Annotated in this window: 36 protein-coding genes, 2 tRNA genes and 2 pseudogenes (2 of these 40 cut by a window edge); 13 read left to right on the plus strand and 27 right to left on the minus strand. The window is 39.5% G+C overall.

Annotation, left to right across the window (positions count from 1 at the left end; translation table 11 throughout):
• The 11 genes and pseudogenes from ACKPCE_RS03085 to ACKPCE_RS03135 form a co-directional block, all read right to left on the minus strand.
• Window positions 1-308, minus strand: the start of a protein-coding gene (locus tag ACKPCE_RS03085) for a hypothetical protein (protein ID WP_319504157.1). 1801 nt of this gene lie to the left of the window's left edge; the window shows 308 of its 2109 coding nt (coding positions 1-308); the start codon lies at window positions 306-308; its stop codon lies off the left edge, out of view.
• A gap of 16 nt (window positions 309-324) precedes the next feature.
• Entirely contained in the window at window positions 325-3159 is a 2835-nt protein-coding gene (locus ACKPCE_RS03090) for a glycoside hydrolase family 2 TIM barrel-domain containing protein (RefSeq protein ID WP_319504158.1), read from the minus strand.
• Window positions 3160-3279: 120 nt separating this feature from the next.
• Window positions 3280-4188 carry an AraC family transcriptional regulator gene (locus ACKPCE_RS03095; protein WP_024995342.1) on the minus strand — a complete coding sequence of 303 codons (909 nt, stop codon included), beginning with the start codon at window positions 4186-4188 and terminating at the stop codon, window positions 3280-3282.
• A gap of 187 nt (window positions 4189-4375) precedes the next feature.
• A complete protein-coding gene (locus tag ACKPCE_RS03100; RefSeq protein ID WP_407655023.1) occupies window positions 4376-5683 on the minus strand; it encodes a glycoside hydrolase family 88/105 protein in 1308 nt (435 codons plus the stop codon).
• A 98-nt stretch (window positions 5684-5781) separates the two neighbouring features.
• Window positions 5782-6591, minus strand: a complete 810-nt coding sequence (gene rhaD / locus ACKPCE_RS03105; RefSeq protein WP_277638671.1) for a rhamnulose-1-phosphate aldolase — start codon at window positions 6589-6591, stop codon at window positions 5782-5784.
• 17 nt (window positions 6592-6608) lie between these two features.
• A complete protein-coding gene (rhaT, locus tag ACKPCE_RS03110; RefSeq protein ID WP_319504160.1) occupies window positions 6609-7640 on the minus strand; it encodes an L-rhamnose/proton symporter RhaT in 1032 nt (343 codons plus the stop codon).
• Between the two features lie 34 nt (window positions 7641-7674).
• Entirely contained in the window at window positions 7675-8928 is a 1254-nt protein-coding gene (locus tag ACKPCE_RS03115; RefSeq protein WP_319504161.1) for an L-rhamnose isomerase, read from the minus strand.
• 27 nt (window positions 8929-8955) lie between these two features.
• A complete protein-coding gene (gene rhaB, locus ACKPCE_RS03120; protein ID WP_319504162.1) occupies window positions 8956-10422 on the minus strand; it encodes a rhamnulokinase in 1467 nt (488 codons plus the stop codon).
• 249 nt (window positions 10423-10671) lie between these two features.
• Window positions 10672-12162, minus strand: a complete 1491-nt coding sequence (locus tag ACKPCE_RS03125) for a glycoside hydrolase family 28 protein (RefSeq protein WP_407655024.1) — start codon at window positions 12160-12162, stop codon at window positions 10672-10674.
• Window positions 12163-12236: 74 nt separating this feature from the next.
• Entirely contained in the window at window positions 12237-14987 is a 2751-nt protein-coding gene (locus tag ACKPCE_RS03130; RefSeq protein WP_319504164.1) for an alpha-L-rhamnosidase, read from the minus strand.
• Window positions 14988-15015: 28 nt separating this feature from the next.
• A pseudogene (locus ACKPCE_RS03135) lies at window positions 15016-16116 on the minus strand (glycoside hydrolase family 88/105 protein); the annotation flags it as partial.
• Window positions 16117-16484: 368 nt separating this feature from the next.
• On the opposite strand from ACKPCE_RS03135, the gene ACKPCE_RS03140 reads away from it, so the two are divergent.
• The 9 genes from ACKPCE_RS03140 (at window position 16485) to ACKPCE_RS03180 (ending at window position 24672) form a co-directional block, all read left to right on the plus strand.
• Window positions 16485-16964 carry an arginine repressor gene (locus ACKPCE_RS03140; protein ID WP_319504165.1) on the plus strand — a complete coding sequence of 160 codons (480 nt, stop codon included), beginning with the start codon at window positions 16485-16487 and terminating at the stop codon, window positions 16962-16964.
• A 75-nt stretch (window positions 16965-17039) separates the two neighbouring features.
• Entirely contained in the window at window positions 17040-17618 is a 579-nt protein-coding gene (locus ACKPCE_RS03145) for a GNAT family N-acetyltransferase (RefSeq protein WP_319504166.1), read from the plus strand.
• 39 nt (window positions 17619-17657) lie between these two features.
• On the plus strand, window positions 17658-18857 hold the full coding sequence (locus ACKPCE_RS03150; protein ID WP_319504167.1) for an argininosuccinate synthase: 1200 nt from the start codon (window positions 17658-17660) through the stop codon (window positions 18855-18857).
• Between the two features lie 27 nt (window positions 18858-18884).
• Complete coding sequence (gene argC / locus ACKPCE_RS03155; protein ID WP_319504168.1) at window positions 18885-19853, plus strand: N-acetyl-gamma-glutamyl-phosphate reductase; 969 nt, start codon at window positions 18885-18887, stop codon at window positions 19851-19853.
• An 87-nt stretch (window positions 19854-19940) separates the two neighbouring features.
• Window positions 19941-21065, plus strand: coding sequence for an aspartate aminotransferase family protein (locus ACKPCE_RS03160; protein WP_319504169.1), 1125 nt, complete (start codon window positions 19941-19943; stop codon window positions 21063-21065).
• A gap of 168 nt (window positions 21066-21233) precedes the next feature.
• Window positions 21234-22010, plus strand: a complete 777-nt coding sequence (proC, locus tag ACKPCE_RS03165) for a pyrroline-5-carboxylate reductase (RefSeq protein WP_319504170.1) — start codon at window positions 21234-21236, stop codon at window positions 22008-22010.
• A gap of 12 nt (window positions 22011-22022) precedes the next feature.
• A complete protein-coding gene (locus tag ACKPCE_RS03170) occupies window positions 22023-22577 on the plus strand; it encodes a helix-turn-helix domain-containing protein (RefSeq protein ID WP_024995353.1) in 555 nt (184 codons plus the stop codon).
• A 32-nt stretch (window positions 22578-22609) separates the two neighbouring features.
• Entirely contained in the window at window positions 22610-24265 is a 1656-nt protein-coding gene (locus tag ACKPCE_RS03175; protein WP_319504171.1) for an AMP-binding protein, read from the plus strand.
• A gap of 206 nt (window positions 24266-24471) precedes the next feature.
• The gene (locus ACKPCE_RS03180; protein WP_024995355.1) at window positions 24472-24672 is read left to right on the plus strand and encodes a DUF2007-related protein; all 201 of its coding nucleotides are present in this window, start codon (window positions 24472-24474) and stop codon (window positions 24670-24672) included.
• 82 nt (window positions 24673-24754) lie between these two features.
• On the opposite strand, the gene ACKPCE_RS03185 is transcribed toward ACKPCE_RS03180, so the two are convergent.
• From ACKPCE_RS03185 to ACKPCE_RS03195, 3 genes are all read right to left on the minus strand, one after another.
• Window positions 24755-26362 carry a beta-N-acetylhexosaminidase gene (locus ACKPCE_RS03185; RefSeq protein ID WP_319504172.1) on the minus strand — a complete coding sequence of 536 codons (1608 nt, stop codon included), beginning with the start codon at window positions 26360-26362 and terminating at the stop codon, window positions 24755-24757.
• Between the two features lie 168 nt (window positions 26363-26530).
• Entirely contained in the window at window positions 26531-28885 is a 2355-nt protein-coding gene (locus ACKPCE_RS03190) for a PAS domain S-box protein (RefSeq protein ID WP_319504173.1), read from the minus strand.
• A 176-nt stretch (window positions 28886-29061) separates the two neighbouring features.
• Window positions 29062-29134 (minus strand) — tRNA-Pro (locus ACKPCE_RS03195).
• Between the two features lie 130 nt (window positions 29135-29264).
• Here ACKPCE_RS03195 and ACKPCE_RS03200 point away from each other — a divergent pair.
• Window positions 29265-29337: transfer RNA gene (locus ACKPCE_RS03200), tRNA-Phe, on the plus strand.
• 531 nt (window positions 29338-29868) lie between these two features.
• Here the strand turns inward: ACKPCE_RS03200 and ACKPCE_RS03205 are convergent.
• The 8 genes and pseudogenes from ACKPCE_RS03205 to ACKPCE_RS03240 all read right to left on the minus strand — a co-directional run bounded on the left by ACKPCE_RS03205 (window position 29869) and on the right by ACKPCE_RS03240 (window position 47288).
• Complete coding sequence (locus ACKPCE_RS03205; protein WP_319504174.1) at window positions 29869-31899, minus strand: hypothetical protein; 2031 nt, start codon at window positions 31897-31899, stop codon at window positions 29869-29871.
• A gap of 24 nt (window positions 31900-31923) precedes the next feature.
• Window positions 31924-32919, minus strand: coding sequence for a family 43 glycosylhydrolase (locus ACKPCE_RS03210; RefSeq protein ID WP_319504175.1), 996 nt, complete (start codon window positions 32917-32919; stop codon window positions 31924-31926).
• On the minus strand, window positions 32916-33884 hold the full coding sequence (locus ACKPCE_RS03215; protein WP_319504176.1) for a glycoside hydrolase family 43 protein: 969 nt from the start codon (window positions 33882-33884) through the stop codon (window positions 32916-32918). The genes ACKPCE_RS03210 and ACKPCE_RS03215 overlap by 4 nt, the downstream gene beginning before the upstream one ends.
• Before the next feature lie 5 nt (window positions 33885-33889).
• Window positions 33890-36520 (minus strand): family 43 glycosylhydrolase, encoded by a 2631-nt coding sequence (locus ACKPCE_RS03220; RefSeq protein ID WP_319504177.1) that lies wholly within the window; start codon window positions 36518-36520, stop codon window positions 33890-33892.
• 77 nt (window positions 36521-36597) lie between these two features.
• The gene (locus ACKPCE_RS03225; protein ID WP_319504178.1) at window positions 36598-38172 is read right to left on the minus strand and encodes a RagB/SusD family nutrient uptake outer membrane protein; all 1575 of its coding nucleotides are present in this window, start codon (window positions 38170-38172) and stop codon (window positions 36598-36600) included.
• A gap of 22 nt (window positions 38173-38194) precedes the next feature.
• Window positions 38195-41194, minus strand: coding sequence for a SusC/RagA family TonB-linked outer membrane protein (locus ACKPCE_RS03230; RefSeq protein WP_319504179.1), 3000 nt, complete (start codon window positions 41192-41194; stop codon window positions 38195-38197).
• Window positions 41195-41499: 305 nt separating this feature from the next.
• Window positions 41500-45453 (minus strand): hybrid sensor histidine kinase/response regulator transcription factor, encoded by a 3954-nt coding sequence (locus ACKPCE_RS03235; RefSeq protein WP_319504180.1) that lies wholly within the window; start codon window positions 45451-45453, stop codon window positions 41500-41502.
• An 18-nt stretch (window positions 45454-45471) separates the two neighbouring features.
• Window positions 45472-47288 (minus strand): annotated as a pseudogene (locus ACKPCE_RS03240) (glycoside hydrolase family 2 protein).
• Window positions 47289-47458: 170 nt separating this feature from the next.
• Here ACKPCE_RS03240 and ACKPCE_RS03245 point away from each other — a divergent pair.
• Window positions 47459-48334 carry a helix-turn-helix domain-containing protein gene (locus tag ACKPCE_RS03245; RefSeq protein WP_319504181.1) on the plus strand — a complete coding sequence of 292 codons (876 nt, stop codon included), beginning with the start codon at window positions 47459-47461 and terminating at the stop codon, window positions 48332-48334.
• Between the two features lie 84 nt (window positions 48335-48418).
• Entirely contained in the window at window positions 48419-48868 is a 450-nt protein-coding gene (locus tag ACKPCE_RS03250) for a YybH family protein (RefSeq protein ID WP_319504182.1), read from the plus strand.
• A 7-nt stretch (window positions 48869-48875) separates the two neighbouring features.
• On the opposite strand, the gene ACKPCE_RS03255 is transcribed toward ACKPCE_RS03250, so the two are convergent.
• From ACKPCE_RS03255 to prfB, 5 genes are all read right to left on the minus strand, one after another.
• A complete protein-coding gene (locus ACKPCE_RS03255; RefSeq protein WP_319504183.1) occupies window positions 48876-51350 on the minus strand; it encodes a TonB-dependent receptor in 2475 nt (824 codons plus the stop codon).
• Between the two features lie 121 nt (window positions 51351-51471).
• Window positions 51472-52773: an MgtC/SapB family protein gene (locus ACKPCE_RS03260; protein ID WP_308764602.1), complete on the minus strand. Its 1302-nt coding sequence runs from the start codon at window positions 52771-52773 to the stop codon at window positions 51472-51474.
• A gap of 66 nt (window positions 52774-52839) precedes the next feature.
• On the minus strand, window positions 52840-53307 hold the full coding sequence (locus tag ACKPCE_RS03265; RefSeq protein ID WP_024995366.1) for a CYTH domain-containing protein: 468 nt from the start codon (window positions 53305-53307) through the stop codon (window positions 52840-52842).
• 28 nt (window positions 53308-53335) lie between these two features.
• Window positions 53336-54646: an OprO/OprP family phosphate-selective porin gene (locus ACKPCE_RS03270; RefSeq protein WP_319504184.1), complete on the minus strand. Its 1311-nt coding sequence runs from the start codon at window positions 54644-54646 to the stop codon at window positions 53336-53338.
• Between the two features lie 355 nt (window positions 54647-55001).
• Window positions 55002-56124, minus strand: a protein-coding gene (gene prfB, locus ACKPCE_RS03275) for a peptide chain release factor 2 (protein WP_319504185.1) whose coding sequence is annotated in 2 segments (ribosomal slippage) — window positions 55002-56060 and window positions 56062-56124 — 1122 coding nt in all. Because the reading frame shifts where the segments join, the coding sequence is not laid out codon by codon here.
• A gap of 121 nt (window positions 56125-56245) precedes the next feature.
• On the opposite strand from prfB, the gene ACKPCE_RS03280 reads away from it, so the two are divergent.
• Window positions 56246-57671, plus strand: the beginning of a protein-coding gene (locus ACKPCE_RS03280; RefSeq protein ID WP_319504186.1) for a M16 family metallopeptidase. Its footprint extends 1496 nt past the window's final position; 1426 of the gene's 2922 nt are visible here — the first part of the coding sequence; its start codon is at window positions 56246-56248; the stop codon falls past the right edge of the window.

Below are 57671 nucleotides of genomic sequence, written 5' to 3' on the forward strand. Positions count from 1 at the left end.
AAATCATAATTCTTAAGAGTTTCTTCGTGACGATATCCTTCAGGGTTGGCGAATGCATGCCATCCCCACTGACTTTGAGTTCCAAGGGGCACGCCATTGGAATACATGGCCGGAAAAGTTTGTAACCCAGTTGCATCAACTGTATAGGCAAACTCTCCGTTACCAACAGAAAGTGAAGCCAAAGAATCAAAGGTACTAACCTGAGGATTATTCCTTGTAACAAGGGCCTCTCTGTCAATAGGAGATTGCTTGCCCGCACCACATGCTCCGAGGATCAGAGCAGCCAATGAATAAAATAGTTTTTTCATGGTATTATCATTCGAATTATTTATTTCTAAAATCAAAGTATAAGTTCAAACGTATGCCTTCGTCTCCTTTCTTAATACGGATATTCCCGGGCTGGCTCTGAGGACCATGCTGAGAAACCGGCTTAAAGGAACGTATGGCAGGAATATCAAACAAAAAAGAAATATCGCCGGCTGGGAAGTCGGGCATGGTATTCACACCATCTTGTCTTCCTTTAGGTTCTTCAGGAGTAAAAAGGCGGAGGAAAACTCCATCGCTAGCCGAATAAACAGTAAAAGGAGTTTCTTTATTCTCTATAGTCGCCCAATATAAATTAGCATGATAGCCTTTAAACTCGGGATAGACGAGATTTTCAAAGGATTCACCGGTAATTGTATTGTTGTAATCCTTATGCCATATTCCATAATTCGTTCCCGGAACACGATTCTTCCAAACTCTATAAGGGCCTCGGCCAAACCAACGCATGCCCGTACATTCGTCTTCCGGATATGAGAAGGTCAATCCCAAATTATAGACTTGCTCATCCATAAACGCATCATCGAAACCACCTCCCCCAGAGGCACGATTAAGCAGTACCGCATTCATATTAAGGAGGCCGTCGGCCGACATACGCCACACGATGGAGTCAACACCGCCTACATAATTGACGCAAAACACCGCATCGGTACCATCCATCCTGCAAGTTGAACGTACTGGTTTCATTTTCATTCCAACAGCAACCGGTCCTTCTTTGAAAGGGACTTGTTTATTTAAAGAGTTCAACACGCTGATAATCTTCCCATCTTGCTTTGTAAATGTAACAGTTACATGCTTAGCAGACAAAGTGACCGTGGAGTCTGATTCAGTGAAAAGAGCCGTTTCATCAGAAGAAATAAGGGTACGCTGCTTCTGAAAATAATCAGCCGCATAATGTATGGGCCACGTCCAGTTACAAATGCTTTTGCCTGTAGCATCAAATGCCTCTAGTTGAAGAACATCTCCTTCGAAGAAATTTTCGGGAACTTGCATCACAGCACGTCCGGTCTCACCCGGATGAAGCGAAGGTAATACAACCTCTCCAGATGCAAGCAAAGATTGTTGCCACCCTTTTAAAGGAGACGGAGCCGCATATATTTGATACTTCATAGTACACTGACTTAAGTTCGTAAACAAATAGTTGTTGCTCAACATGAATTCACCTTTGAATGAAGATGTTATGTATTGTTTCTTGATTTGGATAGGCGACCATACCTCGCGTACGGTATAATAGCTTCCTTCTTTCTCACGATAGGGTCCCAGAATTCCATCTGGTGCATTAAAAGTTTCAGAGTCAAGTATTCCCCCTTTATCAGCACGCTTCACTGCATTATCGCAAAAATCCCACATGAAACCGCCTGCAAACAATGGATGACGAGTATAGTTGTCCCAAAAATCTTGCAAACCGGCTCCGTGTCCCTGATCATATTGACCATGCATAAATTCGGTTGGCATAAATACATTATACCCGTTAGTAAAACGAGCTACACCTGTTAAATAGGCCGGATAGTGGTGCGTATCAAGTTGGTTGAAATCAGCCCAAGGGTGTATGACGTGTCTTTTTTGTATATCATAATCAGCAAAATGTTGATCTAGAGCATTGTTCCAACCTCCCTCGTTACCATTACTCCATAAAACAATGGAAGGATGATTTACGTCACGAAGCAACATCTCACGCTGCAATTTAAGTCCGGTAGAAGTATCATAGGAATTCTGCCAACCAGCCAGTTCGTCGATGACAAACAATCCTAACGAATCGCACATCTCTAAAAAATGAGTATCGGGAGGATAATGAAAACGAACCGCATTCATATTCATTTCTTTTATAAGAAGTGCATCCTGCAAACTTATTTCCCTGTTTGTAGTCCTTCCGCCATCGGGATGAAAAGAATGTCGGTTAATACCTTTCATGATCACTTTCGTGCCATTCACATAAAGACCGTCTTTAGGTTTGAACTCTACCGTTCTGAAACCAATGCGTTCCTGATAAGTATGTATCATTTCGCCTTTTTCATTAAGTAAGCTCAGTGTCATCAGATAAAGATTAGGAGTCTCCGGAGTCCATGTTTTAACCCCCTTCCAATTCACCGATATTCGCTGCACAGAAACAGTGTCTTGCAGAGATATGGATTGTGGAACAAAGGTACCTCTGTCAGTCCCTACAGGAGAAATTGAAGCGACGAGATGGCATCCTTTCTTCAAGTTATTAAATTGTATTTTGGCTGAAAGTATTCCCTGCGAAGAAGCATCAACAGCAACGTGCTGAATGTGTGAGGTTGGTTTTGCTTCGAGCCACACCGGACGATAAATACCTCCGAAAGTCCACCAGTCAGCCATTCGCTCTGCAGCATTGACGCTTTTATTTAGAGAGTGCTTGCGAACAAAAACCTCCAATTGATTTTTTGCACCGTATTTTATTTTATCTGTTATATCGTATGAGAAACGGTAAAACCCTCCTTGATGCGTATCTCCGGCAGACATTCCATTGATCTTCACATCTGTGTCGGTCATCACTCCATCAAAATAAATGCGGATAATTTTGCCCTTCCATGCTGCAGGAACCTTAAAAGAATAACGATATAAACCTGTTTCCATACTTGGCACAGCACCTTTTGTCTTGTACCATCTACCATAAGTATATTCACCAAACCCTTGAAGTTCCCATTGAGAAGGGACCTCAATCTTACTCCATTTACCGCTTTTGTGCCCGTTAGAGCAGAAAAAATTCCACGTAATTGTATTACCTAGACCTTTACCTGATAAATAGAGTGTCTCTGTCTTTTGAGCGTATACACAGAGTGAAAAGAAAAGAAGAAAGCATGCGCTTACAAATTTCATGATATTAGCATTATAGTTTCAAAGTTCATAAAGCGTAAAGATCATGAATATAAAAGAGAAATAAGGTAATTAAAATGTCATAATCATTAGTAATAATGACGTTTTAAGAAGATTTCCGGTTTATTCTTCACCACCTCTTGCATACGTACGGTATTCTAGAGGAGTAAAACCGGTACGTTTCTTGAAAAGAGAGAAGAAATGTTCTGTCGATTTATAATCAAGCATGAAAGAAATCTCTTTCACTGATTGAGATGTACCGGCAAGTAACTGCTTGGCCTTTCGAAGTTTCAATTCCTGAAAATATTTGGCCGGAGCGTAGCCTGTATAGTCTTTAAAAACTTTCCGAAACCATGAATAGCTTATATTAAGTCGCATAGCCAGTTCCTCAGGATCAATGTTTTTAAAAACGTTTTCGTTCATTATAATTTTAGCCTGCTCTATTTTCTGATCAACATCTCCCATCTCAAATATCTTATTTTTGGAGATAGAAAGAATTAAACCAATCATGTGAAGTACAATTCCCGAAAGATACTGCTGTGCCGAGATCTTATCAGATTCTGCAATTTCTATTGCTCGGGTAAATAGAGAAACTAATTCTTCATTAAGACCGACCTCCAAGACTTGATTTTCACGGGTAATGAATGAGTTTTTAATTATGTTATCAATGATTGTTCCTTCGAAACCGATATAATATTCATTCCAACCTGTCTGTTGAAGAGGATGATAGGTATGCCACTGATCCGGGAACAGAATCATCAGCCTTCCCTTACAGACTTGCCGCTCGGGAGTGGAGTCAGAAGCAAATAATCCGCGCCCTTTGGTTATATAAACAATTTGATATTCAGGCAAGATACGGCCTTTCGATGCATTAAAAAAATATCCGGAGGGGTGATCCTTGAGGGGATAAGGAGAGTTGGGTTGTATTGCTTGATAGCCGACCGTGTTTACCCAAAGACCAAACTGGTGATCTTTGTCATTTACAATAAGGTACTTGAATTCTACTCCTAAATCATTAAAACTCTTAGTCATATCCGAAAAGTCACATTGGTCTAAGGAGCAAAAATAAACATTAAATCCTATAAACTAGTATATTACAATAAAAAAACATCTTCTTTTAAATCGATAAAAAGCAAGAGTATGGTAGAGACACGAGAAAACACTTCATATATAACCTTGCAAATACAAAGTATTTTCTCGCATCGCTATGAAAATAACATTATTTTTTCATAACAATTTTATCATATTGCTCTTCGGCTTTGATTTCACTGTATTTAGGCGCATCAATCATTTCAACAAGAGCACGTAATACCGGTCCCTCTCCCATTGGATCATTTTCTTGCACCGGACGATTATAATAATATGCTAATGAAGGCATGATACCCGTACCAACACATATGCCTTTTACATCACCCTGATTAGAGATAAGACGCATCATTCCTTTAAGGCCTTGTTCTGCAACATAAATAAAGTCAGGATGTAACCAACCTTCTTTAACCCCCTTGGCTATTCCAAAAACAAACATGGCAGTGCCGGTTATCTCTTCATAAGAATCTTCTTTATCCAATAATTGATGCCACAAACCATTTTTCCCTTGATACCGAGCTACACCACTTGCCTGTTGACGAAAGTTCCGAAGCAACTCTTCGCGTAGAGGATGCTCTTTGGGTAACACAGCCAACAAATCCGCTTGCGCCATAAAAACCCAACCATTTGCTCTGCTCCAATGAGCAACTCCATGTTCCTTATTGTCTGTATGATAACAATGATAATAAATGCTTTTCTCCGGACACCACAGATAACGAGTATAATTAAGAACTTGATTGGCAGCATCGTCATAATATTTATTGTCACCGGTCAATTTGCCCATTCTAGAAAGAAAAGAGATCGCCATGAAGGCATCATCTGCCCATATAGTATTCTCGTGAGGCCAAATGCGAGCGATTGTACCATCTACCAAACGCGGTTCAGCGTAATTCAAATGGCTGGCTGTTTCATTTATATAGTTCAAGAATGATTTATGAGGGTATTTCAACTGTAATTCAATCAAACTAGCTCCCATCGGACCATTATCATCTAGACGTTTAGCACGAAAAATCATGTGCCAACTTAATTTGCGTATGGCTTCCCATCCTCCATCTTTAAATGCCTGATCATATTGCTTACGGAAGAATTCAAGATTTCCTTCATTAAAAACAAAATCCATGTTTTTAAGTACATACTTTTCATACTTAAGGTCGCCCAGTTTATTCCCTAATTCCATCAGAGCCATGTTAGTCACCCCATTTGTATAATGCCACTGTGTGTATTTTGACACCATTTTCACATCTTGATTAACGGGAATACCCTTCACCGAATTGTATTCTTCACCTGTTTTGACGTTTTTAAAGTTATAAGTAGTAGCATTTAAGATACGATCGGCTATCTTCATGGCCACTTCTTTTGGAGACATATTAGTCTGGGCACTAAGAGACAGGTGTAAAAGAGAAAATATGCTAAGGAACAAGCATTTATTGACTTTCATAATTATCAGATTTTTAAACTTAACAATGTAGATTCGTAGAAATAATAAGTGTGCCATATGTACAGCACACTTATTATTAAATAGTATAAGAAAAGAGATTCTTATTTGGGCAAATTAAAGGCTACTTTAAGCTCTTCCATTAAAGCTTCAGACATTCCATCGGGTTCAAAACCCATAGATTTTGCAGTCAGGTAGATTTGAGCGGATTTTGAAAGCGTATCAATCATGTCAAAAGCCTCCATGACATTTTCACCAACAGCGCAAACACCATGTTTCTCCCACATAACAACGTCATACTCTGCCAATTCCTTAACTGTAGCTTCTGCTAATTCAACTGAACTTGGCAGAGCGTAGGGAATGATACCTAAACCTCGGGGGCAGAAAGCTCTTGTTTCAGGAATCATACTCCAAAGAAGTTTTGTCAATACATCTTTCTTGAGGAAGGCCGGATTGTGAGTCATTGCAACTAAATCAATCGGGTGAGTATGAACAGCCGCTTTATAAGTAGAACCACTTCCAATAAGATAATTATGCATAGACAAATGAGATGCCAACTCTGAAGTCGGTTTCACCGGATTGTCTGCTATGATTACATAACTTGCACAGTCATCATTAATACGTATAACAGAACCGTTTTCCATTGGCCATCTGGCCAAGTCACGCATTCTTTTATTAGTGCCTTTGCAAAAGAAATAGCAGCCTTTCAGATGAGGCAAAGTAGTTCCTATTGGCATATTGTCGCTAATAGGTTCCATTCCTTTAATTTCATCATCTACAAATTCTGTAACATTGATGGTGATATTTCCACCATTACGTTCAGCCCATCCTTTTTGCCACAAATATCCGCCAACTTCGGCTACATTAGCAACCTGTCTTGCCAGTTCAGGACGATTATCTAAAATTGATTTCATAATAAATCTATATTTTTTTAAGCTTGCGCCATTGCCACAACAATAATAGAAGAGACTAAAACAACCAAACCGGAAAGTAAGATCATAATCGTTAATTTATTAGCTCCCTTCCATTCTTTTAATATCATACCCCATACGTTGCTAAATGTAACATTGAGAGACATCAAAATACTCCATGAAAAAGCGAGTAAAACCGGACTTTCTTCAAGAAAGCTTTTGCCCATTTCCAATCCAAAAAACTGAGAATACCAAAGACCACCCGCCAAAGCACAGAACAATACATTATTAATCCATGTTGAACGACTCACACTAAAGTATTCTTTACCTGTTTTATTCTTAATGTTCTGTTGCAAACAATATGCTGCGTTGGTCATAAAACCACCAAACGTGACTAGAAAAATAACAGGCAAACCTGCATATAGTCCTTCTACTCCTGCAGATATGGCAGCTTCTTTAATAGGGGTTCCAGCTTCAAGTCCTAAAGCGAAACATGCACTCATTACGCCTGCAAGAAGCGCCACAAGCAAGCCTTTAGTTAAAGCAAAATCTTTAACAGCAGCTTTTCTTTCCTCTTCAGTCATGTTCTTTGAACGCAGACTTCCTGCATAACCTATGATTGCTATACCGGCCAAGGTAATACAGACACCAATTAATAGCATCAATCCTTCACCTTGGAACAGATCTTTTCCAGAAAATATGGCAGGAAATAAGGTACCGAACCCGGCACAAGTGCCCAATGCAATACTTTGTCCCAATGCCACACCTAAATAACGCATACTAAGTCCAAAAGTCAATCCTCCGACTCCCCATAGTACACCATAAATAATAGATGGCAAGGCTCCACCTGAAGCCCACAATTGAAACAAATCACTTCCGGCGGGAACTCCTAATAGTGCTCCTAAGAAAGGAAAAACTAACCAAGCGAATACTCCTTGTACTAGCCAAAAGTTTTCCCAACTCCATTGTTTTACTTTATTAATAGGAACATAAGAGCTGCTTTGCCCAAAACTGCCTATAGCAATAATAAAAAGTCCGATAAGTGTGTTCATGATATGTATTGTTGTTTAAATAACGCTCGTCAATTTATCTTTTTGAAGTAACTTCTTGTTCGTATTTCTGTATTTCAGAAATAAATGTTTCCCCAACCGGAACATTATTTTTCAAACAGAACATATCCCAAACAGCATTCCAAGGTAAAGTCTTTGATTCCTCAAGAAGTGCCAGACGCTCAAACAACTGATCGTTTGCTTCATATTCACGCAATTTAGCAATCGGTTCAAGTAGTCCCTGCAAGAAACATTTTTGCGTAGCACGACTACCAACTACGTATGCACCAATACGGTTGATACTAGCGTCAAAGTAGTCAAGTCCGATGTGTACTTTATCTAAAGCATCACAACGTACAATTTCTTTTGCCAAGTCCAATGTATCATCGTTCATGATTGTTACGTGGTCACTATCCCAACGAATTGGACGACTCACATGCAACATGATTTCAGGAGTGAAAAGCAGCAGCGAAGAAATTTTATCCGCAATGCTTTCTGTCAGATGGAAATGGCCTGTATCAAGCGTTACCATCTTGTTATTCTTTGAACCATAACCTAAATAGAAATCATATGAGCCAACAGTGTAGCTTTCTGCTCCGATACCAAATAATTTGGCTTCGATACAGTCTTTCATATTATCATATTTAGTCGCAAAAATTTCATCTAACGATTGTTTTAGAAGTTCGCGATAACGTAAACGATTTACGGTTTGATCCTTGCTTCCGTCATGAATCCAAAGATTCATAATACAAGGATCTCCCTGAAACTGCCCCATCGATTCTGCTATAGCACGACTACGTTTTGTATGCTCAATCCAGAAATTGCGTATGTCATTATCAGGATTGCCTAAGGTAAGACTTCCACTTTTGGGGTGAGAAAAAGAAGTAGAGTTAAAATCAAGTTTCATTCCATTCTCCTTAGCCCACTCCATCCAACTTTGGAAATGCTTCGGTTCAATTTCATCGCGATCAACAAACTTTCCGCCAAAATCGCCATATGTTGCATGCAAATTCAAACGGTGAGTTCCAGGAATATAGCTTGCAGCCTTCAATATGTCTTGACGTAACTCCTCTATATTCCTTGCTTTACCCGGATGATTACCTGTAGCTTGGATTCCGCCAGACAACTGTCCATCAGGGTTTTCAAAACCTGTAACATCATCAGCTTGCCAGCAATGAAGTGACAACGAAATCTTTTGTAATTTCTCAATAGCCTCATTGGCATCTACACCTACAGCAGCATAGCGTTCAAGAGCTATATCATAGGCTTTCTTTACTAATTCTTCTTTCATAACACAAATTCTTTTTATGTAAATAAACTATTTTTTTAGATCAATAATCTGTAAAAACCTCTTATATGCGCAATTCCATTCTCCTGTATCCTGAGGGTCAAATGTAGTCAAAGGAATAGATGAATTTATTAATTTTCTCATTTCATCCATGCCGGATGACTTTTCGGCTGCCATTGCCTGAACCATTATATTCCCGATTGCCGTAGCCTCTGAAGGGCCTGCGACAACTGTAATACCCGTGGAATTTGCTGTAAATTGATTCAATAAGTCATTACGACTTCCACCACCAATCACGTGAAGAACTTCTATCGGACGAGGAGAAAGAGCTATCAGGGAGTCGAGAACATGTCGATAGCGCAATGCAAGACTTTCAAAAATACAGCGTACAATACGCGCACGAGTATCTGGAATTGGCTGATTGGTTAAAGTACAATACTCACAGATTGCATTTTCCATGTTTGAAGGATTACTAAACAGTGCATCATCTGGATTAATAATGCTCCGGAAAGCCTCCGATTTCTGTGCTTCAGAAATTAATTCCGGGTAAGATATTTCCTCCCACTCGCTTCTGCAGCGTTCAAGCAGCCACATACCACAAATGTTTTTAAGCAAACGAACAGTACCGTCAACACCACCTTCATTTGTGAAGTTAAATGCTTCAGCTTGCGCGTTAATAACAGGCTTATCTGTTTCAATTCCCATAAGTGACCAAGTGCCACTGCTTAAATAAGCAAAATTATTAGTCAATGCCGGGACTGCAGCCACAGCAGAACCTGTATCATGGCCAGCCACAGCTACCACAGGAATAGCGCCGAGACCAGTTAACTTCTGTACTTCAGCAGTTAAGGTTCCAATCAATTCTCCAGGGTATACGAAACGGCCGAAATTATCTTCTGTCAAGCCCAAAGAAGATAGCAATTCTGGCTCTAACTTACGAGTGTGAGCATTCACCAACTGAGCTGTAGATGCGATGGTATACTCAGTTACCATTTTACCGGACAACATATACGATAAAGCATCGGGGATAAACAAGATTTTATCTGCAGACTCCAACGAGCTATCATTATTCCGGCGTAGAGTATCTAGTTGAAATAACGAATTAAAGTTCATCACTTGAATGCCCGTAAGTTCATACACCCTAGCCCTTGAAATCCTATTAAAATAGGCTTCAGGAGCACCGATAGTATGGGGGTCACGGTATGCATAAGGCTGACGAAGTATATGACCATCTTTACCAATACAAACAAAATCGACCCCCCAAGTATCAATACCGATTGAAGTGATTTCTATTTGCTTTTGAGCAGCGATTTTCAGTCCTTCAATGATGTGCTGATACAAAGCATTTATATCCCAATAAACATGACCACCAACTTCAATCAAATGATTTGGGAAACGATTAACCTCTTCCAATTCGAACCCTTTATCTGTAAAAGCTCCCAATATGGTGCGTCCACTCGTAGCTCCAAGGTCAACTGCAAAAAAACACTGTTTCATAATACGTGTTGTGATGAATTATTGTTAGAATAAGAAAATTACTCTGAATACTAGTCGTTTAACATAGCATATTACAAAACTAACAAGAATATAAATAATCGTTTATGTGTATTTTGATGGAAAAGATAGCATATTTGGCAATAACTTATTGTCCATATCAAATAAATAAAGTGTGTACAAAGAATATATATTCTGTACACACTTTATTTATTAGCAAAAACTGGTAAACTTCTAAATTTCAATAATATCTTAGTGAATTTTATCGCAGAAACGACTTATTATTTTCTGACCCTTTTTATTATGTATATTAACATTCTTGAGTGTTATATTTTTGCTGTAAACAAATTCGGCTCCGTAAGTTGATGTAATATCAATATTCTGTAGTGTGATGCCATCTATAGGCATCTCAGGAATACCATTAAAGAATAATGCTCTACGCGCGCCTGAACACACCAAGTTATCAATATAAATATTCTTAAATACGGGGGTTGTTTCATCAATAGACATAGGTGTAACCTCATCGGGTTGCTTTATTCCACTTTCAAGTAGTTCCACTGCTGAGAGACCGCCATAATATAAATTAAATGTAACCGGTTCGGTAGCAATATCCATCATCGAAACATTTTTAACCCATATATTTTCTACAACTCCCCCACGACCTCGTTTACTTTTAAACCGCAGGCCCACATCTGTGCCAAGAAACTGACAATTAGCAACTGATATATTGCGAACTCCTCCACTCATTTCACTTCCTACAACAAAGCCTCCATGCCCTTTAAAAACAGTACAACCATCAACAATAACATTTTCTGTGGGACACCCACGCTTACGTCCATCTTCATCTTTCCCACTTTTAATACAAATACCATCATCACCCACATCGAAAGTCGAATTTACAATGAGTACATTCTTACACGATTCCAAATCTAAACCGTCTCCATTTTGTGCATAACTAGGGTTACGGACTTGTATATCATCAATTATTATATTCTCGCACATCAATGGATGTAGATTCCAAGCTGGAGAATTTTGAAATATCACTCCCTCAAGCAAGACATTTTTGCAATCAATAAGGCTTAACATCACAGGGCGTAAGAAATGGCGTATACTCTGCCATTCCTCTTCTGTCTTCAAATTACGCGGAACATTCATATCACTAATGCTATCACCTTTCAAAGACTCAGGATGTGGAAACCAATAAGTAGGACGTTTAAAAACACCGCCTCTAGATATTGTCTCTTTCCAAATACTTTCATTTACTTTTTCGCGTTTCAACGGACGCCAAAAATGACCATTTCCGTCAATTGCTCCCTGACCGGTAATTGCTACGTTAATTAAAGCCCTACCCGATATAGGTGATTGGCAACGCCGAGTATCCAAACCTTCAAAAGAAGTTTCAACCAATGGGTATAAATCGACATCTGGTGAGAACAGAATTACTGCTCCCTTCTCCAGATGCAGGTTAATATTGCTTTTAAGAATGATGGGACCCGTAAACCAAACTCCAGCAGGGACAATCAATTTACCACCCCCTTTATCAACCAAAGCATCAATAGCCTGGGCAAATGACTCGGTACAGAGATGTTCTCCATTTCCAATAGCTCCATAGTCTTTCAAGTTAACCTCATTAGCAGCAAAAACAGGCTCCTTCACACGAGGCATATCAAAAGGTGAATTTTTATATAGATATTCGTACTTATACGGTTCCGAATGCTGACAAGAAACCAATCCTATCAACATACCACATAACACGAGACTAGTATTCAGTAATTTCATAAGTTATTATTTGAGAATTATATGTTCATATGGGATAATCAATGCGTTATTGGTTCCATAGGAATAAGTCTTACTGGAGTCAGAAGACCACTTGGTACGGATTCCCAGTTTGCATATCCAGTTTTATTATAGTTCCGATCCACCATATTGATTTCTTTAAAGACACGCCACTCCTTACCTCTCCTGTCCAGATCGGCAATTCTATTGGCTGAAAGATTAGTGACTTCAATCTCAATTGTATTGATACCCAATTTCAAATATTTGCCTATCATACAACGAAATGGAACAGCCCATAATGTCGCAACGGATTTGTTATTAATAATAACCTTTGCACTTTCTCTGACATCACCCAAGTCAAGTATCCATTCAGGCGCTGAAAGGGGATTGATTTCAAAAGTTGTTTTATAAACACCTGTTCCCATCGTGTTTTTCACCTCCGGCAAATTATAATTAGTCCACGTTCCTACTTGTACCTGTTTCAATGTTCCATGTACCTCCGGCAGCGATATGGAAAAGCAAAAGTCAAATTTATTTATTTCAATTAAAATTTCCTCGCGAGACGTCTTCAAATAATCCCATGCTTTAACATCGACATCATATGCTGAAAATGTTTTTAGAATAATTGAAGATCCTGAAGACAGTTGCATATAAACTTCTGTCTGTCCGTTTACATTTCGCAAAGCAGCCTTACCTTGTTCACCAGTCATTGGGTCAAAGAAGAGCGCCGATTTAGCTTTCACTCCCAATGGAATCCATCCCTCCGTATCATCGCTTTTCAAAGCCGATATAAAATAATGATAACCATCTTCATTACAACGCCTGATACAACTTAGTCCCCAATCCCTCTTCATTATTTCAGGCCGTACACCTGTCTGTCTCAAAGTCTCGGCATAATCATGACCAAACAAAATACGCTCTTTATTTTGCGACTTGAGTTTTTCTAAACATTGATTAAAATTTTCCCTACGCAAGTCTAAGGCATTATAACCAGGAACATCCTCAGGAAAACGGTCTAGAAAAACAAGGGTCGCTCCTTCACTGGCCAATTTCACTAACTTAGCAAGCACATCATCTGGCATCAATTTCACACCGGGAATAATTAAAGCTTTGAAAGAAATTCCACCACTCGTAACGATCTTACCGTCTACACATTGCGCATTACGTATAAAATTATCAGAAATATAATCCACATCATATCCTGCATTATATATCCGGTGCACTGCTTCAATAAAACTAGGGGCTCTCTGAGACATTTTATGAATGTCGAACATTAATAATCGGCCGTCTTGTTCTTGCCACATATCATATATGGGAAGATATAACAAAAAGTCATTATCCGGTGCACCCATCTGCAGAAAACTTTGGCAACGAGATATATAGTCAAAAAAGGAAGGTGCATCTTTCCAAATACTATTAGTAGGACTCATGTCTATAGACGCATAAAACTTCCAACCAGGCCACTCAGCCTCTTTGGGTGAATAAGTACAACCGTGAAAATAAGCATGATTTACTCCCGACACAAACATTAAATCGATATCAGGTTTACACTGCGACAATGAAGTGCGAAAATGTTCGGTAAGCCAGGTAAAGGTTTCAGACGAGATATAGGGTTTCCCCGCAATATGCGCAGCAGACGAAGCATATTTAAGCATTGATAGATCTGAATCATTAGAGCGAGTAAGCGAATCTTTTCTCAAGCCTTTAATATTAAAATCTGATATACCAAAACCTTCACATTCAGGAACATCAACAGTTGCATACAAATCAATTAAGTTACCTGGCGAACCATGTGCTTGGTTACGAGTCTTAGCACCATGACTATGAGCCCATTCCGTCCACTGTTTTGTAAAATTCGCCTGCAACAGTTCAGCCATCGTTTCTCTATAATCAGAAATAATACGAGCAGTATTATCAGAACGTACTTCCGACAGAAATTCGGGCAAATGTTCTTCTAATTTATATCCTCTTCTTAATGCAAATTCTTCAAAGAAGCGGGGTGTCCAATCAGCCTTATAGACTTCATAAGAATCATTAAAAAAATTATGAGGGTAAGAGACTTTACTATTCGAGAAAGCTTTATCAAAACGAGCCAGATAGTTTTCTACTGATTTTTCAGAAAAGTGGTCCATCACATATCCTTCTCCACCTGGAGCTGCTCTTTTTACCTTTTGAAGTGTTTTGCCGGTAAAAGCTGCAATAAGCCGCCAGTTTCCCTTGGAAGCCTTCCAATTCAGCATCCCTTTGTTATCCACCTTTAATGTTAAATCCAAACAAATCCCTTTATCAGAAAAACCCATCAGACGACTTAAAACAGCATGTGCTTTTTGAGTCTTATCTTCCGGCTCTACTTTCACCCTTAAACGCTCACCACCCTTTAGCTTATATTCGCTAATAAGCAAGCAAGATGCAGCATCTTCAAGACTAACCTCAGGGCTACCAAAAGGCCAACCGGTACCCGTATTCATATCAATTTGCATTCCGTTCCTATGCGCTTCGCTCTGGGTATGGCGCAACATCTCCATCCATTGTGGTGAGAGAAACGGAATCTCATTGGCATCATTTCCTTGAACTCCATATATAGGAGTTATTTCCAAAGTACCCATACCAGCTTCTGCATAACTCTTAATATTACGAGTTAAATTCTCTTTATCTACCGCACTACCCATCCACCACCAGCGAGTTGCAGGTTTAGCTTCCACATTTATATTCGGCCAGCTTGTCACTTGGGCATAAGAACGCACACATGATATTACAAAAGCTATTACTAAAAGCCACTTATTATGATTCATAGGTTATCAAATTGTGTTTTTCATTTCATTATTTTGCTAATTCAAGACACCCCATAATAAAAGGTCCTGTTGCTTTAGCATCGTTATCTCTCATTTTCTCACCTATATAATATTCAAAACTCCCGTCGCGGTAGGGATTACCACCTAATCCTCCAACTTGACAACAACGAGTCAAGGTCAATGTGCCATCAGCATTCTCAACTAACAGCTTTTCTTTAAGTCCTTTGAAAGCATTTTCCGCATAAACTTTATACTTTTTATCAATATAACCTTTGTTCACCGCTTTGGCATAAGCATACATAAACTGTGTAGTGACTGATGCCTCTGGGAAATTACCTTCACGCGTTGGCTGATCAAGAACTTGATACCACAAACCATCTTTATCCTGATATTTAGGTAATACTTCTGCTAAGTTTTGAATCCAAACAATCATGTCAGCTCTTCCCTGATGGCTCTGAGGTATATAATCGAGTGCATCAACCAATGCCATAAACCACCAACCGATACTTCTTCCCCAGAAGTTAGGAGAATGTCCTGTTTTAAGATCGGCCCAACGCTGACTTTTACTCTCATCCCATGCATGGTGATACAAACCTGTTTTGCTATCATAAGTATGTTTATAACATAAAGTAAACTGCTTTACTGCTTCATCAATCCACTCGGGTTTATTGAACTCTGCACCATATTGAGCCAAAAAGGGAGAAGCCATATACAAACCGTCTAACCATATTTGATGCTGATAAATCAGTTTATGCCAATATGCACCTTCAAGGGTACGTGGGTGATTTTTCATTTGTTTGACAAGTAGATCCATCGCTAATTTATACTTTTCTTTATGGGTCTCACGATACAAATCAAACAAGACTTTACCTGAATTAACATAATCGATATTATACGTTTCAACACGATATAAATGGATATCACCTTTATCATCTATCAACGAATCTGCCCACTTCTCAACATAATCAAAATATCGTTTATTTCCGGTAGATTTCCACATTTGCAACATTGCACAACAACCTACTCCTTGAGCATAACCAAAAAACGGAGCTTTCCCATGATCCAACTGCCATGCTTCGGGAAAGCGCTGCATTTCAGAATCAGCAAACCACTGAGCATACCTTTCGGGTACAGATGTTTTTTTCTTTTTGTCACTCGAAGATAAAGCGCTTTCTTTTCGAATATCTCGTTGTACCATATCATAAGGGTTCACCTTAGCATGAACAGATACTAATGTAACAAATAAAAAGACGAAGAGGATTTCAATAAGTTTTCTCATTATGAATGTGCTTTTATGGTTTAAAAAATAAAGAATGATTCATTTTACAAAAATAACAATAAAACTTTTTATTCGAGGTTGATTTTTTGACTGTTATCTTATAGTTTTTGTCGTTTTATTCTTGTTTTAGCATAAATGAATAAAAAAATGACGTATTTATGCATCTTATCACCAAAATAATGCATACTTTTGCAAAGTCTCTAGAATAATTATACAAGATGAAGAAGAAAGCAAGCAGATTAGATGCCATTAAGATGATTATTTCCAGCAAAGAAATAGGTTCACAAGATGAACTCTTGCAGGAACTTAACAGCGAAGGTTTTGAATTAACTCAAGCCACACTCTCCCGTGACCTGAAACAACTTAAGGTAGCCAAGGCAGCGAGCATGAATGGAAAGTATGTCTATGTTTTACCCAATGACATCATGTACAAACGCCAAACTGACCAGAAGGCTTCCGAAATGCTATCTAATAATGGTTTCGTTTCACTACAGTTTTCGGTTAATATAGCAGTTATCAAAACACGCCCAGGATATGCCAGCAGTATTGCATATGACATAGACAACCGTGAAGGTATTGATATATTAGGTACCATTGCCGGAGACGATACAATTATGCTGGTTCTTCGCGAAGGAGCTGTTCATAATGATGTGCGTAAGTTTTTATCATCAATTATTCCGATACAAAAGAAAGAGTAAACAAAGAGCTTAGCAACCTAAACTCAAAAAATAGAATCAGAATTTAATTTTAAAGCTTAAAGCTTATTTCAGGAAATGGACAATCAAATTGAAGTCATGGTAGCCGACGCATCCCATGAGGTTTACGTTGACACTATATTAGAAACAATTACGACCGCCGCAAAAGTAAGAGGCACGGGAATTGCAAAGCGTTCGCATGAATATGTAGCGCAAAAGATGCGTGAGGGAAAAGCGATCATTGCCCTTTGCGGTAATGAATTTGCAGGTTTTTGCTATATTGAGTCATGGGGAAACAAACAATATGTAGCTAATTCAGGGCTTATTGTTGTTGAAAAATTCCGTGGTCAAGGGCTAGCTAAGCGAATAAAAAAAGCAGCATTTCAGCTTTCACGCCTCCGATGGCCTAATGCCAAGCTATTTGGGTTAACTAGTGGAGGAGCTGTTATGAAGATCAACACCGAACTAGGTTATGTACCGGTCCCTTTCTCTGAGCTAACAACCGATGATGCTTTTTGGAAAGGTTGTGAAGGATGCTGTAATCATGACATATTAGAACGTACAGGTAGAAAATACTGTATCTGCACTGCTATGCTTTACGATCCTACAAAACACCAAAAGGACGGAGAACAAAATGATGTTGAAGACATCAAATAAACGAATTCAAAAAAGGTCATCTACCAAAATAAAATAATTATGAAAAAGAAAGTTGTTTTAGCATTCAGCGGTGGTTTGGACACCTCGTTTTGTGCTATGTATTTATCAAAGGAAAAGGGGTACGAAATATACACTGCTATTGCAAATACCGGTGGATTCAGTGAAGAAGATCTAAAAACGATTGAAGATAAAGCATACAAACTAGGAGCGGTTAAGCATGCGACATTAGATGTTACTCAAGATTATTATAATAAGAGTATCAAATATATGATATTTGGAAATGTATTGCGAAACGGAACCTATCCGATTTCAGTCAGTTCTGAACGCATTTTCCAAGCAATTGCTATAGCTAATTATGCACGTGAGATAGGAGCTGATGCCATCGCTCATGGAAGTACCGGCGCAGGGAACGACCAAATTCGTTTTGACCTTACATTTGATGTGCTTGCACCGGGAATTGAGATTATTACCCCTACACGTGACATGGTACTGACTCGTGAATACGAAATAAACTATCTTCGTGAACACGGATTTGTTGCCGATTTTGTAAAAATGGAATACTCCATCAATAAAGGTCTATGGGGAACAAGCATCGGAGGAAAAGAGACATTGCAAAGCGATCAAACTCTTCCCGAATCAGCATACCCAAGCCAAGTAAGTAATACAGACAATCAGACACTCAAACTCGAGTTTAAAGGAGGAGAGCTTCATGCTGTTAATGGAGAAGTATTTTCAGACAAGGTAAAATCTATTAACAAAGTAGAAGAAATTGGAAGCAAGTACGGCATAGGACGAGACATGCACATCGGAGATACAATCATTGGTATCAAAGGTCGAGTAGGATTTGAAGCTGCTGCTCCTATGCTAATTATCAATGCACACAAAATGCTTGAAAAACATACCCTAAGTAAATGGCAGCAATATTGGAAAGATCAGGTTGGCACATGGTATGGCATGTTTCTACACGAAGCTCAATACCTTGAGCCTGTTATGCGCGATATTGAAGCAATGCTTGAGAGTTCACAACGTAATGTTAACGGAACAGTAAGTATTATACTTCGTCCTTATAGCTACACTCTTGTTGGAGTAGAATCAACTTATGATCTTGTTAAAACGGACTTCGGCGAATATGGTGAAGTACAAAAAGGATGGACAGCAGAGGATGCTAAAGGTTTTACCAAAATACTTTCAACTCCATTACGCGTATATTATGCCAACCAAAAAAAGAACGGCAAATAAATTAAATAATATTCAACACAATTAAGTATGATTAGAGCAGGAATTATAGGTGGGGCAGGTTATACCGCAGGTGAGCTTATTCGTCTACTAGTCAACCATCCTGAAGCAGAAATTGTATTTGTCAATAGCAGCAGTAACGCAGGGAATAGAATAACCGATGTACATGGAGGTTTGTATGGTGAATGCGATTTGGCCTTCACAGATGAATTACCATTGGACAAAATCGATGTATTATTCTTCTGTACTGCCCACGGAGATACACGGAAGTTTATGGAAAGCCACAACATTCCCGAAAGTCTGAAGATCATTGACCTATCAATGGACTATCGCATAGCAAGCAGTGAGCACAACTTTCTTTATGGACTTCCTGAGCTTAACCGCCGGGCTATCTGCAAAGCCAGCCGGGTGGCTAATCCCGGTTGTTTTGCTACATGCATTGAGTTAGGATTGCTTCCGTTAGCCAAACATCTAATGCTTAACTCAGACATCAGCGTAAATGCTATTACGGGTAGCACAGGTGCTGGTGTAAAGCCAAGTTCAACCAGTCATTTTAGCTGGCGCAACAATAACATGAGTATATATAAGGCATTTGATCATCAGCATATTCCTGAGATTAAGCAATCATTAACACAATTACAAAACAGTTTCAATGCTGAAATTGACTTTATCCCATATCGTGGAGATTTTCCTCGAGGAATCTTTGCGACATTGGTAGTAAAAACCAAAGTCGATCTCCATGAAATTACCCGTATTTACGAAGAATATTACGAAAGAGATTCATTTGTACACATTGTCGACAAAAACATTGATCTTAAACAAGTTGTAAACACCAACAAATGTCTTATTCACCTAGAGAAACATGGTGATAAATTACTCATAATCTCCTGCATCGACAACTTGCTAAAGGGAGCATCGGGACAAGCCGTTCACAATATGAACCTCATGTTTAATCTTGAAGAGACAGTTGGTCTTCGACTGAAGCCAGCTGCTTTTTAAGAATTATATTAATATTAAAACAAATAGTTATTAATCACCTGCCTCCTGTTTCCAGAATATCAGGCAGGTGCAAAGGAGGATTTTATCATGAAATTATTCGATGTTTATCCGCTATTTAACATCAACATTGTAAAAGGAGAAGGTTGCTACGTATGGGATGAAACCGGTACTAAATACCTCGATCTCTATGGCGGACATGCAGTTATATCCATCGGACATAGTCATCCCCATTATGTGGATATGATAACAAAGCAAGTCGCCCAGTTGGGATTCTATTCAAACTCTGTGATTAACAAATTACAGCAAGAAGTTGCAACTCGGCTAGGAGTTCTGTCCGGTTACGACGATTATTCACTTTTTTTGATCAACACAGGTGCAGAAGCAAATGAAAATGCCTTAAAATTGGCATCTTTTTATAACGGAAGAACACGAATCATTTCTTTTTCCAAATCTTTCCACGGACGCACCTCTTTGGCTGTTGAGGCTACAGATAATCCTAAAATTATCGCTCCAATCAACAATAATGCTCATACCACCTACTTGCCGCTTAACGACATAGAGGTAGTCAAAGCAGAACTGTCTATGAATGATGTATGCGCTGTCATTATAGAAGGTATACAGGGAGTAGGAGGTATTAAATTACCCGACGATGATTTTTTAAAAGAACTTCGTGAAGCATGTACTGCCACAAATACCGTATTAATTCTTGATGAAATACAAAGCGGCTACGGACGAAGTGGCAAGTTTTTTGCACATCAATATGCCGGAATCAAGCCCGACATAATCACTGTTGCTAAAGGAATTGGCAACGGATTTCCAATTGCTGGAGTACTTATATCGCCTATATTTAAACCGGTTTACGGCATGTTGGGAACAACATTTGGAGGTAACCATTTAGCTTGTGCAGCTGCTTTAGCGGTAATAGATGTCATTGAAAAAGATCATTTAACAGAAAACGCAGCACAAGTGGGGCAATACCTGCTACAACAACTTAAAACCTTCCCACAAATCAAAGACGTGAGAGGTCGTGGGTTAATGATAGGATTAGAGTTTGAGGAACCGGTAAAAGAAATCCGCAACAAACTTCTTTATGAAGAGAAAGTCTTTACGGGAGTGAGTGGAACCAATGTCATTCGCTTGTTGCCACCGCTTTGCTTGAGTATAGAACAGGCAGATGAATTCTTACAACGATTCAAAAAAGTTTTAGGCTGAGAAACTGAATTTTTTTGCTGCAAAGTTATCATTTGCACATAAATCTTGTAACTTTGCCGCTATTGCAGTAATAAATGACAGATGTGTCAATGGTCATCATCTTGCTATTGCAGCATGGCTATTGGCACATTCTTCATAAAGAACATGTTGGAACTAAAATTTAAATACATGAAAGTAGCAATTATCGGCGCAGGAAATATGGGTGGTGCCATAGCTAGAGGAATGGCGCAAGGCAGCCTTATTCGGCCCGTAGATATCACCGTTTCAAATCCATCGGAAGGCAAACTATGCGCTATCCAGGAATTCAATCCACAAATTAAAACCACCTGCAATAATCAGGAGGCAATCAATGAAGCCGATCTTATAATTCTAGCAGTCAAGCCATGGTTCATAAAAGAAGTCATTGAAGGACTAACTCTACAAACCGAAAAACAGATTATCGCTTCCGTTGCAGCAGGAATACCTTTCGCTGAATACGAGCAATGGATCGGAGAAAAGGCTACAATCTTCCGTATCATACCGAACACGGCAATATCACAGATGCAAAGTATGACCCTATTGGCTTCACACAACGCAAGCAAAGAACAAGAAGCACTACTTGCCAACATCTTCAATGAAATGGGAGTAGCCATGCTTATTGATGAAAAACAAATGGGCGCAGCCACGGCTCTAACATCTTGCGGCATTGCTTATGTATTAAAATATATACAGGCAGCGATGCAAGCCGGAGTAGAAATGGGTATTTATCCGAAAGACGCCGCTCGCATGGTAGCCCAATCTGTAAAAGGAGCGGCAGAACTGATTCTTACCAATGAAAGCCATCCGTCAGTTGAGATAGATAAAGTTACCACACCAGGCGGACTCACTATAAAGGGAATTAACGAGCTTGAGCATGGAGGATTCACATCGGCCATTATCAATGCAATGAAAGCTAGTTTAAAATAAAACAATCAAACCATGGATGAACAAATTAAACAGATAGCGGAACGTCTTCGCGGGTTGCGAGATGTGCTGGAGCTAAGTGTAGACACTCTCGTAGAAGAATGCGAATTAACTAAAGAAGAATACCTTCATGCAGAAAGCGGACAATATGATATATCGGTAAGTATGCTCCAAAAAATAGCCCGCCGATATAATATTGCTCTTGAGGCACTCATGTTTGGTGAGGAACCCAAAATGAGCACCTATTTTATTACCAGAAGTGGCAAAGGAACATCTATTGAACGCCGTAAGGCATACAAATACCAATCTCTTGCTGCAGGATTTATGAATCGCCATGCCGATCCGTTTATCGTCACCGTAGAACCTAAAAATGATGACGAACCGATGCAACAGAACAGCCATAACGGACAAGAATTTAATCTTGTACTTAAAGGTAGTATGCTTTTTTGTATAGGAGGAAAAGAGCTTATCCTAAATGAAGGTGACAGCATCTATTTTGACTCAAAGATACCTCACGGAATGAAAGCCCTCAATCAACAAACCGTAAAATTCTTGGCAGTTATCATGTAAATAACTTCCGATAATCCAAACAATCAATCATTATGATAGAAAAGTTCTTATCAAAAACCTCCTTTACTTCACAGGAAGACTTTATTGAGAATCTTAAAATCAACGTGCCTGACTCTTTCAACTTCGGTTACGATGTAGTGGATGCATGGGCTGCCGAACAGCCTGAAAAACCCGCATTGATGTGGACCAATGATAAGGGTGAACACCGCCAATTCACATTCGGCGAAATGAAGCATTATACAGACCAAACTGCATCATATTTTCAAAGCTTAGGCATTGGACACGGGGATATGGTTATGTTGATTCTGAAAAGACGCTATGAGTTTTGGTTTAGCATAGTAGCACTGCATAAACTTGGCGCTGTGGTAATTCCGGCAACTCATCTGCTCACTAAAAAGGATATTGCGTATCGTTGCAACGCAGCAAGTATCAAGATGATTGTTGCAGCAGGTGAAGAAAGCGTTACCAAACACATTGTCGATGCCATGCCTGACTCACCAACCGTTCAAAAGTTGGTTAGTGTAGGTCCCGAAATACCAGAAGGTTTTCTTGATTTTCATGAAGGAATTGAAAAAGCTACTCCTTTCACCCGCCCTAAAGAAGCAAATAAGAATGATGACATTTCTTTAATGTACTTCACTTCAGGAACAACCGGACAGCCCAAAATGGTAGCACACGACTTCACTTATCCATTGGGACATATTGTTACGGCAAGTTTTTGGCACAATCTCAACGAACAAAGCTTACACCTAACGATAGCCGATACAGGATGGGGAAAAGCCGTTTGGGGGAAACTCTACGGACAATGGATAGCAGGAGCCAATGTATTCGTTTACGATCATGAGAAATTCACACCAGCGGAAATACTCAAAAAGATACACGATTACCACATCACATCACTCTGTGCACCTCCCACCATTTTTCGTTTTCTCATTCGCGAGGATCTTACTAAATATGATCTGTCGTCGCTCAAATATTGCACCATTGCCGGTGAAGCACTAAACCCTGCCGTATACGAAACGTTTAAGAAGCTAACAGGAATTAAGCTGATGGAAGGTTTCGGACAAACAGAAACCACACTCACCATTGGAACATTCCCTTGGATGGAGCCAAAACCCGGAAGTATGGGAGTACCAAATCCTCAGTACGAAATGGATTTGATTGATGCAGAAGGCCGTTCAGTAGAAGCCGGTGAACAAGGAGAGATTGTAATCCGCACCGATAAAGGAAAGCCTTTGGGATTATTTAAAGAGTATTACCGCGATGCAAAACGTACACAAGAAGCTTGGCATGATCATATCTATTATACGGGAGACGTGGCATGGAAAGACGAAGACGGTTATTATTGGTTTGTAGGCCGTGCCGATGATGTTATTAAGAGTTCAGGATACCGAATTGGTCCTTTTGAAGTAGAAAGCGCTTTAATGACACATCCAGCAGTAGTTGAATGTGCTATTACCGGTGTACCTGATGACATCCGCGGACAAGTAGTAAAAGCGACTATTGTTTTGGCGCATGATTATAAGCATCTTGCCGGAGAAGATTTAATTAAGGAATTGCAAGATCACGTAAAAAAAGTAACTGCGCCCTATAAATACCCGCGGGTCATTGAGTTTGTAAACGAACTTCCCAAAACGATTAGCGGTAAAATAAGACGAGTTGAAATCCGAGAGAACGATGTGAAATAAAAACATACTGTCGGCAATTAGCCCTATCTCGAGGCTGCAAATACTTAAAAATAGTAATTTGCAGCCTTTTATTGTTAAAACATGTAGCAAAACGATGTTTCGGTAACGTTTGCACTACATTTTTGTTTCAGAATATAAAACGGATTTATTTGCAGTACAAAAAAAACATCTATATTTGCAGCCGTAACTAAGTCAGCATTAAAACAATGGTAACAAATAAAAAAAAGTCTTTAGTAGATGTTTTTGCAGGTAGCCCTTGGGAAGTAAACTCAGTCATTGAGTTACTCACTGCATCCTATATAAAAGTATCCATAAAAGACAAAGACCTCAACAGCATACGTCTTTCAGTTCCGTACGACCAATACACCGCAGCCATTCAGTTGATTGACGGGAAAAAAATATTCTAAGACAGACAAGAGAGAAGAAGTCTACATGAATGCTCACAACTAAATGTGAGAAAAAGGTGCCAGTTTACTGACACCTTTTTATTTATCTATATGGATGTTCTAAATCAAGCATCCGAAAAACCGCTTCCGAATAATTGGCTCCCCATAAATCATAACGATCAAACTGAGTTTGAAGTTTCTGTGTAAACCGAACCCAGTCTTTATCAAAGCTCCACAACCGCTCAGCGAGAGCAGACATACGGGGAAACAAAGCAAATTCCAACTCTGCAGGAGTAGAAACATATTCAGTCCACATACACCCTTGCCCACCCAGCACTCTACTTTTCTGTTCATCAGACAAACTATCGGGTAATATAGGCAAATCATATACTTTTTCTAGTGGAAGAAAGCCCGGAAAGCCTAACTCCTTCTGACGGCGTGACTCTTTTATATTCAGATAAGTATAAGCCGATGGAGTAACAATTACCTGATGCCCATTCTTCAAAGCTTTAACAGCTTGGGCCGACTTTCTCCAATTCATCACAACACAATCTGCTGAAACACCTCCTTCAAGTATTTCATCCCATCCAACCAATGTTTTGCCTTTGGCATTTACCACCTCCTGAACATAATGAATAAAATAGCGATGCAATTCTTTTTCATTCTTTAAACGATGAGCACGCATGAAAGACTGAGTCTCTTCAGATTCTTTCCACCATCGAACAGCACACTCATCACCACCCACATGAATATAAGGCGAAGGAAATAAGCTGCATAGCTCAGAAAAAACACCCTTCAGAAAGCTGAACACCTCTGGTTTGGGAGCCAGTACATTATTAAATTTATTATATATACCCCATGTTAATGCACACTCCTTTGATGCATCGTTTACAGTACCAAACTCAGGATAAGCGGCCAACACTGACATACAATGACCAGGAATATCAATTTCGGGTATGATCGTTATAAAACGTTCGGCGGCATAAGCTATAACTTCCTTAATCTCCTCTTGTGTGTAAAAGCCACCATAAGGCAATTCCTTATATACACCAGGATATATTCCCTCTATTTCCCCTTTCCGATAAGCCCCGATTTGAGTCAGCTTAGGATAAGACTTCATTTCAATGCGCCAACCCTGGTCATCAGTCAAATGCCAATGAAAATAATTCATTTTATGTAGTGCCATGTAATCAATGTAACGCTTGATATAGGCAATAGGAAAGAAATGTCTTACCACATCCAAGTGCATTCCTCGATACGCAAAGCGAGGTTCATCATGTATCGTTACAAGTGGAATATCAGCCAACACGCCAGCTTTCACAGGCAATAATTGAATTAATGTCTGCACTCCATAAAATACCCCCGCCGCATCATTTCCTTTAATGACAATACCCTTGTTGGTAACCTCCAGTTGATAACCTCCCGAAACTCTTCCATTATTTAGATTTTGCAAAACAATGGCTTTACGGATCGAATCAATCTCTTTACTCTTTACTTTTCGAGCAGACAGTGAAAGCCCCAGCAAATCAGTAGTATACTTGCAAAAATAATCTGCAACCGATAGCAACTCTTTCTGCCCCGTAACGACGAATGTTTCGCGGGTTACTCGAAACGTTCCATGAGCCACCGACATTTCCCGAGGCTGCGGAATGATATGAACATTTGAAAGAACTTGTGCAGACAAACCGATATTACACACAAAAGAAATCATAATTAAAAGTTTACGTAACATATTATCACAGGGGCTCTGAATAACACACATGACTATAACTCGGCAGAGCCCATAAACCTTGCCATAAGTCATTAAAAACAAATCCCCCATGAAATAAAATCAAGCAAACATTCCAATTACAAATGTCAGCATATTAAGAAAAACTAATTATAAGACCAAAGATTCACCCTCGGGTATGCCATGCAACGGAAGCGTAAAGATAAAAGAGCTCCCCTTGCCTAATTGGCTCTCAACCCTTAATGAACCACCGTTTCTTTTAACAAAGTCACTACAAAGCATTAAACCCAATCCCGAACCTTTTTCATTATTCGTACCATAAGTAGAATGATAATGATCACGTTCAAGCAACTTCTCAACTACCTCCTGCGACATTCCCACTCCACTATCTTTCACGGTAACTGCTACCCATTCATCATCATGAGTCAGCAACACCTCAATAACTCCTCCCTGCGGAGTAAATTTTATAGCATTTGAAAGCAAATTACGCAAAATAAGATTCACCATATTGTAATCAGCAAAAGCATTCACGTAAACTTCCGTATCAAACTTCAGGGTGATATCCTTTTGCAATGCTGTACCTTTTAGCAAAGAAATGTTCTCGGTTACCACATCATTCACTAGTATCATGCGCGGCGCATACTCAATTTCACTTCGCTGCGAACGCGACCAGTTGAGCAAATTCTCAAGCAAATAATAAGTATTGCGCGACATACTTTTCAGTTCATTCAACAATTCAGCCTGCATTTCCGGAGCAATCTCCACGTCGCTGGTCAACAATTCAATTACCTGCATGAAACTACCTATTGGTCCCCTTAAATCATGAGAAATGATAGAGAAAAGCTTATCCTTAGTAGTAAGCAGTTCTTGAAGTTTGTGTTCCGTTTCTTTCTGTTGAGTCATGTCAATATGCGTTCCAACAGCCCGTGTAGGTACCCCGTTAGCATCGCTTTCAACAATCTTACCATGGTCAAGTATCCACTTCCATCCCCCACCTTTGGTCTTTACCCGAAATACAATCTCATAGAATTCACTACCACCCAACCGATGTTCTGCAAAAGCTTTTTGTGCCAACGGCCAATCATCAGGGTGCACCAATTCATTCCAATGACGGCTTGTAGGCTCCACTTCACCGGCATCAAATCCCAACATTGTGAAACAACTATCCGTAAAATAGACTTCATCGGTTATAAGGTTCCAATCCCACATACCCTCCTTGGCACTGGCTAAAGCCATTCTTAAACGTAGCTCACTATTCTTATATTGTTCGATATACGCCTTTCTATCCAACGCACTGGCAATATTATTAGCAATTACATGCATCAAATGACGTTCTTCGGGCTGCCAGACCTTATATTTCGCACAATCATCAAAAGCCAAAAACCCCCAAATCGCATTTTGCACATAGAGCGGATATGCCAATATGGACTTTACTCCTATTTGTTGTATAAAAGTTTTCAGATTATCAGATATATTCGTCACATTCTTAAAGTCAATCAGTACACTCCCCAATTCTGATAGTTGTTTATTCCAATCTGGAATTGCATCAACAGGAACCCGCTTCGTCAACTCTATTAAAGGACTAATTCCTTCAGCACACCATTCATAAATAGTAGAATAGTATTTTCCGTCATCAATGAGCTTCGTTATATTAATTCGACTGACCCCCGAATGCATTCCGACCAAATGGAGCACTTTATTTATCGTATCATTGAAATCAACCGTTGTATTAAATAACTGCGCAACATCTGCCAACAGCTTTTGCTGATAAAGAAGGTAGCGCATCTTAGTTTCTACCTGCTTCCTTTCGGTAATATCTGTTGCAACGGCAAACAGATAGTCTTTATCGCTAATCTTAATATTTTCAATGGAAAAGAGACAAGTCATTAACTCGCCCGATTTGGTTTTTACTGTTGCTTCTCCCTTTGCAGTACCTGTCTTCACATACCTAGCCATAATTCTGCGAAAACGTTCTTCATTCAGAAACAAACCAATGTCCGTCAGTTCCTGACCAGACAACTCTTCAATGGTATAACCGCTAGCCTTACGAAAAGTTTGATTGGCATTATAGATGTATCTACCATCGGTTGAAGCCAGAACCATCATTATTTCTGCCGAATTAAAGATGTGATAAAAGACCTCTTGAGTGAAGTGGTGAGCCGACAGGTTAGTCGCTACAGCAACCAATACATTTTCTTCATTCCACCATCCCACGTAGAATTTGGTATCAACCGGCACTACACCTTGTCTTTTTTTCTGCAATGGGAACGGACAATGTTCCACATCACCTTTGGCAGCCAACGGAAACATAACTCCTACCTCCTCACGATGTTGCGGTAGATACAATGATATGAAATTACAACCCACTATTTCATTGCCATAACCCAGCAAAGAATGTGTGGCAATATTGGTAAAGAGTATTTTTCCGTCCATATCCATGATAAAGAGGAAATCAAGTTCGTCAGCCATCAGCTGATTTAGCCGTTCTTCGGAAATAAAGTTCATATTATGTGGACCGCTAAGTTGCAAAATAACCCGTCTGATTGTTTGAGCTTTAAGATATAACAAATGATACACGCAAATGTATGCATATTCATTTGAAAAAACAATTAAATAAAAAGGCAAAGGATATGCCACACAATAAAATAAGGCCTAATTCATTGAGAACCAGGCCTTATATGTCGGAATGAGGCGACTCGAACGCCCGACCCCTACGTCCCGAACGTAGTGCGCTACCAACTGCGCTACATTCCGATCAATTGCGGGCACAAAGGTAAATCAAAAAATTAAAAAGGCAAAGAATCGACTAAATTTCTTGCAAAAAAACCACGCAGATATTGCAGTATTAAAAAATATATCTATCTTTGCACCCGCAATCACGCAAGGTGCCATAGCTCAGTTGGTAGAGCAAAGGACTGAAAATCCTTGTGTCCCCGGTTCGATTCCTGGTGGCACCACCTTCAAATCAAGCAGTTACAACAAGTAACTGCTTTTTTTGTGCCATAAAATGTTCTTTTTATGGCTCTGGATAAAATCACCAAACGGACTAGTAATGATCCAATCTCTACATAAAAAGCATGAAAAAAAGTATCACCAAGTATCACCAACCTTATAAGAGCCTTATAATCAATCTATTTCGTGTGACACTTGGCTAAAAAAAAGCCTCACCAAGTATCACCAAGTGTCACCAACTTTTCTGCATTGATTCCTTACAAGCATATAGCTATTTATAACCTATATAGAAGGTTTTTCATCAGCATGCTTATACGATTTATTTTGCAGGTGAGCAAATTTCGTCTCCACCCGGATGTACACAGTTTGTACACCCCCATGTACTCGGTCTGTAGACCCGGGTGTACCAGTGCCCTACACCCGGGTCTACAAGAAGTTTTGCAACCAGCTGTAAACTGTTTACTCAGATAAAGTAAGGAGCTAAGCCTCCTTCAGCAGTGGAGAAGCCACTGACAAAGAGACCGAGAACAAACACTTTATCGGTTTAATATAAACTTTTCAGCACGTCCGGGAGTAAACAGCTCCCATAAGGAAGCGACTGTCCAACCCGGGGCAAATATATTATTATAGTACCCTTTGCCATTGCGTCCATAATCCCAGTTGGTATGTTGAACAACTTCAGGATAGTAACCTACTTTAGCAATGCCGCACATATGACCTTCGTAAGGCAACAACTGACGCATAGAAGTTGAAATAACAGCGGCAAACTCACCAAATCGAGGTTCGTTGCATTCTTTGGAAAGCCAGCGCAGCACATCGGCAAATTCAAAAACAAACACATCAATATGATTATTCTCCACAGAAACATTGCCCCAGCCGCGCGTCTTCAGTCCTATGTCACCCAACATCTGTCCTTCAGCAAAAGGAACATCCCAGGTGTAATACCATGAAAGCGCAAAATAAGTGGCTTTTTTAGCTAATTCAGTATAATGCAACCGTTCGGTTCCTTTAGTAGCCAAAGCCAGATAATAAGCCGCAGTAGCGGCATACAAGGAGGCCTCTTTATCTTCACAATTGGCATCAAGAGTCGATGAAAAATAATCGGCTTTCGATATCAATTCCTTTTCCAAATAATCGACCGTACGTTTGGCGCTGGCTAAATAGCGTTTATCTTTGAAATACTTGTATCCCAAAACTAATGGTAACGTGGCCGATGGTGTGCTGCCACCACTTTCATCAACTATAGAGAAATCATCTTTGAATTTACGTGGAAAACTACCATCGACATTTTGTAAACGTAAAAAACGATCAAGCATTGCTTTTACGCGTTTTTCCCACTCAAGATGTTTGCGTTTGTGTTGTTTTTCGTAATTCAGGTAATGCAGCACTGCATATACACCCTCGGACTGACGACGAATGCTGTGATTACTTTCTATATTACCGCGTTTGTAGTGAACTACTTCGTTAAAAAAGCCCGCAGCAGAAAAACCATTTTGCAAGTAGGTATTGAATATATTCACAGCATTATTAATTAAGTCGGCACGATTCTGCTGCTCGCCATATTCCAAAGCATTATAAGCATTAAGCAAGGTGCGTCCCACAAAGCCAACCTCGGCAACGTCTGTATTAGCGCAAGTAGAAGTTTCTAGTTCAACGCCTGAATAATAATGAGTCGGAGTTTCCCCCACATAGCTTTCCACAAAAAAATTACTCATAACTTCTTTCATGCGGTCAACGGAAAATAGAGTTTCAACAGGCTTCGGGCGGTTAGTGTCATAGCTATATTCCCAAGTATGCTGAACAAATTCGGAAAAGTCAGCAGACTCGCCATGAGCCAGTTCCCACGTTAGTTGAACGCTTTCACCCTTTTTTAGTAATTGAAAAGCTTCAACGGCGGGAGCTAGTGTTAATTTACGAATATAAGTTTTAGGAGCCTCTTTATAAGGAAAACCGTAAGAAAGCACTGTCATGCCATTCAGATTCTGGAATCCTGTGTAACCAATAGAGGTTGCGCCCGAAAGAATAATTTCGCCTTCTTTATGAGTTGTAAGTGCCTCTTTATTGAATGCATCCATGCGAATAACCGAAACCGACTTCCCATTTGTTGTATTATAGACAGCCGTAAGCGGTGTACTTAAACGATCTTCCCGAACCAGCCAACTATCCGAAGAATGAAAAGAAGGTGCTTCTTTAGGAGAACGTAAGTTGCGGCGATACCAAAACCCAGGCATATAGAATTGGCAATCAGCATGATTATAGCCCGTTTTAAGTTGTTCACCGTAATTAAAATACACATTACCCAACGCTTTGATAACAACAGTGATACGCTGTCGGCCATTCACATCAAACACCTGACGACTAATGATCAGCGGTAATTTCTCAGGCAACTGGCAAATATACAAACCATCAGGTTGCTTCAAAAGAGACAGTGAATAATGCCGGGCATCATTACCCGGCGTTTTTAGGGAAACGGAAGCCGAAACACCTTCCTGAGCATAAGCAAGAACTTCTGTATTAGTAATACCTACCAGAAGCATAAATCCCCAGAACAATCTTTTTACTCTCATTTTTATTTTTATTTTATGTAATTATTAAAATACCGGTTTGTTAGAAGTTGTTGAAGGAGATCCTCCGGATACTACGGGCCAGCCGTCTTTCCATTCTACCCGGTCCATCATCAATACGCGTCCTTCGGGATTCTTTGTACTTACTGCATGATAAAACATCCAGTCATCCCCAATTTTATCAATCACAATCTCTGAATTATGCCCGGCACCAACGAAAGTGTTATTTTTCTGAATCAATATTTCGTGTTTGTTGTTCATCATGCTCGCTCCGCTTTTGTTCACGTAAGGGCCTAAGAGGCTTTCTGATCGTCCAACAACCGTGGTGTAGGTGCTTTTGAGACCTTCGCAACAAGTTCCGATAGAAGCAAAAAGGTAATAATAACCGTTTTTCTTATGAATATAAGTCCCTTCGTAAGCCGTTCCGGCTATTTGTTGCGGAACAGCATCTTTCTGAAGAGCCAACCCGTTATCCGAAAGTTCAATGGCATATATACCGCTGAAACTACCCCAAAAGAGGTACTTTTTACCACCTTCCTCTATATAAAAAGGGTCGATGGAATTTTGCACATTTATTTCATTGCTACGAAACATTTTACCGTGATCAGTAAAGGGACCTTCAGGTTTATCAGCAGTAGCACAACCGATGCCGCAAGTCCATTCCCCGCCCCATACCGACATAGAATAATATAGTACATACAGATTGCCTATTTTATTAATATCAGGTGCCCACAGTCCTCCTTCAGGTTCAAAGGAAGGACGAGTACTTTCAGTAAAAGCAGTTCCAACAAACTCCCAATCAACAAGATTTTTAGATCGATGAATGGGCAGGTTACGAATATTCTCGGTCGCATACAAATAGTAATAACCATCGTCGCCTTGTATGACCGAAGGATCTGGCAAGCTATAATTTACAACAGGGTTTTTATAATAATCCCCCTTTTCTTCTGGCCGTTCATCTTGTGCCGATGACGAACAGGATGCCAAGCAAAAGCAGGCTAATACGAATAAATCTTTTTTCATTTTATTAATTTAGGGGTTATGTATTCATGACTGACTCTCATACTATCAACTCCATTCACATTATCAAAAAACACTTCGCCAATGTACATAGCACGCGGATGGATATTGTTTTTATCTTTATGAGCATGATAAACAATGCGTAGTTTCCCTGATTTATCAGTAAACAAGGCACTATGACCCACTCCTGTTAAATCTCCGGGATTCTGCAACAAAGGATTTTCCTCATATTTGCTCCAATTACCCATAAGATTTGTAGCAGTAGCACACCCAACACCATAGAAGGGACTTTCATAACTATTGGCAGAATAGGTCAGGTAATAAAGACCTTTATGTTTGATGATAAAGGAACCTTCATTTACCCGAGGCCATACTTCCTCCCACGACTGAGAAACGTGAATGCACGGGTGCATCGTCTCCTTTTTCAGTGTTACCAAATCGTTGTCTAATTCAGCAATCCACACATTATTGCCATCATTAAACCGAACAAAAGAGAGATAAGGAGTCCCGTCTTCATCTATAAACAAAGAATTATCTATGCACTTTTCATCAGCAACCATTGGTTCTTGTTTTGCCTGCACAAAAGGTCCGGCCGGTGAATCTGCCGTAGCAACACAAATATGCTCATCTGCAGAATAATACATATAAAACTTCCCGTTTACAGCATAAACTTCCGGTGCCCAAAACCAGCGATCGGCATATGAATCCTTTTTATCAAGAGCCATCCCACTGTATTTCCAAGTCAACAAATCATTGGAGGTATACACCTCTATTCCATCGGCAGCATGCGTTCCGTAAGCATAATAAACACCTTCATGCAACAATATAAACGGATCACCCAAAGGGACAGGAAGTTCTACTTCATCAACAATAACATCGTCAATGTTCGTATATTCAGAGGAGCACGAGTGGCAAGGAGTTAGTGTTCCCAAAGCCAACAGATAAATAAAAATCAAATGTTTTTTCATGTGGTTTATTTTTCTATGTGATAATATAATATTCCATTATAAGTAGCCGGTGTCTTTCCTGTGCAAAGACCAATACGTGATGCCGGATATTGAATATCAATTTCATCAATTTCTTTTCCATCGACAAATAAATAGAGTTTGTCATTTCGCCTCACTGCACGAAAATTATAAGAGTCTTTAAATTGTTGATGAACTCGCAACTTATAAATGTGCCTTTGAATATCTTCTGCGTTTTTATTTGTGAAACGAATGCCCTCTGCTTTTACTGGCTCTACTGACAAACGATTAAAAGCCGGATGAGCTGCAATCTCCACCAGTTGATTCTTAATGGGCAGCCATTTACCTTCTTGTAAATATTCAATTGTAAATAAGCTGAACATATCATCAACGAATGTCGATTTATGATCTGCATCATGACGATTTAAATAAAAGGTATCGATTAAACAAGGAGATGAGAAACGATAGTTCTTCTCTATAAAATCAGTATACTTCACATCAGTATAAACTGTTTGTATACAACTTAGAGAATATTTTTTGTGCCACAAACTCTGTCCTTTCTTTACAGCAGTCACATCAAACATCCGGGTGGAGCCATTAAAAAATGCTTTCACATAATTGTCCTTATCAACATATATTGGATATGAACCCGAAACAGATTGTTCGGATAAACCAGACAGTTGAAAACTCAATTCGTATTGGCTAAGCAATTCTCCTTTTAGTATATCTCTTTCGGCAGGTAGTGTAACTTCTTCGTCGTCGAAGCCGATGGTATAAGTTACGCCTTCAAAAGTCGCATTTCCCGACTCATCAAACACTCCTGGAACTCCGGGAGTTAAAGCTGGAATTATATCTGAAAAAAGATGTTTTTGTGGGGTCGGTATTTCATCAAGCCAGACCTTCAATATTCCCATATTTCTCTCCACACGAAAATGATGATATACACCCCAACGAAAATCGGTAGGTAAGGGGAAAGTTTGTGTGGACTTAGAACCACCCATGCATGTTTGTAAATACCAGCACTGACTGCCAGCATCTAAACCGATCCGCGCATAATGATTTTCATCCTGCCACCAAGCAACAACACCTGCGTTTCTGGTGGTTTTAATGGCAGTTTCGAACAAATAGGCATTTGATGGTTTTAATTGTTTCAGTACACCAAACGAGGTTGTTTCCATATTCATTGAGAACGTTGGCAAAGAAGGTGTGGGATGATATCCGGCTGTCTGAGGACCGGTTATTCCGTCAACATACATGGTTTTATCAAAGAACTGAACGCGATTAATGTATTGCCCTCTTTGGTCGTTGTTCTTATTTGCCATGTAAACCAGCCACCATTCAAAGCCATTGGGGCCTCTGAGAATATTAGGTTGTCCGGGTGTCATGAGAATATCATCAGCTTTATCATTTCTCATGTCAAACAAAGAAACGTCAAAAAACGGCGAATGCCCTCTTTGGGTTTCAATAGCTAATAGATTATTGCCCTCTTTGAGAATAGCGCATTGCTTGGATTCTAAATTTACAATGCAATAATTGCTACCCCCTTTTTCATAAATTAATAGTCCATTCAAATAAACTTTAGTATCACCCGTGTGCAACACACGCAAAGCCAAATTGCTGGTTTGCTGTGCTGTAAAGTTCTTCCGAAGCCATAAAAAAGAAGAATCCCATTTGGTCCCAAGTCTTCGGGTGGTCGACCCTGCTATTTCTTCTGCAGCAAATCCTCCTTCTCCTTGTTTCCAATGAGAATCCTTGTAAACAGGGAGCGTCCAACCTCCCAATGGTTTTGTTTCTGTATAAGCAAAAAAAGGATTATACTTACCATCATATCTCAAAATATCTACGTAATTTTCTTCCAAAATAGATTGGTTACTTTCTACAACCGGATAACTATATTTGTTACCATTTTGAAAACTTAAAGGTGAGTCGGCCTCAGCCACTCCCAGTTGATAATTGCCCCAATGTGTTGAGGTATGATTTGCATTATACATCATGTAGTAGCGTTGTCTATACTTGATTACCCAAGGGCCTTCTGCCACTCTGTTATCTATTGTTTCCCACGTATTGGGTAATGATGCAAATAAACATACCGGGTCACCGGCAAACTGTGAAGGGTTTTTCATTTTGCGTGCCCAGATGGTATTTCCATCAGTAAACCGCACCATATACATATAAAGTTGTCCATCATCATCCTTAAATAACTTGGGATCTATGCGATTGTCCATCCAACTTTTTTTATCGGGTTCCACGTAGGGTCCCAATACATGCTGACTTTGTGCATGTACAATATGGACGGCATGCTTGTCTTTGCCCCAATAATTGACCGACCAGTATAAATGGAACTGTCCATTCAAATACAGCATGTCATTTGCATGAATCTGACTATTGTCTGCCCCAGTGTTTTGACTCCAATCGTTGTTCATTGACACAACATGAATGGGTTTACTCCAATGGGCCAAATCTTCAGATACATAGAAATCTCCGTTTGTACGAACTCCTCCAAGGTAATACTTGCCATTATATTTCATGACTCCGGCATCTGCAACTCCCGTGAGTACAGGGTTCTGAATATTTTGGGCAAATAAAGAGTTACAACAAGCAAATAAAAAAGGCAATATTGCTTTTCGAGTAACAAGCATAAATGTATTTGTTTATATATACGGAGACTATGCCCAAAAGCATTCAAAGTATTCTTGGCATAGTCTCCATTTATGATTTAGTAACTTGGATTTTGAGTAAGCTGTGGTTCACCGTTTACTTTACTGATATCCACCTCTTTCTGAGGAATAGGCATACGTTTATGTTTGCCTATAACGAAATTAGTAAAGTCTTTGTCTCGAACTTTCAGTTCATCAATACCGGCTTGTGTATCAAGTAATCCCCATCTTTTAATATCAGCCCATCGCCAACCTTCAAAACAAAGTTCTAAGGTTCGTTCAGTCTGAAGGCGCTTCATAAAGGATTCTTTAGAGTTCAAGCTTTCTTTCCAAGGACTATCTTTCAGTTTAGATAAGCCAGCCCGTTCTCTCACTTTATCAACATACACTGCCGCATCGGCCACACTACTGCCTGTTTCAACAAGGCATTCTGCGTAGTTCATTAAAATGTCGGCATAGCGCATGATGCGATAGTTGTTTCGTGCAAAATAATCCTCCCTTTCACGATAGTAAGAGGTGTTGTATTTACGGATATAACAATCCTGAGAATCTTGTCCCCAGCCGGCGGGCCAGCTAGAAGCCTGATAGTTATAATATTTGGCCGACTGATCAGGGAAATCAGTTGCAAAACCTTTATAAAGAATACTATTATATAAACGTAAATCATTCTTGCCATCTGCCCTCTTCTCTTTGAGGAACTCATCAACTAACCAACGGCGAGCCTTACCGTCGCCCCAACCAATTCCACTGGGTGCATAGAATTGAGTACGTTGAAAACCAAAGGCCATGCTTGCATCATTACCTGTACCCCCTTTGTTCAGGTCCGAGAACTGAATTTCAAAGATACCTTCCTTGTTGTTTTCGTTTAGATCAGTAAAATTATCTTCCCGATTAGACAATAGTCCATACAAAGAACCTTCTTTATCAACAAGCCATTTCAATTCTTCTTTTGCAAGATCAAATTTGTGTTGTTGCATGTATGCTTTTCCAAGCAACGCTTTAGCAGCACCCTTAGTTGCTCTTCCTAAATTAGCAGCATCCCATGACTCGGGTAATTTGCTTGCTGCAAAAACCAGGTCCTTCTCTATTTGATCCCATATTTCTTGTTCAGAAGCATCTTTGGGTACGTAATTAGCATCTTGAGGTTCTAGTACCAACGTCCCTTTTTCCCACAAGAGATTTATCTGGAAATACCATAAAGCCCTTAAAAAAGAGGCCTCAGCCAATACCTGATTCTTCTCGGTCTCATCCATCTCAATACCGGGAACATTGGCCAATACTTGGTTACAGCGGAAAATACCGACATAGAAATGTTCCCAGTGTACTACATTCCCTTCGTAAAAATTATAATTTGTATAAAGGAAACGGGTCCAATCGCCCAGTTCTATCCAGGGAGAAGAACTCCATCCTTCATCAGACGCCAAGTCATAGCGAAAAGACAACCAGCGCATCCAGGTACCTTCTTTATACAAGAAGCTATAGCAGGCATTAACTCCAGTCTCAGCATCTGAAGCTGATTTCCAGAAAGTAGGAATTGTTGTTTCATTGGGATTTTCAATATCCAGCAGGCTGGAACTACATCCGGTACACAAAGACAATGCACCGACAATCAATAATCCATATATTTTCTTCATAATATTAAGCTAAATTGATAAGTTAAAAAGTCAAATCAAGACCGAACATAACAGAACGAGTATTAGGATATGAAAAACTATCTGTTCCACTGTTCCATATATTCGTATTCACGAAATCAGGGTCGAGACCTGAATATCCGGTAAATGTTATCAGGTTACTTCCGGTTGCAAACAGGCGTAGTTTCTCAATCCCCAAGTTAGTAAGCCACTCTTTCTTGAAATTATAACCCACAGAAATATTCTTCATTCTGAGATAAGAACCATTTTCAAGGAACCGGTCGGCATCCATAGAATTACGCTGATCTCCGTAAATGATACGAGGTGTATTTGAATTAGGATTGACTTGATAAGGTTCTTCTCCTTTCTTAAAGCGAATGTAATTGGAATTATCAGAGAATAAACGTCCCTGCCATTGGGCTACATTATAAATTTTATTTCCGAATTGCCCATTCCACATCAGACTAAAATCAAAGTTTTTCCACTCAGCATTAAGTACAAGTGATAGTTGCATCTTTGCCCACGGACTTCCACAGAATTGACGATCCTCAGCAGTTATCTGGCCATTATCATCTTCATCCATATATTTCACATCTCCAAGCTGAGGACGTTTACCATTAATAAGTATTGGTTGCCCTCCCGAAGTGATGTAATTATCAATATCCTCTTGTGACTTAAAAATGCCATCAGTCTTGTATAAATAAAACTCTGCTAAAGATTGTCCAAGAACGGTTCTGGCTTGCCCTGAATCGACTTGTCCTTTTCCGTAACCTAAATCAATGACCTTATTGCTTAAGGTGGTAACATTCATTATTGCACTATATTTAAGATCTCCTATTTGATCTCTCCAACCAAGACTCAATTCGAAGCCCTGATTCTTAAGGCTAGCAGCATTGGCTTTCGGAGCTCCTCCTTGGTTACCAGTAGATATTGCTATTGGCATATCTGTCAGTACATCTTTCGTCTTTGAATGATAATATTCAGCACTAAGTGTAAGACGCTGTTTCAGAAAACTAGCATCAAAACCGATATTGATGGTTTCTTTTGTTTCCCAAACAAGTCCACTGTTTACTATTTTCACTTGAGTAGACCCGGGAACCACCGCTCCGCCAAAGACAGTTACAATACTTTGGTTTATGGTTCCCAAATAATCCCAGTCACCAATGGAAGAACTTCCTAAACGGCCCCAGTTTCCTCTTATTTTTAAATCATTCACCCAAGGTAAGTTGAAAAATTTCTCTTTTGAAATTCTCCAGGCAGCAGAAAAAGAAGGAAATGTTCCCCAACGATTTTCCTTGGTTAAACGTGAAGTTCCATCGCGCCGAAAAGTTGCAGTCAGATAGTACTTATCATCGTAATTATAATTGGCACGCCCCAAATAAGAGATCATAGCATTCTTGCTAATACTGTTTGAATTTTGTTGATTACTTTGTCCGGCATTCAAAACTTCAAGATAGCTACCATCACCTAAAAGAGGAAAGTTCAAACGAGAAGCCCACAAACCTTCCCACTCGTGCTTTTGATATGTTGTACCTAATACTGCATCAATATGATGTTTTCCAAAATCTTTATTGAAATTCAACGTGTGCTCCACTAACATATTATAAGTATTGTCACGAGCTTTTTGCCCTTCAGGATCACGATGTTCCTGATTCTGAGTCCAGTTTCCTTCTCCCCGGAACCATGAGTTTTCATAGAAATAAAGATCAATTCCTCCATTAAACTTATAAGACAGAAAATCGAAAGGTTTGAATTCCAACCACAAAGAGCCATTCAGTCGGTTTTGTCTGATATGACGTTCTTCCAGATTTTCACGCGCAATAGGGTTTGTTCCAAATGTATTATACTTAGCAGCATCACCGTAGCCATATCCTCCGGGATTATTTTCATCATACAAGGGAATAGTAGGCATCATGCGCAGGAAATCATTATATGTATTTGTCTGATTAGGATCTGTATTTGTAAGTGAATAAGCCATATTTTCGCCAAAAGAGAACCAGCCTTTTTTCCCTTGCGTGTTTACACGGAAACTGTATCGATCAAAAGTATTTCCATAAGAAACGCCATCATTATTATAGTATCCGGCCGACACGAAATAGCTTCCCGAATCGCCACCACCAGAGAGTGACACGTTATAGTCCTGAACCAAAGCCGTTTTCAAAACTTCATCCTGCCAGTTAGTGTCATAAGATGAATGTTGTTGAGTAGTTGTAACAGAAGCAATACCATCTTTAATTGCTTCTTTATAAGCAATATCATTATATTTAATGTATTCTGCCGCATTCATCAAATCATATTTCGGACTCCATTCAAATGTTTCCTTGGCACTTACATTCACTTTCATCGGGCCTTTCGTCCCTTTCTTAGTAGTAACAATGATTACTCCATTAGCAGCTCTTGAACCGTAAATTGCAGCAGCCGAAGCATCTTTTAGAATTTGAATAGACTCTACATCCGAAGGATTGAAGTCCACACCCGGATCTGTTATCATTCCGTCAACAACCCATAAAGGAGAGTTGTTGCTTAAAGATCCTATACCACGGATTTCAATGGAGGCATCTGCGCCCGCTCTACCGGTACTACGTACATTCACTCCACTAGCCAAACCTTGCAACTGACTTACAATTGTTCCTGCTGCACTCTTCTTCATTTCCTTGGTATCGACAACAGCTACAGCTCCCGTCAAATCTGACTTTTTCACGGTTTGATATCCAATAACGACAACTTCCTCTAATGTCTTTGCATCGTCTTTCATCACAACATGCATTGGACTGCCTTTGTAGGGTAGTTCGCTATTAAGCATACCGATATAGGAGAAAACAAGTATGCTGCCCTTCTTTCCATTAAGGGAGAAATTCCCCTCAACATCAGTAATAGCACCCATCGTAGTACCTTTGACAATGACATTTACACCTGTCAAGGGCTCGTTATTTACATCTGTTACAGTACCCGTAATCGTCACTTCTTGTGCGTAGACTGTAACTGCGGAAACAACAAATAATAAGAATAAAATTTTCCTGATCATCTTTATAGAATTAGATTTTGAACTATGCGGAAAACTGATTCCGCTTTGGGTTACAATTTTGAGAAAAGAATCCTGTCTTTATAATTTAGTTAGAGACAGGTACTTGATTGGAATTTTACGTCATAGGCTTCTGGTTCATAGTATCACAATTTGATTGGTTTTTCGGATTCAAAGATATCTTCATCTAATAAAACAAGATGCAAATATCCTATCAATCTATACAACTATAAATCCAAAAAACGCCTCTTGTCGGGCATACTACGATATGTGACTCAATTGTTCTATCTTTGTAATCAATCCGTTTGTTATTTCACAAAATCTTTAGGTAAGACACCGAACTGTTTTTGAAAACATTTAGTAAAATAAGACGGTGTATTAAATCCGGTCATGTAGCACACTTCATTAATCTTGCACTCACCTTCATTCAAAAGATGGGCCGCTTTTTTGAGACGTTCAAGACGAATATAATCATTAGGAGTCATATCTAAAATACCTTTTATTTTTCTGTTTAAGCTTGATCGGCTCATATTTAGCAGACTAGACATATCATCTAAACAGAAATCGGGATTTTGCAAGTTAGCAATAACTATCTCGTTTAATGCTTTAAGGAAAGCTTCATCAGCTTTGGTCATGGCCATACTATTAGTTTGTACAAAAGGAGAATGCAAGAATGAAGCCCGGAGTTTCTCCCGATTATTTAAAAGATTAGAGACACAAACTTTTAGGTACTCAACTGAAAATGGTTTTTCTATATAAGCATCAGCACCTAGTTTCATCCCTTCAATCTTTGCCTGAAGAGTTGTTTTAGCAGTAAGCAGAATAATTGGGATATGACTGTAATCAAGTTCGGACTTCAAACGTTCACACAGCTCTAGTCCATCCATCTCAGGCATCATAATATCTGATATAACAAGATTGATCGTATTTTCTTCTAAAATCTTCAACGCTTCTACACCATTTTCTGCCGTCAACACCTGATACTCAGAAGATAATTGTTTGACTATAAAAGCCTGCATTTCAAGACTGTCCTCAACGACCAACAATGTATAACGGAACATTCCGGTCTGAACTTGTAATGCGTATTCTTTCAAATTATCTTCATCTGCTTCTGTTTTATTGATCTTGATATTCATTGAATGAACATGCTCAAGCGGAAGCATCAACAAAAAACAATTATTATCTAAAGAATTATTCATGCGAAGCGTTCCTCCGTGTAATTCAGCCAAAGAGCGCGCCAAAGCCAATCCGATGCCAGTACCAGAAGCCGTATTCAGCACTCCCGCTTTATATTGTATAAATGGCTTAAAGATTTCATCACGCATTTCCAACGGTACTATATTCCCATCATTACACATCGATAAATATAGTTCACTGTTTTCAGCATAAAGCTTAATCCATATTTGCTTATCAGAGTACTTAATAGCATTAGTAAGCAAATTACTAATTATTTTAGTCAGGGCCTCTTCATCAACAGAAGCAAATAATGTTTCGGGAGAATCAACAGTAAGTTCAAGACCTTTCTGTCTTGCCATAGGTTTGAATCGCCTATATGTTTTCTGCAAAATATCAGGAATATTACACTCTATAAGGTTTAATTGAAAACCTTGTGTCTCTGTTTTACGGAAGTCAAGCAACTGATTTACTAGGTCAAGCAGGCGATTAGTATTAAGATCCATTATTTCAAGATCATCCTTTATATCCTCAGAAATAGAACGAGAAGTCAAAACATTTTCTAATGGACTTTTAATTAATGTAAGTGGAGTACGAATTTCATGAGCTACATTCGTAAAAAAGTCAATCTTTGCGGTGTATAATTCTCTCTCCTTTTCACGTTCAAACCTCTCCATTGTTTGAACATGTTTTTGCCGTGTTCTTTTTCTAAAAAACACAATAAGGCTCAACAAAGAGCAAAGAGTAAGTATAATATAAACAGCATAAGCCCACGGCGATAAATAAAATGGCGGGCGAATACGTATATTTAAAATTTTCTCTACCGCATTCCACTTTCCATCACTATTAGAGCCTTTGATGTGAAGTACATAAGTTCCGTAAGGCAGGTTTGAATAATTAATAATAGAATTGCGTCCAACAGCATACCATTCACGGTCAAACCCTTCCAATTTATATTCTAAACGATTCATTTCAGGAGCCTGATAGCTTAGTGCAGCAACTTGAAGAGAAAATGAATTCTGATTAGCGTCAAGTTCTATTTCGTCCAAATATGTAATGCTGCCTCTCAGAGGAGAGTCTGGACTCTCTACTGAAAGACGTTTATTAAACAAATAAAAATCAGTAATAACGATAGGAGGAAGAAAACTATTTTCGACAAATGTCTCAGGATCAAAAACAATAAATCCATTTATGCTTCCTAAGTAAATGCGTCCTTTTTTATCACGAAATGCCGATTGAAAATTGAATTGATTACTTAACAAGCCATTTGCAGTTGTATATACTCGTTTAGTATCTGCTTCCGGGTTAAAACAGACTAAGCCATTATTTGTTGTAATCCATAAATTCCCTTTGTTGTCATCAATCATTTCATAAATGGTATTACTAGGAAATCCTTGCGACATATTGTAGCGGGTAAAATTGTCTGTCTGAGGGTTATATCGGCAAAAACCTTCGCCTAAAGTCATAAACCATAAACGTTTCTTATTATCTTCATAAATACCTATAACCTTATTATAAGGCAATGAAGAAGGATTATTCTTATCAAATTGATAATTTTTCCATCTACGGTTACGTACATTATAACAAAATACACCATTAGAGAAAGTAGCAAACCAAAGATTACCATTGAAATCTTCTAATATATCATAAGTAAACATGTTTCTAAGTTGAGGAATGCGCATAAAATCATCTGTACTTCGATTGTATTTTAGTAAGCCTGAGGTTGTTCCTATCCAAATATCTTTTGAGGCTGTTTTACAAATTGTAAAAGCATCGTTAGCCATCATTGAGTTTTCAGTATCACCTTTGGAATAGTGTTTAACTTGCTTTGTTCGTAAATTCACTCTATTCAAGCCCCCCGAGAAAGTTCCAACCCATAGTTCATCTTCATCTAAGCAGAGCCCATGTACGTTTTTATAAATCGCAGGATGTTCGAAAGGTTCAATCTTACCTGTCATTGGATTAAAGTTAAACAAACCTTTATCTTCTGTTCCAATCCACAATGTCCCATCATTACTTTCACAAATTTCTCGAACTCTACGACCAAAATGTTTCAAATCATCTCTGGGATAAAACTTCTCAAAATAAGTCCATTGATAGGGATAGTAGTTGACTCCTCCAAAGTATGAACCAATCCACATACCGTTTTCTTTGTCACGGCAAAGAGAATAAATGGCATTATCTGATAATGCATAAGAATCATCTTGATTGGGAACCGTCACATGAGTTAACACATCTCTTGTTAAGTTATAAATGTATAAGCCGGTTTCTGTTCCTGCCCACAACTCATCATCTGATTTAAACTGTAGCGTACGAACGTATGCATTCAATAGCCTTCTGGTTTTACCGCTTGTCTGATTTATTTCAGTTAAGCCATTGACTGAAGCAACGTAAACACAATTATGCGGTCCATTTACTTGCCAATTTATTATGTCACCTTTAAATATTTCTTCCCCTTCAGAATTTCTAAATGGTTTTAAAGCTGTTTTAAAATTATCTTTTGAATAGTAAAGATTATCAGCATATAAAGCTAGCCAACAGGTCTTTCCACTAAGCCAAAAACGAGTCACATTGGCTAAACCTGAATTCCCCAAATAATTAGTCAACTCCTTACCAACATCACGATAGGAAAATAGGCCTTGATTTTCTACTGATATCCAAATATTATTGTGTTCATCACCTCCTATCATAGTCACAAAATCTTTTATACATATTCCGCTGTTACTAACTTGATTGAAAGCTGAAAAAGAATCCAATTTTGGGTTATAGATATAAACTCCCCCATCAGTACCCACCCAAATATTCCCTTTATGGTCTTCATAAAGTGCCGTGATAAAATTCTTTCCTAAGGTTGAATTTTCCTTCTTATAAACCCGAAAAGAAAGGCCGTCATATCTATTCAAACCATCTTTGGTCCCTACCCACATGAAACCATTTTTATCTTGTAGAATCTGATAAACAGTATTTTGAGAGAGCCCGTTTCTTATATCTAAAGTTCTAAAATAATAATGAATATTATTTTGCGCATAGGAAGGCAATGAAGCCATTATGAACAAAAAAAGGAATAATCTTACCATTTTTGATATCATATAGTCATTTTCAAAAAATTATTTTTCTAACGCATTACAAATACGAGAATTCACTCTTTAATCCGTTCTTCATCTAGTTTTATTACTTTACGATCATATGTCATTAAGCCATTCACTTCAACTTCAACATCGGTTATTTGGGTGTAAACGGCAGCAGAAAAACCTTTCTCAATAAGTCGATAAAGCTTTTCAGCATACTTTATATATTCATCAGTTGCTTCTGTTGAAGAATTAAACTGCACGTATCCCCAGTTTCTATCAGGTTCCCAAACATGATCTTTTAAAACTAAACCTATACCTCCGTATTCGCCAAGTACAGTTGCCCGTTGAGCGTCATAAAGATACAATTCAGGTGCCGGATAATTGTGAAGATCAAGAATATCTCCACAAGTATAATGATTCCCACCGCTGGCCGGATTTACTAAACGGGTGGGGTCATATTGTTTCGTCCAGTCCGCAACTTCAGCTGTTTTGAACTGTCCCCATGCTTCATTAAATGGTACCCAAGTACTAATACAAGGGTATGAATATAGACAGTCTATTATTTCTTTCCATTCTTTACGATAAATAGCCTCAGATGATAATGAACGTTTCATTTCAATGCCATCAAAATACTTTCGATTTTGCCATTGAGGATTGCTATCACCGCTAGGCATATCTTGCCAAACTATAATACCAAGTCTGTCACAATGTGTATACCAGCGAGCAGGTTCTACTTTAATATGCTTTCGAATCATATTAAATCCAAAATCTTTTGTTTTTTTTATATCATACAACATGGCATCATCTGTTGGTGCTGTATAAAGTCCATCGGGCCACCAACCTTGATCTAAAGTTCCAAATTGGAATAATGCTTTATTATTCAACTCCAGACGAACAATACCATGAGAGTCACGACGTACAGAATACTTGCGCATCGCTGCATAACTCTCAACAGCATCTAGTATTTCGTTACCCTTCTTCAAACGAATCTTCAATTTATAAAGGAATGGTGAATCCGGACTCCATAACTTTACATTTTGAGGCATTACAATCTCTACGGGCTGAGAATAAATACTTTTCTCTGTTAATATCAAGTTCTCATCATCATAAACTTCTACTTCTATTACATCAGCATTAATGCTTCCTTCCAACTCTGTCTTTACAATAAGCAAGTGATTATCAATATCAGGAGTGATATGTAAACCTTCGATGTATGCATTAGAAACAGGTTCTATCCATACTGTTTGCCAAATACCAGTAACAGGCGTATACCAAATTCCCTCTGGCTTACTCACCTGTTTTCCTCGTGGTTGAGATGATTTATCTGTAGGATCCCAAACTTTAACCACAACACAATTCTTGCCTTTTGCTAAAATGGCAGATGTGATATTGAATGAAAATGGGGTAAAGCCACCAGTATGACTGCCCACTTTAATATTGTTAACCCATACATCAGCCTTCCAGTCAACAGCGCCAAAATGTAGTAAAATAGATTTTCCTTTCCAAGATGAAGGTATCTCAAAATATCGTTGGTAAACAAGCTCCTGCTGTTCTGTAATTAGTTTTCCAACTCCCGATAATGAAGATTCTATAGCAAAAGGTACAAGAATCTCTCCTTCAAATTTAATAGGTAGAGATTCGCCTTTATTAATGATTGCATAGTTCCATAAACCATTTAAATTTTTCCATTTATCCCGTTCCATGATGGGTCTAGGATATTCAGAAAGAACATTTGAAGGATCAACCTGAGAAGACCATTCCGTTTTAATTCTACTTCCTACAGCTTTCCATTGCGCAAAGGTTTCAATAATAGCGAACATAAAAAATAATAGAAAAACAATAAATCTTCTCATAGTATTACAATAAATTAGTTTTAGATAAAGCAAATATATAGCGATTCCACTATATAAAATAGAATTATAGAACCAATAAATAGAACTTTAGCATTATATTCAATAAAACCAGGATTATTACTTCATTTTTTTTATAAATTGCGCAGCAAAACATAAAACGGCATCATTTTATGACCTTACCCAATGCTATACCCGAGTATAATTTCCACAAAACAAAGTATGGAGCAGAGCTACTTATTGATATTGTGGCGCTGAAGGATATCAAAAAATACCTGCCTCAAAAGCTTTTGCACCGGCTCACCTATTACGACATAACATTCATTACCGAAGGGGAAGGACATTTTTCTATTAACGAACAAGAATACCCGGTTAAGACCCGTGACGTGATTTTTACCCGCCCCGGAGATTACAGACAATGGGATGTAAAGGGAATTAAAGACGGGGTGGCACTGATATTCGAAGAAGAATTTCTGCTGACGTTTTTTAACGATATGAATTTTCTAAAGAATATTGCTTTCTTCAATGCGCAGGGAAATCGGGCATTGCTTTCACTCAACGAGGAAGAATATCTACTCATCTGCCAGCTATTGGGGCAAATTAAAAAGGAAATCAGTAATTATCAACATAAAGACAAGCACCTACTCCGCGCTATTTTGTATCAGGTGCTTAAATATCTGGACAGAATCTATTCTGAAAAAATACCTTGTCAGCCCAATCATATAGTAACAAGCTGCACGGACCGGTTCATGGAGTTATTATCCATAAAAGGCAGGGTGCATCATTCAACTAGTTTCTATGCCAACAAACTGTGCATTACGCCCAATTATCTCAACGAACGGGTTAAAAACGACACAGGCATTCCGGTTACCAAACACATTCAGCATACTCTGCTAATTGAAGCAAAGAAGCAATTATTGTACACGGATCATAGCATTAACGAAATCGGCATGACACTTGGCTTCGAGGATACTTCTTACTTCATTCGTTTCTTTAGAAAACTGACAAAGAAAACACCTGGTGAGTTCAGAAGAAAAGAAAAACCATAAAAAGTACCATTTTTGCCTTTATTATGTCAGTTATTTAAAATCTTCGGGACTGTATCTTTGTTGCATCACTAAAAACGAAGTATTATGAATTTACGAAAGTTATTATTTTTATGTTTATTGCTACCTGTCGGAAACAAGATTGTAGCCGACAATAAACCTGTTGAAGAAACAATTATAGCACTCGAAAGAGCTGCTATGGATCGATGGGCAAAAGGAGATCCCGATGGATTCATTGAGTTATCTACCGATGATGTTGTGTACATGGATCCTTTCTTGGAACAAAAGCTGGAAGGTATTGACAAATTAAAGGAACTTTACGAGACCATCAGAGGCAAAGTTGAAATTGACCGATATGAGTTTATACGTCCGGTTGTGCAGGCCGCAGGCGGCTGTGCCGTTTTAACCTACAATTTCATTTCTTACTACAAGGAAGAGGTGCACAAATGGAATTGCACGGAAGTCTACCGCTTGGAGACTTCCGGCAAATGGAAAATCATTCACACACACTGGTCTCTGGTAAAGCCCTTGAAATAGCACTTTACTAATTCTCGCCGCCACCTCCTTCGGAGCTACCGCCGCCTTTCACGTCATCGTTATTGATGGTTCTTGCCGCTTTTTTCACACTGGCTTTCAACTCGCCAATGCGATAGCTCACACTGAACCCGTAACGCATGCGTGAATAGCTGCTGTTGGTATTTTGCGAAAAACTGGCCGAACTGATTGAATTGGAATAATCTGTATATTTTTTAAGGAAGTTATAAGCAAATGCACTTAGCGTCAATCTTTTGTCAATAAAGGAACGGTTCAAGCTCAATCCGTAATCATAATAACTGCTGCCTCTTCCTTGAATGCTAATGTAAGGAGTAGAACCCATCAGGTTCAGACTTAAACGAATATCGAGTGGAAAGGTATGCTGTGCACCTCCGTATGCAAAAGCATACCAACCATTATTTTTCAGATTCTGAGAAGGGCTTCTGTAATCGGAATAATTGCCGCTGGCATTCACATAAATACGTGTTTTAGGCGAAGCATTCCAATTGATGTATGCGCTCATGCCGGTAGTGCGACTCTTACCAATGTTAGCATAAGTTGAGTTCAGGATGCCATCTTTTATGAAGCTATAATTCTCTATGCTATTGTTGTTAAAGCTATGGCGTAGCGAAAGGTTTACACTGAGCTTAGCCGTAAAATTACTGTAAGACAGATTAAAAGCATGACTTTTCTCACTTTTCAATTCCGAATTACCATAGCTAATGGCACTCGGATTACTGTCATCAACATAAGGATTAAGGAAATAAATACTGGGGCGCCAAATGCGCATATTGTAACCGAGACTTAGATTTTGAGTCTGACCTATTTTTAAACCCATGCTAGCCGAAGGAACCCAATCACTCAAATAAGAGTTAAAATCGCTCCCGGTACCTACCAGGTAATTCACTTCCTGACTAGTATACTCATAACGAAGTCCTGCTTTGGCCGACAATGTCTTGTATTTAAAGGAATAGCCTCCGTAAATAGCCAAAATATTATTTAAGTGCTCGTAATGACTGCTCTTTTTTTCGTTGTAAGCATAATCATCCGTTCCGCCTTGCGCCAGAGAAACGTTATTTTCACTCACATTATTACGTATAATGTACTTCGCACCGGTTTCAAGCGTATGCATCTTGCCTAAAGGCGTAGTATAGTCAGTCTGGAAAGTATGTTCTGTGGTATTGGTCTCTCCGTCCGAACGACGGTTTTCAAGCGCCAAACGCTGCTTCCACTCATCTGGTATCTCCATGTCCGAGTAGTAAGCATAAGAATCTGAACTCTCTGGTTCCGTATTAATTTTATAAGAAAAGGTCAGCATACGATCCTTCACAGAAAACATACGTTGGTAATCTATATTTCCGCGGATGGAATACCAAGAGCCGTCCGACTTATTTCTAGCTACATATTTATACACAGGCAATCCTGCATCCGTTGTCATTTGCGTAAAACCATCGCCTTTACTATCATTACCACCTCCGTACAATCCAAAAGACATGGAAAGCAGGCGTAGTGTATCAATTTCATAGCTAGCTTCAAGGTTACTGTATTGAAAGCTCCCGTCGTAATCATTGGCATTATCGGTTGTGAGTCGTGTTTTTCCAGTATAATCTTCACGAAGAACAGAACTATAATTTTTAGGAGAACTATTAAGGCTGTAGTTATAGTTCCCCGTTACTGTAAGTTTATTTCTCTTCACCGTTCCGTACACACTACCACCAACACCTGTATTTCGGGCACTCCCACTCAGTGTCACGGTATACCCTTCCACTCCACGGTTGTCTATAGTTACAATATTGAGGATACCTCCCACTCCTTCGGCATCGTATTTTGCGCCCGGGTTGGTAATCACTTCAATGTATTTGATGGAGTTTGCAGGCATGCTTTTCAATACTTCCTTTGGATTACTACTCATCATGGTATTGGGTTTGCCGTTTACGTGTATCTTAAAGTTGCTACTTCCGTTTACCTGAATGTTATCTTCTCCGTCAACCGTTACCAGAGGAACTTTTCGAAGCATTTCTATGACGGTATTCGTTTTGGAATCGGGGTCATCTTGTATGTTGTATTCAATTTTATCAATATCGACTTTCACTAATGGCTTTTGCGCCACAACTTCTATTCCTTTTAGTTCGTTTGTAGCGTCACTCACAAAAAGTGTTCCTAAATCGATGGTTTTTAACTCTTCAGTGAGTGTAAACTCCTTCTGCACTGTTGCTTTACCTACCGAACTGATTGTAAGAATGTAAGTAGATGGTTCTGATAGCTTTTCAGAGAATTTACCATTCAAATCGGTCACAGCCATCTTTACAGCCTTTTGAGGAGAGTTTTTCTTAGCAATTTTCAAGGTTGCATACGGCTCGGCTTCTTTAGTGATGGAATCCAGCAGTAGACCTTTGACTATAAAAAGAGGATTTTTGGGTGCTTGCGCCCGTGAAACAGATGATACAAGAAGTATCAGCAATAGTAAGAAAGTCTTGTTTTTCATAAGTATCTTTTTTATTTTAACAATGCGCAAAAGTACATGATAACCAATACCTTACAACAGTTTGCTCGTTAATTAAACAAAACCTATTCCTTTTTAATGTTAAATAAGCAGATCTTATATCTTACCAGATAAAGTAAAAAATAACAAGCAGGAGGAGATTGATGCTTATTACAGTTCCGAAACCTCCCAAAATTCGAGGGATGAGGTCTTTGCGTGCACCCGAAAAGAAGATAGCATAACACATATTAACCACAATGTTACTGATAATTGCTTGCATGCTACAAGCCGCTATTACCAAAGTAGCCACCCCACCGGTACCTTGCAACAGGTTCAAAATGAAGGGTGTAATGTCACTCAAGCCGGTAATAAACGAAAGAAGATTCAATCCGCCGGTTCCGGCATAAAGCAAAGTATAATGAGTAAGCAACGTGAATACAACAAATAGAATAGCAAAGATCAACGCAACTTTAAATTCGAGGGGGTTGCTGCTACTTTCTTCTTCACTGGTTGGCTGGCCTGCTTTCTGGCGATGCTTGTCACGTGCATAAGTTAACCAGGCAGAGGCTGCTGCCGCAACGGCCATAATAAGCAAATAGGGATATACAATAGAAAAGACATCCTTACTGAATATCAGAATAAGAATGAGGAAACGCAAAAACATCATACTCACAGCCAGCAACATAGCTGCTACGTATTCGGATATTTCATTAAGTTGGGCGGTTCTGCTTTTGCGGGCCAGCACGGAAATGGTAGCTGTACTGCTATACAATCCGCCTATCACTCCCGACACCAGTACGCCCGACTCGCGAAAAACATAACGGCGCAACAGGTAAGAAAGGTATGATATGCCCGACACAACTACTGTTGCCAACCAAATACTATAAGGGGTAAGATTCACTTCGGGAATGATATTCTCGTTGGGAAGCATGGGGAGTATAATACCGCTGATAGCAAGAAACTTCGCCAAGGTGGCTATCTCGTCATTTTCCATCTGTTGTGCTATTTCGGTAAACGTGCGCTTCATTTCGGTAAAGAGCAACACGGTTACGACTACCATGACATAGAACCAAGACGGCTGGGTAGATACAATCGGTGCCAGGCAGTATGTAATTAGCGCAATGATAATGGTGGTAACTCCAAACACATGAAACTGGGCTTGCTTCACGTAGTAGTTGATGCCCAACAACAGTCCCAAAATAAGTCCGCCACCCATGAAAAGACGCATTTCAGAGGGATCTAATATATAAAGAAGGTACCCTAATATACCAATAAAGGTAAAGGTTCTGTCTGTTCCGAAAAGGGTAGTCTCCCCTTCACGTTTCAGACTGATTTTTCGTTGATTCAGTCCGATTAGAAGAGAAAAAAGGGTAACCAACACAAAGGTAACCAATTCTGCCGGGAAGTAGTTGTAGAGTTTCTCCATGAAGCGTGCTTAGATGCTAGTATGTTGATAACAGTTGTGAAGTGGTATTGTTCGAAACAAAACAATTCACCAACTTTTAAAGGGCTTTTTCATTAACTGTGAGTTATAATAACGAATATCTCCGGTTACTTCCTCTCCGATGAAATGGGGCTTTACAAACGATTCGTTTTCTTGGGACAATTCCACTTCGGCCATAACAAGTCCTTCATTATCACCATAGAACTCATCAATTTCAAAGACATGATCACCCGACTTAACGAGATAGCGTGTCTTATCAATCACACCCGGTTCACAAAGTGTCATTAGTTCACGGGCCTCATCAAGCGGAATTTCCTTCTCCCACTCATAACGACTCATTCCGGCAGTATCCGAAGCTCCTTTGATCGTTAAATAACCCTTTTCATCGCGAATACGCACGCGAACAGTGCGTCCACGCGCACTGCTGATATAACCTTGAACAATGTGGCTGTGGGCGTATGCATACGATTTGTACTCTCCCTGAACCAAAAACTTACGTTCTATCTCTTGCGCCATATATCATTTCCTTTGAATGGTTCAATATTTAGAAGTTTAACTGCATGCGAAGTCCCAGAATTCCGTAAGCATTTCCTCCTTTTCCACTGTTTTCATCGACTTTTTCGCCGTCGTAAACCTTTTCACCCGAACTGTTGTAACCCACTGCCGCACTGTTAAAGGCATCGGCATATTTATCATTATCAACGTATGAGTAGTTGAGTTGCAGCTTCAGGTTACGGGTAGCGTAATAGTTTAATCCCAGAGTCAGTCCGTTGGCCGAGCCTCCTTTTACCTGAGTTCCGTTCAGGTCGATACGGTCAAAACGAGCAGCTAGTTCCAAATCGCCCCAACTTTTGCCGGGCGTGGGTTGCGTAAACGCTCCCCTGGAAGTACTGTATTTCTGTTGTCCGCCAAAGAGCAGGTAGCCTGCTTGTATATAAAAGCCGTTGAATTTCTCCGTACTCAAATCGCCACTACGATGGGTATGGTTCAGAATATACTCGCCTTGCATGCGAAACTGTCTATGGAATGCCGCCAGTTCTAAACCTGCCAGCAAATCATTGTCAACATTCGTAATAGGTGCAGTGTCTAAAAACTTAATCTTATTAATGTATGATAATGAAGTAGTGCTATAACGAACTGTGTTGGGCATTAGTGAACCCACTGTTGTTTTCGGGGTGCGATACGAGAGCGCACCGCCCAAATGGAACCCTCTGGTCTTGTCCGGGGAAAGGGGCATCCATACGGCACGCGCCGTATATGATATGCCTTCGTCCTGACCTGCTTTATTATTGGTTTCGGAATAGTCTTTTTCTTTGCTACCGTTTATTCTTCTAAAGTAAACTCCGGCCGCTGTCATAAATGAGCCTGACCTCCACTCTCCTTGCACTCCCATGTGATATTCAGGGGCGAAGGCAGAGACCACATTCGCCTTCTCCATAAACATCAAATCGCCCGATGAGGTCATGGCTGACATAGCAAAGCTTTCCTTAAAATTGCCAGCTTTGACACTGAGGCTATGTGGCAGGTCGTATTTCACAAAACAATCTTTCAGCGAAAAGCCGCCATCGGTAAAGTCAACTTCCATCTTGCCGGAAAGGTGATCACCAAAAGTTGCGGTAGCTCCCAGTCGCACTCTGCGAAAACCCACCCCGTTGCCCAAAGGCTGGTAGTCTTCTCCAACAAAAACAGCGCCATCGGCTTGTATCCGTCCACCAAATGACAATTTGAACTTTTCATCGGCCGACTGTACCGACAAGGATTTACTAACTAAAGAATTTTCAGGCTCTGCCGACTGTAGTTTCATGGCAGCAGCCAGCATAAGTAATGCGGAAAAAGCAATAAACTGTTTTTTCATTGTAAATGTTGTTATAAAATCTTCATGCTGACAAGCATTTGTAGTTTCATGCAAGCTTGTCAGCATGAAAAACTAGCCGGTCAATCAGGCAAAAAATGAGAAGCTGACTAACAGGACAAGTGCTAAAATGAATAATGCCAGAAATAGCATCTTCAAAACGCGGTTGGCCTGCATCTCTTCTTGTTTGGTGTGCTTTAGTTTACGACTTCTGTTCATAGTGATGATTTATATTAAGTTCAACAAAACCAGCAAACTATCTTTGCTTTGTTGTTCCAAATATACTAACTAATTTAGAAAAAGCAACACCTTAAAAAAGAAAACTTCCTACTGCCCAAAGAGGCAGCAGGAAGTTTCGTTATTCGTTCTCTCCTTCCGAGGAAAACTCCATCAGATAGGCTTTGATAAAATCGTCAATCTTTCCGTCCATCACTCCGTTTACATCAGAGGTTTGGTAGTTTGTACGATGGTCTTTCACACGGCGGTCGTCAAAAACATAGCTCCGGATTTGCGATCCCCATTCAATCTTTTTCTTTCCGGCCTCAATCTTCCGTTGCTCAGCCAAGCGTTTTTGCAACTCTCTATCATACAGTTGCGAACGCAAAAGTCGCATGGCATTCTCACGGTTATCGAGCTGAGAACGAGTCTCTGTATTTTCAATCAGAATTTCTTCTTCCTCACCCGTTTCAGGATCTTTGTATTTGTAACGCAAACGCACACCGGTTTCCACCTTGTTCACGTTCTGTCCACCGGCACCGCCCGATCGGAATAAATCCCAGGTAATAGCGGCTTGGTTTATCTGAACTTCAATGGTATCATCAACCAAAGGAGAAACAAATACGGATGCAAACGAAGTCATTCGTTTACCCTGAGCATTGTACGGAGAAACACGCACCAACCGATGCACACCGTTTTCTCCTTTCAGATAACCGTAGGCATAATCGCCTTCTACCTGAATGGTGCAGGTTTTTATTCCGGCCTCATCTCCTTCTTGTAAGTTCGATATGCTGGCTTTGTAGCCGTTACTTTCTGCCCAACGCAAATACATACGCATCAGCATAGAAGCCCAATCCTGACTTTCAGTTCCACCTGCGCCCGAATTGATTTTAAGCACACAGCCCATCTGGTCAGCTTCTTCACGAAGCATATTTTTTAGTTCCAGATTCTCTATAGTCTCCAGAGCTTTGGCATACGCCTGGTCTACTTCTTCTTCTGTTACCAGCTCGTCTTTATAAAAATCAAAAGATAACTCCAACTCATCATTCAGTGTTTTGACTTCCTGATAACCGTCAATCCACTTTTGCAAACCTTTCACCAATTTCATCTGGGCTTCAGCTTTTTTCTGATCATCCCAAAATCCGGGAGCCTGAGTCCTGAGTTGTTCTTCTTCTACTTGTATTTTCTTGCCATCGACGTCAAAGGTACCTCCTCAGCGCATCAGTGCGCTCTTTCACGTCTTTAAGTTGTTCAATTGTAATCATAAATAAAATTTAATTGTTTATTCTCGCTGCAAATATAACTATTTTTTTAGCAGCATAAAAACAGCATTTCTATGAATTAATAAATATCTTTGTCGTAACAACTTAATTTACAATATATTTTATGAAGAAAAGTATCAAACTATTCTGCTTGCTGGTTGCACTATTGTGCTTTACCGGCTATAGTAGCGCCAATCAAAAAGATTATCGCTACGTGACTGTTCCAAATGACCCGATGAATGCGCGTATTTACACTCTCGATAACGGATTGAAGGTGTACATGACTGTATTCAAAGAAACACCACGTATCCAAACGTTTATTGCAGTCCGCGTAGGCGGAAAAAATGATCCGGCTGAAACAACCGGACTCGCTCATTATTTTGAGCACCTGATGTTTAAGGGTACCGAGAAATTTGGAACACAAAATTATGCTGCCGAGAAACCGCTACTGGATGCCATAGAGCAACAATTTGAGGTATATCGCAAAACGAAAGACGAAGCGCAGCGTAAAGCCATCTATCACACAATCGACAGTTTGTCATACGAGGCTTCAAAAGCTGCTATACCCAATGAGTACGACAAGCTAATGGCGGCTATCGGGGCAAATGGGACCAATGCATATACCGGTTTTGATATGACGGTTTACACCGAAGACATTCCTTCCAATCAAATTGAAAACTGGGCTAAGATACAAGCCGATCGTTTCGAAAACAATGTAATACGTGGTTTCCACACTGAGTTGGAAACGGTTTACGAAGAGAAAAACATGTCGCTCACCCGCGATCCGAGAAAAGTATACGAGGCCGTTTTGGCTTCTTTATTCCCTCACCACCCGTATGGAACGCAAACTGTTTTAGGTACACAAGAGGATTTGAAGAACCCATCCATCACTAACATAAAGAATTACAAAAAAACTTGGTATGTACCTAACAATATAGCAATCTGTCTGTCGGGCGACTTTGATCCGGACAAGATGATTGTCACCATTGATAAGTATTTCGGGCACATGAAGCCTAACATGAGCTTACCCAAGCTGAATTTAGCTAAAGAAGAAGCGCTGACTGCTCCGGTTGTCAAAGAGATACTAGGTCCGGATGCTGAAAATATCACGTTGGCATGGCGTTTCCCGGGAGCTGCCAGCAAGGAATACGAAACGTTACAGATTGTTTCTCAGATATTATACAATGACAAAGCCGGATTGATTGACCTGAACATTAATCAGCAACAAAAGGCCTTGTCGGCTTATTGCTATCCGCTCGACATGGCCGATTATAGTGTGCTTTTAATGCAGGGTCGTCCTAAACAGGGGCAAACACTCGATGAGGTAAAAGGCTTGCTGCTAGAGGAAATTAAAAAGTTGCGTGCCGGTGACTTCGATGAAAAAATGCTCGAAGCTAACATCAACAATTTCAAGCTGGGCTTAATGCAACAGCTCGAGAAAAATGAATCACGTGCTCAAATGTTTGTTAATTCATTTATCAACGGTAGTAATTGGGCTGATGAAGTGACTGCTTTAGAACGCATGTCAAAACTTACTAAGTCTGAAATTG

The sequence above is a fragment of the Bacteroides graminisolvens genome, from assembly GCF_963666085.1.
In the GTDB taxonomy this organism is placed as follows: Bacteria; Bacteroidota; Bacteroidia; order Bacteroidales; family Bacteroidaceae; genus Bacteroides; species Bacteroides graminisolvens.

Coding starts and splice junctions, on each gene's coding strand:
- ACKPCE_RS03090 (WP_319504158.1), bottom strand. CDS start 3,159: ATGAAATTTGTAAGCGCATGCTTTCTTCTTTTCTTTTCACTCTGTGTA.
- ACKPCE_RS03095 (WP_024995342.1), bottom strand. CDS start 4,188: ATGACTAAGAGTTTTAATGATTTAGGAGTAGAATTCAAGTACCTTATT.
- rhaD (WP_277638671.1), bottom strand. CDS start 6,591: ATGAAATCAATTTTAGATAATCGTCCTGAACTGGCAAGACAGGTTGCT.
- rhaT (WP_319504160.1), bottom strand. CDS start 7,640: ATGAACACACTTATCGGACTTTTTATTATTGCTATAGGCAGTTTTGGG.
- ACKPCE_RS03115 (WP_319504161.1), bottom strand. CDS start 8,928: ATGAAAGAAGAATTAGTAAAGAAAGCCTATGATATAGCTCTTGAACGC.
- rhaB (WP_319504162.1), bottom strand. CDS start 10,422: ATGAAACAGTGTTTTTTTGCAGTTGACCTTGGAGCTACGAGTGGACGC.
- ACKPCE_RS03125 (WP_407655024.1), bottom strand. CDS start 12,162: ATGTTGATAGGATTGGTTTCTTGTCAGCATTCGGAACCGTATAAGTAC.
- ACKPCE_RS03130 (WP_319504164.1), bottom strand. CDS start 14,987: ATGAATCATAATAAGTGGCTTTTAGTAATAGCTTTTGTAATATCATGT.
- ACKPCE_RS03140 (WP_319504165.1), top strand. CDS start 16,485: ATGAAGAAGAAAGCAAGCAGATTAGATGCCATTAAGATGATTATTTCC.
- ACKPCE_RS03145 (WP_319504166.1), top strand. CDS start 17,040: ATGGACAATCAAATTGAAGTCATGGTAGCCGACGCATCCCATGAGGTT.
- ACKPCE_RS03150 (WP_319504167.1), top strand. CDS start 17,658: ATGAAAAAGAAAGTTGTTTTAGCATTCAGCGGTGGTTTGGACACCTCG.
- argC (WP_319504168.1), top strand. CDS start 18,885: ATGATTAGAGCAGGAATTATAGGTGGGGCAGGTTATACCGCAGGTGAG.
- ACKPCE_RS03160 (WP_319504169.1), top strand. CDS start 19,941: ATGAAATTATTCGATGTTTATCCGCTATTTAACATCAACATTGTAAAA.
- proC (WP_319504170.1), top strand. CDS start 21,234: ATGAAAGTAGCAATTATCGGCGCAGGAAATATGGGTGGTGCCATAGCT.
- ACKPCE_RS03170 (WP_024995353.1), top strand. CDS start 22,023: ATGGATGAACAAATTAAACAGATAGCGGAACGTCTTCGCGGGTTGCGA.
- ACKPCE_RS03175 (WP_319504171.1), top strand. CDS start 22,610: ATGATAGAAAAGTTCTTATCAAAAACCTCCTTTACTTCACAGGAAGAC.
- ACKPCE_RS03180 (WP_024995355.1), top strand. CDS start 24,472: ATGGTAACAAATAAAAAAAAGTCTTTAGTAGATGTTTTTGCAGGTAGC.
- ACKPCE_RS03185 (WP_319504172.1), bottom strand. CDS start 26,362: ATGATTTCTTTTGTGTGTAATATCGGTTTGTCTGCACAAGTTCTTTCA.
- ACKPCE_RS03190 (WP_319504173.1), bottom strand. CDS start 28,885: ATGAACTTTATTTCCGAAGAACGGCTAAATCAGCTGATGGCTGACGAA.
- ACKPCE_RS03205 (WP_319504174.1), bottom strand. CDS start 31,899: ATGAGAGTAAAAAGATTGTTCTGGGGATTTATGCTTCTGGTAGGTATT.
- ACKPCE_RS03210 (WP_319504175.1), bottom strand. CDS start 32,919: ATGAAAAAAGATTTATTCGTATTAGCCTGCTTTTGCTTGGCATCCTGT.
- ACKPCE_RS03215 (WP_319504176.1), bottom strand. CDS start 33,884: ATGAAAAAACATTTGATTTTTATTTATCTGTTGGCTTTGGGAACACTA.
- ACKPCE_RS03220 (WP_319504177.1), bottom strand. CDS start 36,520: ATGCTTGTTACTCGAAAAGCAATATTGCCTTTTTTATTTGCTTGTTGT.
- ACKPCE_RS03225 (WP_319504178.1), bottom strand. CDS start 38,172: ATGAAGAAAATATATGGATTATTGATTGTCGGTGCATTGTCTTTGTGT.
- ACKPCE_RS03230 (WP_319504179.1), bottom strand. CDS start 41,194: ATGATCAGGAAAATTTTATTCTTATTATTTGTTGTTTCCGCAGTTACA.
- ACKPCE_RS03235 (WP_319504180.1), bottom strand. CDS start 45,453: ATGATATCAAAAATGGTAAGATTATTCCTTTTTTTGTTCATAATGGCT.
- ACKPCE_RS03245 (WP_319504181.1), top strand. CDS start 47,459: ATGACCTTACCCAATGCTATACCCGAGTATAATTTCCACAAAACAAAG.
- ACKPCE_RS03250 (WP_319504182.1), top strand. CDS start 48,419: ATGAATTTACGAAAGTTATTATTTTTATGTTTATTGCTACCTGTCGGA.
- ACKPCE_RS03255 (WP_319504183.1), bottom strand. CDS start 51,350: ATGAAAAACAAGACTTTCTTACTATTGCTGATACTTCTTGTATCATCT.
- ACKPCE_RS03260 (WP_308764602.1), bottom strand. CDS start 52,773: ATGGAGAAACTCTACAACTACTTCCCGGCAGAATTGGTTACCTTTGTG.
- ACKPCE_RS03265 (WP_024995366.1), bottom strand. CDS start 53,307: ATGGCGCAAGAGATAGAACGTAAGTTTTTGGTTCAGGGAGAGTACAAA.
- ACKPCE_RS03270 (WP_319504184.1), bottom strand. CDS start 54,646: ATGAAAAAACAGTTTATTGCTTTTTCCGCATTACTTATGCTGGCTGCT.